We start from the raw sequence: 55927 nt of genomic DNA, 5'->3' as shown, positions 1-55927 counted from the left end.
CGATTGTTCTTGCTGGCAAAGGGATCGCAGCGCTGCAAGAAGCTGGCTTGCTCGATGTACAGCCGTTGGCCGGGCTTCCTCGATTGGCGGCTCTTGGCGTCTACCCAACCGTTGAAGGCGTAGCAGTTCAACTTGCGACTTTAGCGGTGATCATGATTGGCTTCTGGTACAACCGTCGCCATTCATTGACCCAAACTCGGATCCAGACATGAGCGGGTTACGCCATACGTTGGAGACCCTTTAGGTCTCCATCTACTTTGCGGACATGGTCGCTGCCGCCCTCGCCATTTTCTTCATGTACGGTGCGACAGCGTCGAATGGCTAAACCGGAGATCCTCTGCGATCTCCCGCAGGGTTCGGCCACTGGTTTGACCAGCCGGACAGCCTCGTCTTCGAATTCTTTCGCAACCATCGCTGCTGCTTCATGGGGGTCCTCTCGCCTCATCGGGACCTCTCCACTTCTTTGATACAAGTCCACTTAAGAAGTGCGGCGCGTTAAGGGGATGCGTAGAGCGCCTCGACGATGGGGCAATCCGGCACCGACCCGCCCTGGCAGCGCGACGCGACTTCGCTCAGGGTACGCTCCAGCCGCTCGAGGTCAGCGATCTTCCTCCGCACATCCTCGAGGTGCTTGAGGGTTACGGCCTGGACGTCTGAGCATGAGCTATGGCCGCCATCGACGAGCCTTAGGAGGCTGCGGACCTCGTCGAGACTGAAGCCCAGTTCCCGGCTCCTGCGGACGAAAGTCAGCCGGGCGACGTGCGCGGGCCCGTACACCCGGTGCCGCCCCTCAGTCCGCCCCGGGGCGGGCAACAGGCTGATCTTTTCGTAATACCGAATGGTCTCGATGTTGACCCTCGTCTGCATGGAGAGGTCGCCAATCGAGATGCCCTGCCGCCTGCCGTCCATCGTCATCTCCCGGGGCGTGATTTCCCCTTGAACCTGTAGTTACTACAGGTCCTACCTTGCCCACAGATGATGGAGAAAGGCCAAGTGGCCATGAGTGACCAAGCGGAACGGGGCGTCCTCGCCATCGAGGAGACGGGGGAGTGGAACAAGGAGGGAGGTGGCCCTCCGAAGGCGTTGCTGGCCACGGTGGGGCTACTGGCCGCCCTCGGGGCGTCGAGCTGCTGCCTACTGCCCCTCGGCCTGTTCCTCGTCGGCGTCAGCGGCGCCTGGATCGGCAACCTGGCCGCCCTGGCGCCCTACCAGCCGGTTTTCGTGGCCGTCACCCTGGCCTGCCTCGCGGGCGGGTTCTTCGCGGTTTACCGCAAGCCCAAGATCGCAGCCTGCGCCGAGGGCTCGTACTGCGCCCGACCGGTCTCCGACCGGGTCGCCAAGGTCGCCCTTTGGAGCGCGGCCGCCCTCGTCGCGGCGGCTCTCGCCTTTCCCTACGCAGCGTCGATCCTCCTGTAACCGTCCTGGAAAGGAAGCCAGACATGAAGCCGATCACCCGCCTCGCCGCCGCCCTGGGCCTCGTCCTGGCCAATGGCACCATGGCCTCCGCCGCCGAACAAACGGCCACCCTCAAGGTGCAGAACGTCTCCTGCGTCACCTGCGCACCCATCGTGAAGCGCACCCTTACCCGCGTGCCTGGCGTAAGCCGAGTGGCGGTTACCGAGGGCAACGGGACGGCCACCGCGACGGTGACCTTCGACAACGCCAAGGCCGATGTCGCGGCCTTGGTGCAGGCGACGACCAACGCCGGGTTTCCGTCGCAGGCGGTGCAGTAGGGCAGAGCCGTCGGCAGTCCCATGGACACCCCGAAGCGGACGACCGGCGCAGTCGGCCAAGCCTTTGCGCTGCGCCCTGGGGTGCTGATGCCAGACTGGTCACTCGTCACCAAGCCGACGGCGCGCGAGGCGCTCGCCGCCAGCATGGTTACGGCGCGAAGGGCGGAGAAGTGGTCGGGCCTCGATGCAGCCGAGGACTTAGTCTGGCAGGCGGTCCTGCACGGCTTTGCCCGCTCCGGTGCGGCGCCAGAGACGGCGCGGCTGGCCACTGGAGCCGGCCTGGACGAGCCCGCGGTTGCTGGGGTGCTGCGCGCGCTGCAGTGGCGGGATCTTGTGGTCCTGGACGAGCGTGGCACGACCGTGACGGCCGCCTACCCCTTCAGCGTGCAGGAGACCTGCCATCGCGTCCAATTAGACGGGTTGGCCGAGGTGCACGCCCTCTGCGCCATCGATGCTCTCGGCATGGGGGGCATGCTCGGCTGCGACACGGCTATCGAGTCCTTCTGCCCCGAGTGCAACGTGCCCATCCGGATCACGACGCGCGACAAGGGCCATGCACTCGCCTCGGCGACGCCTACCACTGCCATCGTTTGGGCGGGGATCCGGTACGCCGACGGGTGCGGCGCGACGTCGGGCTGCAATGTGAAGCTGTTCTTCTGCTCCGATGAGCACCTCTCGGCGTGGCGCCAACGGGTCGACCCGGGCGGCGCCGGGTTCCGGCTCTCGGTGGAGGCGGCGCTGCAAGTCGGCAAGGGCCTGTTCGTGCCGATGCTCGCCCCGCGGCCCGAGGAGGACGGGGCATGAGGCACGCCCTTTGCCTGGCCGCTGCCTCCGCAGACCTGTTCGCCCTTGGCATTGTCGCCGTCGTCCTGGGCGGCCTCTGCTGTCCTCCGGCGGGCTTCATCGCCCACTTGGCGCCTACGGCCGCTGTGGCGGCCGCGCTCGACTCCGGCGGTTCCGCCGGGCGTGCGGGCGAGGGCCGCTGACATGGAAAACCGCAAGCTCATGGCCACCGGCATCGTCGGCTTCGTGGTGGCTGCTCTGTGCTGCTCTACCCCGGTCCTGGCCGTCCTGCTCGGCTCCGTCGGCCTCTCAGCCGTGCTCGGCTACCTCGACTACGTCCTGATCCCGGCGATGATCTTGTTCCTGGGGGTCGTCGCCTACGCGGCCTACTGGCGTCGGCGCTCTGTCTAGGCCGCCGGACCAACAAACAAAGGAAGCACCGTGAATTTCTTCGCACCGCAGCCCGCCCAACACGACTGTTGCAGCGCCAAGCCGAGCCGTAGCGAGCATGCGCCGGACCTCGTCGTGATCGGCACCGGGTCGGCGGGCTTCTCCGCAGCGATCCGCGCCTCAGAACTCGGCGCGAAAGTCGTGCTGGTCGGCGACGGAACCATCGGCGGCACCTGCGTCAACATCGGCTGCGTGCCGTCAAAGGCGCTCATCCGGGCGGCGGAGACGCTGCACCAGGCTCGCACCGCCTCGCGCTTCGCCGGGGTCATTGCGACAGCACGGCTGGAAGACTGGAAGGCCCTCGTCGCGCAGAAGGACGAGTTGGTTGGCAGCCTCCGGCAGGCGAAGTACGTTGATCTCCTGCCACAGTACCCCGATATCACCTACGTCGCGGGACGTGCACGTCTCACTCCGGACGGTGCCGTCATGGTCGGGGACACAGCATACCGGCCCAGTAAGGTCATCATCGCAACCGGGACGTCATCGGCCACACCGGCAATCCTCGGGCTAGACACGGTTCCCTGGCTCACCAGTACGACGGCGATGGAAATCAAGGCACTCCCCACCTCGCTCCTGGTGATTGGCGGTGGCGTCATCGGCGTCGAGCTTGGCCAGATGTTCGCCCGCTTCGGCGTGCGCGTGACCATCGTGTGCCGCTCCCGGCTGCTGCCCAGTGCTGAGGCGGAGGTGAGCGCTGCGCTGACTGAGTACCTCCGCGCCGAGGGCGTCGATATCCACTGTGGGGTGTCCTACAAGGCCATCCGGCAAACTGGGGACGGTGGGGTCGAACTCGTCGTCCGGGGCGCCGGCGGTAGCGCCGTGACACTCCCCGCCGAGCGCGTCCTCGTAGCTACCGGCCGGATGCCGAACACGGCCGGGATAGGCCTAGAGGAAGCTGGCGTGGCGCTAGATGGCCGCGGCGCTGTCCAGGTTGACGACCGGATGCGCACAACGCACCCGGGGGTCTATGCAGCGGGCGACGTCACCGGCCGGAATCTCTACGTCTACATGGCCGCCCACGGTGGCAAGGTCGCTGCGGAGAACGCGCTCGGCGACGAAGACGCGTTGCGCTACGACGCCACGGCCATGCCGGAGGTGGTCTTCAGCGACCCGCAGGTAGCGAGTGTCGGCCTGACTGAGATGGCGGCTCGACGTGCGGGGCTGGAGGTTGAAACCAGGGTTGTGCCGCTCGACCAAGTGCCCCGGGCGTTGGCCGCCCGCGACACGCGGGGCTTGGTCAAGTTGGTGGCGGAACGGGGGAGCGGACGGCTCCTAGGCGCGCACATCTTAGCGCCAGAGGCTGGAGACAGTATCCAAACAGCCGTTCTGGCGGTGAAGCACGGACTGACCGTGGCCGACTTATCCGCGACAATCTTCCCATATCTGACAACGGTCGAGGCGCTGAAGTTGGCAGCGCTGAGCTTCTCCAAAGAGGTTGGGAAGCTCTCCTGCTGCGCAGGGTGATCAGAGCAGGCCAGCTACGTAGTAAAAGTTGGTACTCAACCTTTCGGACAGTATCCAGTCAAAGCACAACGGACGGGATCGTTCAGTGTGCCTCGGCCGGACGCGCCGCCGTCAAGCCTGACGCCTTCGGCGCTCTGCTACGCGGCTAAGTGACTTGACCGCAGCGCGCGCCCGAGAGGCCGGCATAGGTGGCGTCGATGGGGTACTGCACCCCGTCGACGCCAGTCAAAGTTTGGACCCGATCCGGCACTGTCCGACAAATCGAGTCCCAGCCTTCGCCAAGCCCAGATGAAAATGAGCGTCACGAGCCAAGCGATCCAGTCACGCGATCACCAGCACGGCTTGCCTGGCACGGCCCTCTGCCAATGCCGCAGCGAGCTGCGACCGATCACTCCGCCTCCCCCTCTCAATTTCGGTAAACTCCTCGACGAGTTCGCCACGGATGGCCGAGATATGTCGAGACACTGCCTCCCGTTGAGCCTCGAGGTCGTGTTCCTGGTGATCACGGTGTTGGGTATCACCGGCTTCTAGCCAGCCGTTCTCGCCGACACCGAAGCGACGGCGCTGGTTGCGATCAACGCGTTGCGGCTGCTCGGATACCGGTTCCAGGAAGCGGCAGCACGGCAACAATCTCGTGGCAAGGCTACGCAATTGCCCTGCACTTTTTCCTCTTGACCTTCCCATCATTGAAGGCCGCACCGTCGCTCTCGGTATAACGGTGAACTGAACCGGAGATTATTATGCGACATTCGCAACCGCTCGAAGCGCAGATTATAGCCGCACTTAGGCAAGCGCTGGCTGAAAGCCAAACGGAGGCCGCCGAGCATTTGCTACGCGCAATTGAAGCGCTCTGCAGCAACGCGACCCCCGGGATGGCGCTGGCCGATGCGTATTCCACTGCCTTCGGCGTGCCGCCGAAGCGGCCTACGGCACGGATCTTCCGTCAGTGAGCGCGGTCGGCGCGGACCACCCCGTGCTCGCCGCAGCGGCGGACTGGCCAAGGGCCCTTCGCGTCTATCTGGGTGTCATCGCCGTCGGCAATCTCGCCTGGGAAGCCGCCCATCTTCCCCTCTACACCCTGTGGAATACCGGGACGGCAAGAGAGAAGCTGTTTGCCATCGTTCACTGCACCGGGGGCGACGTGCTGATTGCCCTTACCAGCCTGGCGATTGCGTTGATCACCGTCGGCCATCGCGACTGGCCGCTGCACGCCTTTCGACCGGTTGCCGCAGTGACGATGGTTCTCGGCGTTGGTTATACGATCTTCAGTGAATGGCTGAACATCGTCGTCCGTCAAAGCTGGGCGTACTCAGAATTGATGCCCGTCGTCCCGGTGATCGACACCGGCGTCTCCCCGCTTCTGCAATGGCTCGTGGTACCGCTTTCCGCTCTCTGGCTGGCTCGCCGGACGGCACGGCGTGATCCAGCTGTGCCGGCATCTTTGAAACTCTGAGGCGGTCAGCCACGACGGCCAAACAGATACTTCACCAGCGCCGCAATACCGAGGACGAGCAGGATGATAAGGAGGAGCCCCAGTAATCCCATGCCCCACATCATCCCACTCATCATGCCGCCATCATGCACCATCATGGTGCTCACCTCTGTCTCAGCCCTACGGCGGAACTAACGCTGGTGCCTGTCTCAGCGCAGCGGATCCGCCAACCGAGTGATAGAGCGGGCCCCGCAGCAGGGCCCGCCCCCTTTCAGAGTGGCCGTTAACGGCTCTGGTTCGGCGCCTGGTTCGTCTGACCACTCTGGTGCATGGCGGTCCGCATGATCTCCGTGCAGGTCTCCATCATGCGAGTGTGGGCCCCCATCATCTCCTTCATGCCGCTCTGGCCCATCATCTCACCTTGACGTCCCATCATGCCCTGGCCTGGCGCCGGGGCGCCTGGCGTGGTCTGGGCCGTCTGCGCATAGGCGGCGCCGGCCATCGTCACCGCTGCCGCGAGAGCGATGGCCATTACGCGAATCCTGTTGTTCATGCCTTGGTCTCCTTTAATACGCCAGGCCGCCTTGGTCGGGTCGCCATCCCGCCCAACGGCGGGATTTCCTGGCTCGCGGGAACTGTCACTCCGCTACCGCAAGCGAACGCGTTTCGTGCGCGGCGACCGTCGCGGCTTTTGGCAGGTGCCACCCCTTGATGGCACCAAAGAGCGCCGGAATGACCAGGAGCGTCAGCGCCGTCGACGACACCATGCCGCCGACCATCGGCACCGCGATGCGCTGCATCAGCTCCGAACCCGTGCCGGTACTCCACAAAATGGGCAGCAGCCCCGCCATGATGGCCGTGACCGTCATCATCTTCGGTCGCACCCGCTCGACGGCGCCCTCCATGATGGCGAGACGCAGATCCGCCTGGGTAAGCACCCGTCCTTCAAGGCGGCAGCGCTCGCGGATCTCGGCCAGTGCGTGATCCAGGTAGATCAGCATGATGACTCCGGTTTCCGCGGCAACGCCGGCCAGGGCAATGAAGCCCACCGCCACCGCGACACTTAGGTTGAAGTGCATCAGGTACATCAGCCAGACACCGCCCACGAGCGCGAAGGGCACCGAGAGCATGACGATCAGCGTCTCGGTTAGTCGGCCGAAGTTCAGGTAGAGCAGCACGAAGATCAGCAGCAGCGTCACCGGCACGACAACTGTCAGCTTCGCCTTGGCACGCTGCATGTACTCAAACTGCCCGCTCCATTCGATATGGAAACTGGGTGGCATCGGCACCTGTGCCGCGACGGCGCGCTGCGCATTGGCGACATAGCCGCCGACATCGCGCCCATGCATGTCGACATAGACATAATTCACCAGCTGGGCGTTCTCGGTGCGGATGGTCGGCGGGCCGCGTCGCAGCTGCACGCTGGCGAGCTGGCCGAGCGGAATGGCCGCGCCGCTTGGCGCCTGCACCAGCACCTGGCCGGCGATGCTTTGCGGGTCGGTGCGCAGACCGCGCGGGTAGCGGACGTTCACCGTATAGCGGGCGCGGCCCTCGACCGTGGTCGTGACCGGCTCGCCGCCCAGCGCCGTGGCGATGGTCTCCTGCAAATCGCCCACCGTCAGGCCGTAACGAGCGAGCGCGGCCCGGTCAGGCTCGACTTCCAGGTAGTAGCCGCCCTCTACCCGCTCGGCAAAGACGCTGGTGGTGCCGGGCACCGAGCGGATGGCCGCCTCGACCTGGCGGGACAGCTGATCGATCCCGCCCAGATCCGGGCCATACACCTTGACGCCGACCGGCGTGCGTATGCCGGTCGAAAGCATGTCGATGCGGGCCTTGATCGGCATGGTCCAGGCATTGGAAACGCCCGGCATGCGCAGGGCTGCATCCATCTCGGCCGTCAGCGAGTCTACCGTAACCCCGGGTCGCCACTCCGCCTCCGGCTTTAGATTGATGATCGTCTCGAACATCTCGGTCGGCGCCGGATCCGTCGCCGTCGCGGCGCGCCCGGCCTTGCCATAGACGCTTTCCACCTCCGGGAAGCCGCGGATGATGCGGTTCTGCGTCTGCAGCAGCTCGGCCGCCTTGGTGACGGACAACCCAGGCAGGCTGACCGGCATGTACATCAGCGTCCCCTCGTTCAGCGTCGGCATGAACTCGCTGCCGAGCTGCGACCAGGGCCAGGCGGTGGCGCCGACCGCCAGCACGGCCAGCAGGATGGTCAGGGTACGGGCGCGCAGGACGAGGGCGATCACCGGCCGGTAGAGCCAGATGAGTAGCCGGTTCACCGGGTTCTTGCGCTCCGGCATAATGCGGCCGCGGATGAACAGCACCATCAGCACCGGCACCAGCGTCACCGACAGCAAGGCGCCGCCGGCCATAGCGAAGGTCTTGGTGAAGGCCAGCGGGCGGAACATCCGTCCTTCCTGGTCCTCTAGGGTGAAGACCGGCAGGAAGGAGACGGTGATCACCGCCAGGCTAAAGAACAGCGCCGGGCCGACCTCGACCGCTGCCTCGGTCAGCACCTGGATGCGCGACGCACCCGGTGGCGCCTGCTCCAGACGCTTATGGGCGTTCTCGATCATCACAATGGCCGCGTCGACCATGGCACCAAGGGCGATGGCGATGCCGCCCAGGCTCATGATGTTCGAGCTCAATCCTAGCAGGTGCAGCAGTGCCATAGCGATCAGCACGCCGACCGGCAGCATGATGATGGCTACCAGCGCGCTGCGGACATGCAGCAGGAACACGACGCAGACCAGCGCAACGATGATGCTTTCTTCCAATAGCGTATGCTTCAGGGTGTCGATGGCGCGCCCGATCAGGGTGGAGCGGTCATAGACCCCCGTGACGGTCACGCCTTCCGGCAGGCTGCCAGCAATATCGGCCAGGGTCTTCTTCACGCTATCGATCACAGTGAGGGCGTTCTGGCCTTGTCGTTGCAGCACAATGCCGCTGACCACCTCGCCCTCGCCGTTCATCTCGGCGATGCCGCGCCGCTCCTCCGGGCCAAGCTCGACCCGGGCCACGTCGCGCAGCAGCACGGGCGTGCCGCTCTGCATCATCAGCACGATCTGCTCGATATCCGGGATGCCTCGCAGATAGCCGCGGCCGCGGACCAGATACTCGGTTTCCGACATTTCGACCGAGCGGCCGCCAACGTCGCGGTTGCTGGCACGGATTGCCTCCGTCACCCGCGACAGCGGGATGCGGTAGGCCTGCAGCCGCTGCGGGTCGACCACTACTTGGTACTGCTGGACGAAGCCGCCCACGCTCGCCACCTCGGCGACACCCTCGGCGCGCGCCAACTGGTAGCGCAGGTACCAGTCCTGGACCGAGCGCAGCTCGGCCAGGGTCCGCTGCGCCCCGGTGACGACGTACTGGTACACCCAGCCGACGCCGGTAGCATCGGGGCCGAGCGACGGCGTGACGCCGGTCGGCAGGCGCCGCGCCGCCTGGCTCAGATATTCCAGCACGCGCGAGCGCGCCCAGTAGAGGTCGGTGCCGTCCTCGAACACCACATAGACGAAGGAGGCGCCGAAAAACGAGAAGCCACGAACCGTTTTCGAGCGTGGCACCGTGAGTAGCGCCGTGGTCAGTGGATAGGTGACCTGGTCCTCGACCACTTGCGGCGCTTGGCCTGGATAGTCGGTGTAGACGATGACCTGGGTGTCGGAGAGGTCGGGAATGGCGTCGAGCGGCGTATTGCGCACCGCCCAGACGCCGGTACCGACCACGAAAAGCGTGACCAGCAGCACGAGGAAAGGGTTGGCCACCGACCAGCGTATGATGCGCGCGATCATCGCGGTGCCTCCTGGCCGGGCGCGGCAGGCGGCGGCGCAAAGGCTTGCAGCGCGGCCCGCAGGTTGCTTTCCGCGTCGATCAGGAAGTTGGCGCCGACCACCACCTTTTCCCCCGCGGCCACGCCGCGGCGGATCTCGACATAGCCCTCCGCCCGCCGCCCGACGGACACCGTCCTCGGCTCATACCGCCCCGCAGCGCGCTCCACGAGCACGGTCTGCCGCGTCCCGGTATCAAGCACCGAGGAATCCGGCACGACGACCATCAGCGCGGTGCCCACCGCCGCCGCGATCTCGACGGTGGCGTACATGTCGGGTTTGAGTAGCTGGTCGGGATTGGGGATCTCGATGCGCACCCGCGCGGTGCGGGTCGTGGCATTCACGGTTGGATAGAGGAAGGTCACCTTCCCTTCGAACGACCGCTCCGGATAGGCGGTCAGGCCGATCGTGGCCTCCTGCCCCGGCCGGATCAGGCCGAGATCCTGCTCGAACACCTCGGCCAGCAGCCAGACCGTCGATAGATCGGCCAATCGGTAGAGGGTGTCCCCCGGTGCAAAGCGCATGCCCTGCACAGCATTTTTTTCCAGCACCACACCGTCGATCGGCGCGCTCAGCGTCAGCGTGCGGCTGACCGTGCCGGAGCGCCGCAGCCGTGTAAGCTCACCCTCCGGCAGGTCGAAGTTGCGCAGCCGCGCCAGGGCGGCGTCGGCAATGCCGGCCGTACTGCTGCGCACCGCGCGGTCGGCATCGGCCATGGCGCGCCCCGCCTCGCGGGCGATGACATATTCCTGCTCGGCCGCCGCCAACTCGGGGCTATAGACCTCGAACAGCGGCTGTCCCCGGCGTACCGGCTGGCCGGTTTCATTGACCAGTAGCCGCTGAATCCAGCCCTCAAAGCGCGGTGCCACCACGACCAGGCGGCGCTCATCGACCGCTATGGTGCCCACCGCCCGCACCGACCGGGTCAGAGCCCGCTCGACGGCCGCCTCGGTACGCACACCGAGCATCTGCACCCGCTGCGGACTGACGGTGACCGTGCCGGCTGGCTGGTTCGCTTCCTCCTCGTAAACGGCAATGTAGTCCATCCCCATGGAGTCTTTCTTTGGCACCGGCGAGGTGTCGGGCAGGCCCATTGGGTTGCGGTAATAGAGAAGTCGGCCGGGGCCGCCGCCCGGCGCCGGCATGGGTGCCGCAGTCGTCGCGGCCGCCGGCGGCGCGCTCGGGTCCTCGTACACCGCCATGAAATCGCGGCCGTCGGCGGTTTTTTTCGGGACCGCCGAGTAGGCGGGCCGGCCAGACGGATCTTGGTAGTAGAGCGGCGTGCGCTCCGCATCGGCCGCCACGGGGGCCGGCGTCTCTTCCTCATAGACCGGCAGATAGTCACGACCCTGGGCATCTCGCTTCGGGGTCGGCGAGAAGTCGGCTGCATCCGCCGGATTGCGATAATAGAGCGGCGTCCTTGCCTCCGCCGGGCGCGCCTGAGCCGGCTGCGCCAAGGCCGCCCTGCTCGCCACCGGCGAGCGCGGCGCCAGCCAGACGCCCCCTGCTGCCAGGACCACGGCCAGTGCAACGCCGCCGGCCCACAGGCGGCGGCTCACAGGTCGCCCCCAACCAGGCGTTCGATGGCGGCCAGCTGCCGCTGCCCGTCGAACTCGGCCGACAGGAGCTGCAGGCGAAAATCGGCCAGATCGTGCTGGGCCCGCAGCACCGCGGCCAGATCCACCCGGCCGACGCCGAAGCCGGCGGCTCCGGAGCGCACCAGCGCCTGAGCCTGCGGCAGAAGTTGGCGGCGGATCAGGTCCGCCGTCCGGCGGCTACCCTCGAAACCGGCCACCGCCTCCGCCAGGTCGCTGCGAATCTGCAGCTCGCGGGCATCCCGCCGGGCGCGCGCCGCGCCCGCCTGGGCGCCGGCCTCGCGCGTCTGCGCCTCACGCAGGCCCCATTGCAGCGGGACTTTCATCGCCACCCAGGCCTGGTAGCCGCCGGGTCCGAAGCCCGAGCGGTCGACCGCCGCCCCGCCGATGGTGATATCCGGGTACCAGTTGCGATCGGTCAGCCGCCGATTAGTGTCCGCCCCGCTGACCGCGGCGGCGTCGGCGGCCAGCGCGGGATTGGCGGCCCCGGCGCGCTCGGCGAGCCGAACCGCGTCCAGCGCACGGACCTCCGGCAGGGGCCGCAGCCGCTCCGGAGCGGCGAGCGGCGCCGTGGTCGGGCGGACCAGCAAGGCGTTCAGCTGGCCCTGCGCGCTTCTCAGCGCCGTCTCCAGGCGGACGATCTCGGTGGCGACACGCGTGGTCTCGACCTCGGCGCGGAACACCTCCTGCTGCTCGCCGCGGCCCTGGGTATAGCGCTCGCGGGCGACCTGCGCGATGCCGTGAATCGCCCGGTGCAGGTCCTCGGTCCGGTGCACCGCTTCGTAGGACGTGTAGTAGCGGGCAAAGGCGACCTTTACCCGCTCGATCACTTCGGCTTCTGCTGCCTCGGCCTGGGCCGTCATCTGGCCGACCTCGGCGCGGGCGACCTGGCGCCGCAGGTCGCGCCGCCCCCATAGCGGGATTTCCTGCTGGAAGCTGTAGATCATCTTGTTCGGCCGCGGCCCCGACGTGCGGTCGATATCGTCCGACATCACCTGGATGGTCGGATCCGGCAGCGAGCCGGCGATGGCCACGCGCGCCTGCGCGGCGGCGGTCTCCATGCCGCGGGCGGCCAGCTCGGGGCTGAGCTGGCGCGCGAGGGCGAGCACACTGTCCAGCGTCGCCCCAGGGAGCGAGGCCCCCGGCGCGCGTTGGGTGGTCCGGGTCTGCGCCTGGCCGGTTCCGGCCAGCAGCAGCAGCGTCAGGCCGAGCGCCATGGCCGCGCCGGGACGTCGCCCGGCGGGCCGCAGGGGCGCCGCGGCCCCCGAAGATGGGTACGCCATCTCATTGCGCCGCGTTGAAGGTGATCGTGCTGCGTACCGTCTCGGTCTCGCCCTGAATCTTGGCCGACATGTTCAGCGCCCAGCCCCCGGCCATGCCGGTCTCGACCTGCAGCCGGTAGGTGCCCGGCTGCGGCTGGGCGGCGGCCGGCGAGACCTTGCCTGTCATGGTTGGCATGCCGGACGGCGCCATGTCGGCCCGGGTCTGGAAAATGACGGCATCGGGCACCGGCTTGCTGTCCGGCAGATGGATCAGGCGGACGGTGACGTCCGTCTTGCCTGCGCCGGCCGCCTGGGCGCTGACGAGTTCGATCCGGTAATCACGAGCGGCCGCCATGGCCGCCGTGCTCAGGAAGCCGGCCGCAAGCACTGCGACCGTGCCCAGCACGGCCGCGCGAAAACGATGGAAAATCATACCACTATCTCACTGGTGGAGCGCCTGCGTCACGACACAAGCGACAGGTTCGTCCGATACGAAACGGCGATGAAGCCAGCTCCGCGAGGAACTCCGATCGCGCTAGGTCCGGCCATCACGCGACGCCAGGGCGTCAGATGACCAGACATCAGTGAGCGAGCAGAGGCGAACCGGCGCGGCGCTTGCGCACTGCCCGGCCGTTCAGACGCGTGAGATAGGGGGATCGAGGGCGGGTTTCCGGGTTAGCCCGGCCGGGTCGACGTCCGACATCCAATAAAAGATCGCCGACCAGTCAAGCCGCGTGACCGCCGGCGGATCAGGCATCGGCAGACCGATCATGAAGACGCAGCCAAGATCCAGCATGCAGCCCGGCATCCGGTCCTGGCAGGGCGCTAGGTCCTTGCAGGGTATGGCCGTGCCGTCATCCGCCGTCTCCATGATCATCGGCATGGTCATCGCCGCCTCCGGCGGCGCCAGCATCGTGGCCGACGGCATCGCCTGGGTGACGCCGGCGCAGAGGAACGCGACGAGCGTGGCCAGGAAGACGAACTGCCGGGAGAAGCGACGAAGCATGGCCCGATCATAGGCCTGCGTTGCCTGGACCGGAAGCATTCGCTCCCGAACCTTGGTTTTTCTCCACCGATCGCCATCCGCTTGGCTGTTATGCAACCAGCACGCTGCGGCGCCTTGGCCTGCCACAGCGTGTTTTGACGTGCCTAGTCCAGCCGGGCCGCCCGCAGTCGCAGGGCATTGCCGACCACGCTGACCGATGAAAGCGCCATCGCGGCGGCGGCAATAATGGGCGATAACAGGATCCCGAACCACGGGTACAGCACTCCAGCCGCCAGCGGCACGCCGGCGGCATTATAGGCGAAGGCAAAGAACAGGTTCTGCCGGATGTTGCGCATTACCGCGTGGGACAGATGGCGAGCCCGGACGATGCCGGTGAGATCGCCGCCCAGCAGCGTCACGCCCGCGCTCTCGATGGCTACATCGGTACCAGTCCCCATGGCGATGCCCACCTCGGCGGCGGCCAGCGCCGGCGCATCGTTGACGCCGTCGCCAGCCATGGCAACGCGACGGCCTTCCGACTTCAGCCGTTCGACGACCCGCTGCTTGTCATCTGGCAGCACCTCGGCCACCACTTCGGCAATGCCAAGCCGTCTGGCGACGGCTTCAGCCGTAGTGCGATTATCACCCGTCAGCATCACCACCCGCACGCCCTCTTTCGCCAGCCCCGCCAGGGCCGCTGCGGTGGTTTCCTTGATCGGGTCGGCGACTGCGACCAGACCGGCCGGCTGGCCATCCACCGCCACGAAGAAGGCCGTGGCTCCCTCCCCGCGCAGCCGCTCCGCCTCGGCGGCCACCGGCGTGGCGTCCACGCCGAGCTCCTGCATCAGCCGTGCGTTGCCCACGGCGATCTGCCGGCCCTCTACCCTACCGGTCACGCCGCGCCCAACCGGTGCGTCGAAGCCTTCCACGGCCGGCACCGGCAGGCCACGCTTCTGCGCGGCCCGGACCACTGCTTCGGCCAAAGGGTGCTGGCTTGGGCGTTCCAGCCCGGCAGCCAAGCGCAGCACATCCGCTTCGTCGAATCCTGCCGCCGGCACGACGGCCACCACTTCCGGTCGGCCCTGGGTGAGCGTTCCGGTCTTGTCGACGACCAGGGTGTCGATGCGCTCCATACGCTCCAGCGCCTCGGCACTCTTGATCAGCACACCCGCTTGAGCGCCGCGCCCCACGCCCACCATGATCGACATCGGCGTCGCCAGACCCAGAGCGCAGGGGCAGGCAATAATCAGCACGGTTACGGCGGCGACCAGCGCATACGCCAGCCGCGGCTCCGGTCCCCAGACGGCCCAGGCGATGAAGGCTAGCACCGCGATCCCCATCACGGTCGGCACAAACCAGCCGGCGACCTGATCGGCCAGCCGCTGGATCGGAGCGCGCGAGCGCTGCGCTCCGGCCACCATGCGCACAATCTGCGCCAGCACCGTGTCCTGTCCGATCCGGTCAGCACGCATGACAAAGGCGCCCTGGCCATTCAGGGTCCCGCCGATCACCTGTGCGCCCGGTGCCTTGGTGACCGGTACCGGCTCGCCGGTGACCAGGCTCTCATCGACATTGCTGCCACCCTCGAGGACCTCGCCGTCCAGCGGCACCTTGTCTCCCGGACGCACCCGCAGCCGGTCGCCGACCTGGATGGAGGCCAGCGGCACTTCCTCGTCTGAGCCGTCCGCCTTAATGCGCCGGGCCAAAGCCGGCGCCAGGTTCAGCAGGGCACGGATGGCGCCTCCGGTACGCTCGCGTGCCCGCAGCTCCAGCAATTGCCCCAGCAGCACCAGCACCACGATCACCGCCGCCGCCTCAAAATACACGGCCACCGAGCCGTCCGGCCCACGGAACGTCATCGGAAACAGTCCAGGTGCGGCCGTGGCTACGACGCTGAAGGCCCAGGCGACACCAGTACCCAGTGCAATCAACGTGAACATATTGAGGCTGCGGTTCACCACCGATTGCCAGCCGCGTACGAAGAACGGCCATCCCGCCCACAGCACCACCGGCGTGGCAAACAGCAGCTGGAACCAGTTCGACGTCCCGCGTGCCACCAGATGGTCGAGCCCAAGCAGGTGACCGCCCATCTCCAGCGCAAAAACCGGCACTGTGAGCGCCAGGCCTATCCAGAAGCGGCGCGTGAAATCGATCAGCTCGTGGTTCGGTTCGGCCTCGCCGGACGGTACCTCCGGCTCCAGCGCCATGCCGCAGATCGGGCAGCTGCCCGGCCCTGTCTGACGGATCTGCGGGTGCATCGGGCAGGTATAGATCGTGCCAGGCTTTACCGATGCCGTGTCCGACACCCGGTCACTCAGATATTTCGCGGGTTCGACGACGAACTTGGTTCGACATCCTGCCGAGCAGAAAAAATAGAGGTGGCCGTGATGCTCGGCGCGATGCGGCGTGGTGTGCGGGTCGACCGTCATCCCGCACACCGGATCCTTCACCGCGTCAGGCGCCGCTGGCACACCGTGCCCTGCGCCGTGGTGGTGCTCGTGGCCGTGGTGTTGGCAAGTGGACGATGGGTGGGCAGGCTGCTTTTCCATGGCGGGTCTCCTTTGCCGCGGGAGGTCTCTCCGCTGTCGGTCCTTGATACCTATACCCAGTAGGGGTATCATTCAAGAATGCAGCACACCACACGAGATACCTGCCTTCAACGGCTTGGCCGCATTGAGGGGCAGGTGCGCGGCATCACCAAAATGGTGGCCGAGGACCGCTACTGCGTCGACGTCATCACCCAAATCACCGCCGTGCGAGCGGCGCTCCGGCGGGTCGAGGAAGAGATCCTGCGCGACCACACCGCCCACTGCGTGGAGGATGTCATCGCGTCCGGCGATCCGGCCGCACAGCGCCGCAAAGTCCAGGAGCTGGTCGGCCTTCTTACCCGCGCCAGCCGGTAAAGATCTGCGGGTCTCGCTGACGTCCGCTGTCGCCAGTGTCGGCTTGCTTACCGTGCTGGCGGCGGGCTCATCGAGCGATCCATCTGGGCGCACTGGGCCATCATCTGCTGCATCTCAGGCGTCATGCGCCCGCCCTGCTGCCGCATCTGCGCGCAATGGGCCATCATTGCCTGATGATCCATGCCCGCCATGCTGTGGCCCTGCATGCCGGACATGTTATGGCCCTGCATCCCCTGCATACCGCTCATCCCTTGCGCGGACGCTGCCGGCGGGGCGCTTTGTTGCTGCGGTGCGCAGGCGGCAAGTCCGCCGGTCAGCAGGAGCGCCAGGCTTGCGGCCATTCCATTCTTCCATTTTGTCATGCTTCTTTTCCTTATGTTCGATCGTGCCGCACCGGCCTGCCCTACGCGAATCCGCGCGAGCCACCCTCCATGGTTGGACTTGGCAACGCCAATGCCCAGCGCGAGTGGCGCTAGAACAGCGCCAGCAATACTTTGTCGTATTGCGCTCGTTATGCAGAACACCGGGCGGGCCGTTGCCAGCCATGTCAGCTTCAGACTTGTTGCTTACCCCGAAAGCGCATAAAGACGCGGTGTGGATGGCCGTCCGCAAAGGCGATGACGTCGTACCTGTCGTCGGGCTGGCCCGGAATCTCCATTCCCGGCGATCCCAGCGGCATGCCAGGGACCGCTAAGCCGCGAATACCGCTTGGGCGTTCTATTAACAGTCGCAGCACGGCCGGGGCCGGCACATGACCTTCCAGGGCGTAGCCGCCCACCCACGCGGCATGGCAGGAGAGCAGGTCGGCGGGAATCCCGAGCTGTCGCCGCGCCGCGGCCACCGACGCGACGTGATGCTCCTCCACCTGAAACCCGGCCGCGCGCATATGGTCAACCCAGCCGCCACAGCAATCACAGGCCGGGTCGCGCCAAACCTGTAGCCGCCGGTGCAGGGCCTGTGCCGCACCGGGTGTCGCCGCACCGGGTGTCGCCATTCCCAACGCCACGATCGTCCAAAGCCATCGACGCCTCATCTTGGTCCCTCTCCGCCTCTTGGTTCGTCTCGCGGCAGTTCGACGACGGCCGCGAGGCCGCCGCCCGAACGATTGGTCAAGACGAGTGCCCCGCCATGCCGCTGTACAATCTGGCGGGCGATGGTCAGACCCAAGCCGGATCCGCCCGTGCCGCGGTTACGCGACGCCTCCAGCCGCCGGAATGGCTCGAACACTGTCTCCAACGCCTCCGGCGGGATCCCGGGGCCGTTATCATCGACCCGGACCACCACGGTGGCCGGCAGGCCTTCCAGCGTCACTCGCCCCCCACCGCCATATTTCACCGCATTGTCGATCAGGTTGGCAAAAGCGCGCTTTGCCGCTACGGGCCGCAGCCGCAGCTGAAGCTGGCTGGGACCGTCATAGGCCACCGTCGCTCCACGGTCGGCCACGTCATCGCAGAGCGTCCGCAAAATAGCAGCGAGATCGGCGGAACGGACGGCTTCGCTCTCAGTGTCTCCACGCAAATAGGCGAGCGTCGCTTCCACCATGGCTTCCATCTCCTCCAGATCGGCATCGATGGCGCGCTGGGCTTCCATGTCCTCCAGAAACCCTGCCCGGAGCCGCAAGCGTTGAATGGGGGTGCGCAAATCATGGCTCACCGCGGCCAATGCTTGCGTGCGGTCCGCGATCAGCCGATGAATGCGCGCCTGCATAGCATTGAAGGTGCGGGCGGCGTCACGGACTTCGTTTGGACCCTCTTCGGCCATCGGCACGGGCGCCGCCCCTTTGCCAAAGCCTTCGGCCGCTTCGGCCAGCCGGCGCAGCGGCAGGGTAATCCAACGCACGACAAGGACCGACGCCAGCACGATACCGATCGCCATCGCGCTGAGCGACGCCAGCGAGTTATGACCGGGCGGCCGGGGCGGCTGGTCAAGCAACGGGCTAGCAAAGGTGAACCAAGTGCCGTCCGCGAGCGGCATGCTGCCCTGAATCCGCCGCTCCTCGCCGGCCGCCATGTCATATCCGATATGCAGCCCTGTCAGCTGCGGCGCCAAGCTCTCCAGCCGCCCCCGCAGCGCCGTCAGCGCCGCTTCATCCAATGGATTGGCCGGCACATCGCGGCGCCAGGTAATGTCGAGCGCCGTAGAAGAGAGCGCCCGCGCCGCGGAGTCGCGCATGTCTTCGGGCAAGGCGCTCAGGGTGCGCCGGGCAGCGGCCAGGCATTCCGCCACCTGCAGCTCGCGTCCGTCCTCGACCGCCCCGTGCACGCCTTGCTGGAGCAACCAAACACTGCCCAGATGGAAGATCAGCAATCCGGCGAGCAAGGTCAGCGTGGTCCGTCCGGCAAGGCTTCCCGGCAAAATGCGGTCCAATGCCCTGTTCACGCCGTGCGTTCCACCGCGGCAAGAAAAATATATCCCGACCCGCGCACCGTTTTGATCATGGCCGTGCCGCCCTCCTCCTCGATCTTGCGTCGCAAGCGGCTGACTAAAACATCGACACTTCGATCGAACGGGTCTGCGAGCCGTCCCCGCGCCAGTTCGGAGATCTGATCACGCGCCAGCACCCGTTGTGGGTGCTCGAGGAAAGCCAGCAGCAGGTCGTACTCGGCGCCGGAGAGATCCACCACAGCGGCGCTGGGCGAGATCAGCTCACGTCGTGCCATATCGAGCGTCCATCCGGCAAAACGGAGCTGGCGGGCAGTAGCGCCGGTTACCAGTTCGGCCGAATTAGGAGCCGGCGCCCGAGCGCGGCGCAGCACGGCGCGGATGCGCGCCAGGAGCTCCGGCCGTCCAAATGGTTTTGGCAGATAGTCGTCTGCTCCCAGATCCAAGCCCAGAACACGGTCCGCTTCCTCGCCCTTGGCCGTCACCATCACCACCGGCGGCGAACCCGGCCTGGCACGAAGGGCCCGTAGAAGCTCCAAGCCGGACTGTCCGGGCAACATGATGTCCAGCAGCACCAAGTCGACCTCGGCATGCCCGAGTGTTTCCCACATTTCCCGTCCATCGCGGACCCCAGTGGCACGAAAGCCATTTTCGCGCAGCAGACGAGTGATGAGATGCCGCACCGGCCCATCATCTTCCACAATCAGGATATGAGCCTCCGGCTCCAAACTACGCCGCGTTGGCAGCTCGGGGCCTGAACCGCCTTTCGGATCGCGCGGCGTGTTCATGACCAAGCTGGCCAGGCCGATACCGACTGCATTACGCCGCGAGCCTCTGCTCCTCGAAGCCGGCATTGCGCAGCGCGTGGGACAGACGGTCATCGCTGGTGCAGCTTTCCACGGAAATCTCGCGTCGGGCGAGATCCACGTGGACCTCCGCCTTCGGATCAACGCCTCGCAGGGCAGCGGTCACGGCTCGGGCGCAACCACCGCATCGCATGTTCCCAACCTTGAAGCGGACCATCTGAATCTCCCGATACCGAACTCTGACGGCCGACATGGGGTCTCCCATTGTGGGAAGGTCAAGCATTGCAACGACTTGGCAGCCTGTCGGACATGCTTTGTCGCAATCAGTCCGCAAACCGGCTTCAGCATTCCTCGTTCATTCCGTCGGTCTTGGTTGTCTCGACACGGAGATCAGGTAGATCAGCCTGCCTTTATCAACATATGACTTAATCAGAATCGACCTTTTACGCAATATCTTGCAACGTCGGAGAAGCGTTACCGATGAGCTCCTACCGATAGCTGCGTTTTGCTCGACATACTGCTTTTGGTCATGCGCTGGTAAAGAGCGACCCAGTGCACAACTCAAGAAGGAGAACTGTTTTGCACCACATGACCGCTGAAATGCAGGCCTGCATCGACGAGTGCTTGCGTTGCCACAGCACGTGCCTTGGCATGGCGATGAACCACTGCCTGGAAGCGGGCGGCAAACACGTCGAGCCTGAGCATTTCCGTTTGATGCTAGCCTGTGCCGAGATGTGCCAAACCTCTGCCAACTTCATGCTGATCGGCACCCGGCACCACAAGCATACCTGCCGCGAATGCGCGGAGATTTGCGAGGAATGCGCCCGCAGCTGCGAACAGGTCGGCGGCATGGACGATTGCGTCCAGGCCTGTCGCCGTTGTGCTGAGAGCTGCCGCAAGATGGCGGCCTGATGTCGCGGCCGCGTCCGGGGCCGGACCCACTCCAGATACGTAAGGCCCCATGATGAGCTACGCCCGCTTCGCTACGATGATCGCGACCTCGACCGTCGTGATGTTCGGCCTGATGTATCTCAACACCTACGCGCTCGATCACGTCCTTTATAGTCAGACGCGCACCTGGATGGCCGTGATGATGGGCGCCGTGATGGCCGTCATCATGATGTTATTTATGCTGAAGATGTACGCCAGCAAGCGGGCGAACATTGCTATTATCTTGGGCAGCGTGGTGATCGCCGCGGTGGCCCTCTGGCTGGTGCGCAGCCAGCAGACCGTCAGCGATGTCGCCTATATGAAAGCGATGATCCCACACCACTCGATTGCCATTATGACCAGTGAGCGTGCCCATCTCCGCGACCCGCGCGTCCGACGTCTCGCCGACCAGATTATCGAGGCGCAGGTCCGTGAGATTGGCGAAATGAAAGAGTTGATTGCCGATCTCGAGCGGAGCCCTACACCGTCGGATGCACCCGACTTGCCGCCCCGAGACACGTCAGCCGCAGCATCGACCCGGTAACTAGATGCGCCGGCCCCACAATGGAGCCGGCGCACTGCTGGTCAGCTGAAGATATACCAGGATCCCACGTCACTTATGCCGTCGACAAACTGCGGCGTCTCAAACATGAAGTCGCTCTGCCGCAACTCGTCCTTGGCCACCCCAAGCAGCAGGACGGAGCCGTCGTTTGTTCCGTCATGGTCGACGTCCCAGGCCACTTCAGCGCCGAGTTTCATGTCCTGCACCGTGACGTCGCTCGCTTCAATATCGCGGAAGGCGATATGATCAAATAAGCCCTGCGCCAAACCGGTCGCGCGGAAATCGAGCACCACATCATCCCCACTGTCGGGCGAGACCATGAAGGCGTCTGAGCCCGAACCGCCCAGCAAGATGTCATTGCCAGGCCCGCCCTCAAGCATGCCGTGGCCGGGGCCTTCGGCGAGCCAGTCATTGCCCGGTCCCCCCATGAGCTCGTCGTTCTCGGCGTTGCCGATCAGGCGATCGTTGCCGGGACCACCTTCCAGCTGGTCCGGTCCCGCGCCCCCGCGCAGCCAGTCATTGCCTGCACCGCCGTCGAGCACGTCGTCCCCTTCCCGTCCCGATAGGCGGTCATCGCCTGCTCGACCGAAGATCTGGTCCCAGGCGCTGCTGCCGCGCAGTTGCTCGGCGTCATCGGTTCCAATGATGGCGGCATAGCTATCGAACGAAAGGGTGCGGGCGTGCTCACCGTCAGCCGGGACCACGCCGGTATTCACCGGAGGCAAGGCTCCGGTGATGGACGGGCCGTCCTCACTTGGGCTCGGACGCTCCTCTGTTGGTCCCTCGGGTGCACGCGCCGCCGGCGGCAGGTCTGGCTGGTTGAAGAACATGAAATCATCCTGCGACAGCTCGGCCTTCTGCACGCCTTCAAGCAGCACCGAACCGTTGTCCCAACTGACCTTCACGCCCCCGTCCGTATCGATGACCGTCAGGTCGACCCACCGAATGTCCTGAAGCGCCAGATGGTCACCCACCCCGGGGCCCGCGGTGAAATCACGGATGACGTCATCGCCTGAGCCCGGACGCACGATGAAGGCGTCGGGTCCCAGGCCGCCTACCAGGGTGTCGTTGCCTTCCTCTCCGTCCATGCTGCTATGACCGGGACCTTCGTCCAGATAGTCATTGCCCGGACCGCCCATCAACGCATCCGCATCCGCCGCACCGTACAGCGTGTCATTCCCCGCACCGCCATGCAGATGGTCCATGCCAGGCCCGCCGGAGAGCAGATCCGGCCCTTCGCCGCCGGTCAGGACGTCGCCCTCGGCGCCTCCTCCCAGCGCATCCGCACCCGCCAGGCTCCAGTAATGATCGGCGACATCCGTACCGCCGAACTGGTCCGTGCCCGGGCCACCAATAGCCAACTGGTGATCAGGCATGCCGGTGAACGCGGCCGATGCCTGCTCCTGCCCGGCCTCGCTGATCGTCCTATCGTTTCTCATGTCGTCCTCCGTCTTGTTGCTGGTACGGCTACCCGCCTTGTCTGTTGGGCTGCGCAGCGGCCAAGAACCCGACTGGATGACGTCAGTTCAAACGAAGTGCATGACATAGTATGTCAGCATCTCGATGGCAAAATATCTTCCAGGCCTCGCGGCTTTCGCCTTCCGTATTCTTTTTTTCTTTCACAACGCTCAATCGAGATTAAGTTTCGATATTAGATTATTGCGTCCAGTGTTGTAAGTAGTGGGCGTGATGAATCAGGCCTGCTTATGGGATGCGGTGACGCGTCGTTCGGTATTAGCTGCCGAGAGCCTTATGCAATCCATCTCAGTCATGCCGCGCGCACGAGCTGAACCGTCTGCCGGTCAGTTCGGTGCTGTCCTTGTATTACGTAGTATGTCCCAAGACCGTCTGTGCATTGAAGATCAAGTGCCAGCCCGGCAGTTTCCTTCGCTCAGGCCGGTACTGCCTGCTCGCCTTGCGAGCGAGATCGCTCGCTGCGCTTCGAGCGAAGGGTGATTAAAGGATGATAAAAATGCTTTGGTGCGCCATTGCGCGCTCGCTGCTGATGAGCCTGGTGCTGATCGCACTGGCCGTACCGGCCTTGGCACAGCCCATCGATCTGGTGCTTGAGCAGCGAACCGTGAACTTCAACGGGGAGGACCGTCCGGCCGTCACGGTCAACGGTCAATTCCCGGGGCCGCTGCTGCGCTTGCGCGAAGGCGAGGACGCCGTCATCCGCGTGACCAACAAGATGCAGGAAGCAAGCAGCATCCACTGGCACGGCCTGATTCTGCCAGCCACCATGGACGGCGCGCCCGGCTTCAGCACGGGCTTTGTACGCGGCATCGGCCCGGGTGAGACCTTTGAGTACCGCTTCCCCGTCGTGCAGTCCGGCACCTACTGGTATCATGCGCACAACCTCGATCATGAGCAGCGCGGCCTCTATGCGCCGATCATCATCGACCCGCGCGAGCCGGAGCCGTTCCGCTACGATCGCCAACACGTTGTCCAGCTTTCCGAATGGACCGACGAACGGCCGGCGCGGGTGCTACAGAACCTCAAGCGCGACCCGAGCTACTACAACTATAACCGCCGCACCCTGACCGATTTGCTGCGCGATTTGCGTCGTGCACCGGATGGCGATGCCCAGCGGGCCATTATCCAGAACCGCATCGAGTGGGGCAATATGCGGATGGATCCCACCGACATTGCCGATATCACCGGTGCGACCTACCGCTATCTGGTCAACGGCCTCCGGCCGGAGACGCCCGCGAACTTGTTGTTCCGCCCTGGTGAGCGGGTTCGACTGCGCCTGATCAATTCCGGTGCCATGACCTATTTTGACGTGCGTATCCCTGGCCTGAAGATGACTGTGGTGCAGGCAGACGGAAACAACATCCAGCCCGTCGTGGTCGACGAACTCCGGATCGCCGTGGCCGAAACCTACGATGTGATCGTCGAGCCGCGCGAGGACCGTGCGTACCAAGTTCTCGCCGAGACGATGGACCGGACCGGCTGGGCGCGGGCGCAGCTTGCGCCGCGCGCGGCCACACCGCCCGCGCCATTGCCGCCGCACCGGGCGCGGCCGATCCTGACCATGGCGGACATGTATATGACCCCTGGTCCTACCGGTCTCGATCGCGGCACGCCGCAGCCCGAGACCGACCGGCCCGGCCAGGTCGCTCCCATGGGCGGCATGAACCATGGGTCGATGGGCTCAGGCGCCATGGCCGGCGGTGCCGCGCCTGATCATGCAGCCATGGGCCATGGCGCAGCCGCCGCCCCGGCGCAACCGCCGATGGCGATGAACATGCCGATGGACCATGCCGCCATGGGCCACGCCATGCCCCCGGTGCCGGTCCAGCAGGGCGGTGCAAACGGTCCTGGTACACCGCCTGCCACAACCGCCGGCGGCATGTCCGCGCATGCGGCGATGGGCCACGGCACGATAGCCGACCCGCTGACCCAAGATACCGGCGCACCGCCGGGCGCCCGTGTGTTGTCCTACCGCGACCTGCGGCCGCTACGCGCCGATCCGGAATACCGCCCCTACGACCGCATGATCGAAGTGCGGCTCACTGGCAACATGGAGCGCTACATCTGGTCGATGAACGGCAATGAGTTCTGGAACGCGCAGCCGATCGTCGCCCGGTTGGGAGAACGTCTACGCATCCGCTTCATTAACGAGACCATGATGAACCACCCGATGCATCTGCACGGCATGTGGATGGTGCCGGAGCTTGGCAAGGGTGCCTTCAATCCGCGCAAGCACGTGGTGAACATCAAGCCCGGCACAACGCAGGAGGTCGACATCATCGTCGATGCGGAGGGCGACTGGGCCTTCCACTGCCATCTGCTCTACCACATGGAATCCGGCATGATGCGGATCTTCCGGGTCGTGCGGGACGGCGCCCCGGTTGCGGCCGCGCCGCGGCAAACGTCCGCTGCGATGCCTGCGGCTCATTCTCACTAACGGCGCGGGGATCAGCATGACGTCCAAGTTCTTGCAGGTGATGGCGGTAGGCGTCTGGGCGCTGATGGCGCCCGCCGCCTGGGCACAGCAAGCCGGCGGCCACGAGGCGCACGCTACACCCGCGGCGCCACGCCCCTCCCCCGTGTCCGGCGGCAGCATGACCATGGCCAGTGCGGACGAGCATAGCGGCCATGCGCCGCTGTATTTTGGGGCAGTCCTGTTTGACCAGCTCGAGATGCGCAGCAACGGCCGCGGCAATCCCCTGTTTGCCTGGGAGGGGCTCGGCTATTACGGCAACGATTATCATCGCATCTGGGTCAACGCTCGCGGTGAAACGAACCGCGACCGCGGCGGGATGGAGCGGGCCGAGGTGCAAGCGCTCTACTCCCGCCTCGTCGGCTATTACTGGGATGTCCAGGTCGGCGTGCGCCATGATTTTCAGATCGATCCGCGGCAAGGCACGCCGTCCCGCACCTATGGTGTGTTCGGTCTGCAGGGCCTGGCGCCCGGCTTTTTCGAAGTCCAATTGCATGGCTTTGTCAGCGAACGCGGTACCCTGCTCGCACGTGCCGCCGCATCGTACGACCTGCTGATCACCAACCGCCTGATCCTGCAGCCCGAGGCGGAGCTCAATTTTGCTGCTGGGCGCGATAGCGATGCGCTGATCGCTCCTGGCCTTTACCGGGTCGAAGCCGGCCTGCGGCTGCGCTACGAGATCACCCGCGAGTTCGCGCCCTATATTGGCTACTCGTATGAATCCTATACTGGCGGCGCGGCCGGCCTGAACCGCCGCCTGGGCGAAAAACCCTCCCAGTCCACCGTCGTCGCCGGCATCCGGCTCTTCTTTTGACTTCACGCCGCAAGGCACATGCAGGGCCTATGCCTTGCATGTGCCCTGCGAACGCAAGCCATTCCTTCGCTGCCCACTCCGCCAGCATAGCAAGACGATGCGTCGAATTATCTTAAAGTATGGCTGGTTCATCAAAAATTGCCGAGCAAGTTAGCAATGTTGCTTCATGACAAAGCATTGCCGGACCGGCCAGGAGATGAACAAAATCAATCTATTAAACCATACTGTGCTCTGGTATCCCGGGTTGGTTACCTGGACGCCGTTGCGATACCATTGCACCAATGATAGTAAATATAAGTAGTGGTCTTCGAAACTAAAAATTTGCCTAACAACAAAAGAAGGCCGGGAACAAGGACATTGTCATGATTAGTAAATACGCCAGTCCTCTGCTTACGGGCTTTGCCGCCCTGCTGTTCGTTACCGGCAGCGCCATCGCTCAGCCCACCTTGTCGCCGCAAGGCAGCGGCAGCGCCGACGCCGAGATGGATCACAGCCGCATGGGCGGCCAAGGCCAGGCGACGCGGCCAGGAACACCGGCACCGACCTTGACGCCGCAGGGTGGCGGCAGCGCCGACGCCGCGATGGACCATAGCCGCATGGGCGGCGGCAACATGGGTAGTCCGTCGGGCGGCACGATCACTGGCAACAGTGGGAGCGGCGGCCCTGAGGTGCAGCACGGCCATGGACCAGCCACCCCGCAACCCCGCCGCACCAACTAATCTGATGCCCGTGGCGGTCCGCCGGCGCCGCCACGGGCAGTCGCCAGGAGATCACGATGAGCTATCTGCGAACTTCGATGCTGCTCACGGCGACTGCCGCCTTGCTCGCCGCCTGCGCGCCGTCCACCGCCGGACTTCAGCGCGCTGTCACGCCTGCGCATGCTTCAGGCGAGGGAGTACCGGGCGCAAATCAACGGCCCTCTGCGGCGCCGGCCGCGGCGCTGAATCCCGGCCGAGCACCCGTGACCGCCAACCCTGCTCATGTCCATTAACGCACCGAGGTATTGCATGCCCCCTGCCCTTCGCCATTCCCGCCGCATAGCGGCCGCCTTTGCCGTTTTGCTGGCGCTGGCGACTGCGGCACCGGCCGCGGCCCATTCCGACCTGCACCATTCCGAACCCGCCGATGGCGCTGTGCTACGCACAGCGCCTACCTCGATCCTTCTGGCCTTTCCCGTTCCGGTGCAGGTGATGACCCTGCGCCTGGTGGATCAGGCCGGGAAGGAAAGGTCGCTTCGACGTGAGGGTGATCGCACCGCCGCCACGAGCGAGGCCCGCGCCACGGTACAGGGCACGCTGCCGCCGGGCGACTACCGGATCGAATGGCGCGGCGCATCGCCCGATGGGCATGTCGGCGGCAGCGCAGTGCGGTTCCGCATCGAGCCGTCGCGGTGATTCTGGCGGCTTTGCAAAGCGGCCAAGTGGGGTATCCCGGCGCCGCCGTCGTGCTGCGCGCCGCCTATTATGTCGGCAGTCTTGGCGGGGCAGGACTGGCGTTTTTCGCCTTGTTATTCGGCACCCGCCAGGAGGCGGCCGATGCTGAGCGGCTACGCCGCTGGGCACGGGGTGCTGCGGTACTCGGGCTACTGGCCGCGGCCGGCGCGCTTGCCACCCAGGTTGGCGTGCTCACCGACGGTGAAACGCTCACCGATCCGGAGGTGTGGAAGGTCGTGCTCACCTCCAGGGCCGGCAGCTCCTACGGGCTGGGTGGCGCCGGCCTGCTGCTCGTCTCGTTGCTGGCTGTAGGCTCACGCTGGACGATAGCTGCAGCTCTCGGTGGCGTTCTTGTTTGCGCCAGCTACGCCCTGCTTGGGCATACCACCATGCTGACCCCGCGGCCGGTTCTGGCGGGGCTGTTGCTGGTCCATCTACTGGTGGCCGCCTTCTGGATCGGCAGCTTGCCACCCCTCGCCTGGAGCGCCAGGCGCGGAGGCCCGGCGGCGGCGCGCCTGGTCGAGGCCTGGTCGCGTGTCGCCATGATCGCCGTGCCGGTACTCGCGGTGGCCGGCCTGCTGCTCGCCTGGTGGATTTTGGGTGGCGTGCAGCAGCTTTTTGCCTCCTGGTATGGCTGGGCACTTCTGGCGAAACTTGCTCTGGTAAGCGTCCTCTTGGGCTTTGCCGCCTGGCACCATCGCCGACTAACTCCTGCCCTCGCTGCCAACATTCGAGGCGCAGGACGTCGGCTGGCTCGGTCGATCGCCATGGAAGCGCTAGTGGCCATGCTCGTGCTTTATGCGGCGGCCGAGATGGTCTCGACCTCCCCGGATACCCTGGTCCATGCGATGAACTAACCAGATGTCCGCCTAAGATAGGGGTGACCCGTCTCACAGTATGCAGGTTGCGAGGCCTCGCTTGGCCAGCGCCCTGCGGGCCTCTCTTGTGCAGATTAAGGCCGACATAGGTCATAGGCTCTCCACAACCCGTCTCGCCTCTGCAGAGTGCATGCGTGCGCCGGTGCTGGACTATCCGGCGCAGCCTGCATGCTGTGAGACGGGCTACCTTGCTCAGGCGGACATTCAGCCCCTCCAACCCCAGCTGCGCTACCATGGCTTCAAGCTGTGCCCTGTCACCCCCCCACGGCTAAGCAGTTTCAGCGCGTCAGATCCCGGCAGACCGACGGCCGCGCCAATCCCGGCAGGCGTGGAGATGCCGTGGTCGTCCAAGGCCTGCCGGATCATCATCCGCAGTCGGATCATTTCAATTGATCCGACTGCCGGACTCGGCGCTCCTCGGCCGTCATCCTTGATCTATTCCTGCAACTGGAAGGGTTTTCGGCGTCAGATGGCGTCCTTGAGTTCCTTGGCGGTGCTGAAGGCGATCTTCCTGCTTGCCTTGATCTCAATCACTTGGCCAGTAGCCGGATTGCGGCCGCTGCGAGCCGGACGATCGCGCACCTGAAGGATGCCGAGACCGGTCAGCCGGACCTTGTCGCCAGCCTTGAGCCGAACGGTGACGACGTCGACCAGCGAGCTCAGCACTGTTTCCATCTGCTTTTTCGTCAGTTCATTGGTCTTAGCCAACTCGGGTGCCAGCTGCTTAAGGGTCACCGTGGCTGGTGTAGGTGTCTTGACTGGCGGGATGGGCGTCTTGGTCGCTGAGGTCGGTGCCTTGGCTGGCGAAGTGGGCTGCTTCTTTGCCACGGTCTGATGCTCCAATGCCGCTGCTGAACGGAGATCGTCTGGATGATCGCTTTAGCCGAATCAGCGGCCATCGCTTGCACCGTTAAATCCCAGCTTGGCGACATGCGGCAATGGCATTTGGCGGTTGCGGCGGAAAGCCCATGGCGGTGCGCGAGACTGGTGCTGTAAACCTAACCAATGCTGTGGCAGGCAAGCCACTGATCACCGGATGGCATCCCTCCGATTGTCAGTTGGACACATCCTGAAAAGCGTCCAGGACTTCGGCCGCGATGGCGCTGGCCAATTCGGGCGGCAGGATCACGACGGGCAGCCACTGGCCGTCGGGATGGCGAAAGCGCGGCGGCTGCACGAGTAGGCTACCGTCCAGCTCATAAATGATGCTGATGCCCTGCACCGTCACCGCAACACCGGCAAGCAGGACTTCCAAACTAGCGAGGCCGAGAAGGCGCCCGCGGTCGCGGGCACGTTTAAGGCCCAACAAGGTGAAACTGACCTCGCGGTCTCGCGGTCCATGGCGGGTGTCTCGTGGGTGGCATCAGCTGGCTGCATAGCGCCATCTTAGCAGCATCGTACCGTGCCGCGGCTGCGCGGGATGCTACCACCCTGCCCCTATCAGCCGGACTGAAACGGAAATTCAGGGCAATCGTGCTGATGCCTGTATTTAGGCACGATAACAAAAAGTGCGCAGCGGTATTGCGCTAACTCATTGAGATCATGCGCCATTCCCCTACCCTTCTGATTTCCTGCCATCTCCGCCCCCATTCCGTCCGCTAAACCGCACTTCCTCGCAGATCAACCTCGCCGGCTAAGGCGGATTGGTTGTGGTGCAAAGCTGGCAGGCCCCCTGCGGTAATTCTGCAAGAAGTTGATTTTGCTCGGAACCTTCGCCCTGTGTGAAGCCAAGGAGGCTCCTTGGCACTCCCGCCTAGCCCCCATGTCAAAGCGCCATTTGTGTTCAGCCCCGTCCTCGAGTGCTTGAGGCGCGGGCTAATACGCTTGATTTCGCATCATTTTCAGAGGTTTTTTGCGTGTTCAAACGGTCGTTTCAGCGTAACTTGCCACGACTGAAAATGTACCCGCATTCGCGCAGAAAGCCTGCTCCCTCATGCCGCTGATCGGTTACGCCCGCGTCTCCACCGAAGACCAGACCCTAGGGCCGCAACTGGATGCCCTCCGTGCCGCCGGCTGCCACGAGGTGTTCGAGGAGTTTGGCTCCGGCGCCAGCCGATCCCGCCCCCAACTCGCCGCCGCCGTGGCACGGTTACAGCGCGGTGACACGCTGGTCGTGGCGCGCATCGACCGCTTAGCCCGTTCGCTCTCGCACCTGCTTGAGGTGGTCGAAACGCTGCGCGCCAAGGGTGCTCATTTTCGCTCGCTTGCCGACCCGATCGACACCTCGGGCCCCAGCGGCGTGCTCGTCCTGCAGATGCTGGGGGCGGTCGCGGAGTTCGAACGCAGCCTCATCCGGGAGCGCACCAAGGCAGGCCTGCAGGCTGCCAAAGTGCGCGGACGGGTGGGCGGCAATCCTGGTCTGCAAGCGCGCGATCCTGCCGTGCTGCGAAAGCTCGCCGCGTCGCGCCGGGCATCCCATCTGGCCAACTTGATGCCCGGACTGGACCAATGGTTGCCCCTGGTCCGTAAATTGCGCCCGACACAGCCTTGGCCGGAAGTCACAAAGGCGGTCAACCAGGCGCTGCCAGCCGGCCACCGCCACTTTACCGAGGACAGGCTAGTTCGAACGATCAAGCTGCTCGTTGCCGAGGCCTTGGCCGAACCGGAGATGCTGGGGACCACCCCACGACGGCATCCACGACAGCATTTGCGCGCCCGCCAGCGCGCCACGGAAGTCGTTGCTGCCTTGGTGGCGGGGCGCGACAGCATCACCCTTGCCCAGCTTGGGACCGAGCTTACCCGCCTTGGCCTTGCTCCCCCGCGCGGAGGGAACATCTGGGCGCCCTCTTCGGTCAAAACCTTGCTCGACCGGGCGCGCATGGCTGGTTTGCTGACGCCCTCTCAACATACGACGCCTTCCGCAGCAATCGAATGAGACGATGGCGACGGAAGGCACGGCCACGGCCACCCTTTTCACACCAGGCTGAAGTCTCGACCACGATGTGACGCAGGAGAGTATTATGATGAACGTAACGGATGAGCTGTTGGAGAAGATCGATCGCTACATCGAGGGCGGTGGGAACGGCGCAGGCTACAACCTACCTTTTCAGCAGGCACTCGAGAAGCGGATCGCCGAGCCGTGGGCGACGCAGGAGCAAATCGCCCAATTCCGGGACCGCTTGGCCAAGCTGCGCGAGCTACAGAAAGGGATACCGGGACCGCTCGGCGGCTCAACGTGGGGCTAAAGAGCTGGGGGCGGCAACGCCCTCGTCCCTGCCTCTCACCCTACAGAAGAACTATTATGGAGCCTTAGAATGATATTGAGATCAGGCGGTGGCGGCAACCGAAGCCAGCCGAGGCGAGCCCATCCCGACAGCCGGAACGACGCCACTCGGCATTTTATGGTAGACTTCATGCGATAGGCTCCTTATATAGGTTCCTGTAGCGACGGGCGGAGATTACGCACGTCTGGCGCAACGGTACTAAAAAGGACGCCTGCGGGCGTCCTTTGTCATTTGAGGAGCCTTTATATGCAACGGTCGGCGGTCTTCGTCGATGCGGGGTATCTGTTCGCGCAGGGGTCCGTTCTTCTCACCGGTACCCGTCAAGGCCGCGAGCTTATCTCTCTCGACATTCCCAAAGTCGTTGAAGCTCTGAAGCGGGTTGCACGGACAGCCTGCGATCTACCTCTCCTCCGAATCTACTGGTATGACGCGATGCGCGTCGGACGCCCTACGCCAGAACAGGCGGCCCTTGCAGACTCCAACGAGATCAAGGTCCGTCTTGGACAGATCAATTCGGCCGGAGAGCAAAAGGGAGTCGACGCTCTCATCATCACCGACATGGCCGACTTAGCGCGTAATCACGCGATGACCGACGCCGTGTTATTGTCCGGCGACGAAGATGTTCGGGTTGGCGTAGTGTTAGCGCAGCAGTTCGGCGTGCGGGTGCATTTGATCGGCATCGAGCCGGCCCGCTCGAATCAGAGCAGATCCCTGATGCAGGAAGCGGACACTACAACGGAGTGGAATGCCGACGTCGTGCGGGAATTCTTGTCTTACTCGCCGCCTGCCTCTCCCGCGGCGGCAGCTGCGGTAACGGCGGGCACGGGGCTCGACGCACTCATTAACCCCATGATTACCTCTTTGGCTCCTGCAGATCTCTCTGGTCTGAAGACCCTGTTTCAGACCGGCAGCCAAGTTCCCGGCGACTATGACAGAACCCTGCTGCGCATCGGCCGGGCGCACTATGGACAGGACACGCTATCAGGGTCCGAGCGAACAACGCTCCGATCGACCTTCGTTCGCTTGGTAAAAGAACATCCATAAAATGATGGCGAAGCTCAAGCAGTTTTAGCTCGGTGTTGTTGAGAACAAATTAGTGACCTGCACTCTCAGCTGGATTCCAGACTGGAGTGTGATCATCCTGTATTATCGACACATAGCCGGGCGTGCCACATTCAGAGCCCCAGACGTCCCAACCCAAATCGTTGATTTCGGTCCAGACCGCCTCTTATGTGCCTGGATTTGCACTGTTTGCGCGGAGGCCCTGGCGCTTCATTAGAGCTATGCTGGAATTTGGGTGACGGCAGCCGGTCAGGCGGCGGTCTGTGCTGGCGTCTGGGTGACCTCGACGCCGTTCCTGAATGTGACGCCTTGGATGACCTTGGGCAACTGGTTCTCGCCTTTCAGCTTGCGCCAGGTTTTGGCGGCAGCCGTGACCAGCTTGAACACCATCAGCCGGGCGGTGTCCTGCGACAGCGCGCCCTTGGTCCGCACCGTCCGGTGCCGCACGGTGGCGAACACGCTCTCGATCGGGTTCGAGGTGCGCAGGTGGTCCCAGTGTTCGGCGGGGAAGTCGTAGAAGGTAAGCAGGGCGTTGCGGTCCTTCAGCAGGCAGGCGACGGCCTTGTCGTACTTGGCGCCGTACTTCCCGGCGAAGGTCGTGATCGCCGTCTCGGCTGTGGCGCGGTCCGGCGCCATCCAGACCTCGCGCAGGTCGGCCTTGGCCGCCGGCTGGACCGACTTCGGCAGCTTGTCCAAAACATTGACGGTCTTGTGCACCGTGCAGCGTTGATGCCGGGTTGTGGGCCAGACCTGCTCGAGCGCCTTCCAGAAGCCGAGCGCCCCGTCGCCGGTGGCCAGTTCCGGGGCGATCGCCAAGCCACGCGCCTTGAGGTCGACTAGCAGTTCGCGCCAGCTTTGCGTGCTCTCGCGCAGGCCGACCTGGAACCCGACCAGCTCCTTCCTGCCCTCCGGCGTGGCGCCGATCAGCACCAGCATGCACTCGGCCTGCGGCTCCATCCGCGCCTGCAGATAGACCCCGTCCGCCCAAAGGTAGACGTAGCGCCGGGCCGACAGGTCGCGCCGCTGCCAGCGTGCATGGTCCGCCTCCCATTCGCCCCGCAGCCGCGCGACCACCGACGGCGACAGGTTCGGGGCATCTTTGCCCAGCAGCGCCCCGAGCGCCTCCTGAAAGTCGCCCATCGAGACCCCGCGCAGGTAGAGCACCGGCAACAGGGCATCCAGGCTCGGCGTCCGCCGCGCCCAGCGTGGCAGGATGCTCGAGGTGAAGCGGATCCGCTCGACCGCCTCAACAGTGCCGCGGTCGCGCAGCTTCACCCGCCGCACCGCGACCGGGCCAATCCCGGTCTGCACCTGGCGCTCAGGGCCATGTCCGTGCCGCACCAGACGTTCCCGCCCGTCCGACAGCGGCACCCCCTTCATGGCTGCCAGGAACGCCTCGGCTTCCGCCTCAATCGCCTGTGCCAGTAACCGGCGGGCGCCGCTCCTCAGGATTGCGGTCAGCGGATCATCGGTCGTCTCCGCCTGACGAAATGGAACAACGGTGCTATCGCTGGTCATGGCGTATCGCTCCTTCGGGAGGTTCTGGCAGGCTCGTCACCCGCCTCGATACGCCGCCTTTCTCAAACCGCCGTCACCCAGTTTCGGCCATAGCTCCGCTTCATTAGGACCCATGGCGAAGCTGGTATGAAGCAGGTTCTAGCCACCTTGCCGACCTCTTGCCGCCAACTGATCGAGGGCGGCTCCATCGAGTACGTAGTAGACCTTGTCAGACCCACTCGCCCCCATCCCGTCGTAGAGCGCCCGTGCTGCCATGTTCTCTTTTGATGTAGACCACTCGATTCTAGTGCTGCCCGCGGCCTTCGCTGCACGAGCGATCCCCGCCATCAAATCCTGTGCGACACCTAGCCGACGTGCAGACTGGCCGACGTAAATCTGCTGGACGTAGGTGAAGCGAAGCAGACCGGCGACAGGGTAGAGGGATGTGAAGGTAGCGAAGCCCAGCAGACGGACATCATCGTGCGCCACGATGACATCAACCTGCTGAGCCTGCCGAACAACGTCCTCAGCAACAGCCAAGTCGGGTTTGATGGTGGCGCCATAAGATTTTGCCATTTCCACCATCAAGCCAGCTAAGGCTTGAGCGTCAGCAGCCTCGAAGTGACGAACTTGAATAGCCATGCTTATCTCCACCCCCTTATGACCCACTGCAGCCGGCCGCGGAGTGATGACTAGCTATGACCGCCTGCTCCGCATTGCTGATCGCCTAAGTGAGGTTGGGGCCGGTAGTGCTGCAGCGGACTGCGCGATCCACCAGGCGTTTAGCTGGGAGGGACAGGCGCTCCCCTACACCATGGACGAGGCCGCTACGCGAACGCTGCTGCCCCCAGGCTTCGAGTGGATGGCAATGACTTGGACTGCAGGATGGGTCTATGCCCCCTGCCGCCGCGCCGGTATCGCACCTGATGGCTTCAGCTATCCTCACCACGGCCAGTGGGGCCGTTCGATCCCGTTGTCGCTCAGTGGCAGTGCGCTACGAGCTTGGGCGGCACTGACGCGCTTAGGCGAGGGCTGCTAGCGGAAGCTATGGCTGCTAGTGCTAGCTAGCGTCTGCTAGCAAGAGATATGGACGCTAGCGCCGCTATTCGTCATAGCGGCGGCGGGTCTCCTGACGGACGAGATCGACCTCGGGAACCTCATGGCCGTCAGACTGCAGCAGTTGAGCAATAAGCCGCCGGGTGCTGCCACGCTCCTCTGAAAGTCGGGCAAGGAGTTTGGCCAGTCCCTTGCTGGCGCGGAAATTGACCTGCACCAGCTCGACCCTTTGCGGTGCCGGCGTTGCAATCACCTTAGGGGGATCGACTTGTGACTGGACGTCAACGCGGCCCGACGTGGAAGGAAGATCGCCAGTCAGCGGCGCCAGTGCCCCAGCCAGTTCCAACCCCGACGGCCGGCGCTTGAGTCCAGAGGATGCCATCACCCTACTCCCTTTGACTACGCTATGGTTGCTATTGATGCTAGCGACGCGAGCGTTTGCTATCATCAGATAGCGCACGCTAACTGATTGTATTTGTTGACGCGGTAAGCAGGTCCGATTGGCTCGGCTGCCGCTGTGGGAACCTGGAATTGGCCGGCAGGATCCCGGCGCCGGTCAACTCGGTGACGAGCCGATCAATCTCCAGGCCAATCGTGCCAGAGGTCGGCACTCGCCCCGTGTAGCTCATTTTGCGGACCTCAGCCGAGCTCGAGACGTGCTGCCGCGCGACCGGCAGTAACAGACCGAGCGCGCTCTCGGCCTCTGCCAGCTCCTCCAGTGTCGCCCGCTCAGCCAGACCGCGTGGGTTCCAGGCTATGGGCACGAGCACATAAGGGATGATGCGCCGAGCTGACTTGCCGCAGGCCAACACCTGCTTGGCCGTCTTGATCGCCTCACGGGCGGTCCCCCGATCGGCCATCAGCGGAATAAGGACAGCGTCGGAGGTGGCGATTGCCATCGACGCAGTCTGGTTTGCAAACCCAGCTGTATCGCAGATCGCAACGTCATGGTTCTCGGCCTGAGCCTGAAGTGTGTCCACCACCTCGATGTGCCTGATCTCGGTCAGGCAGGTGAGGGACGGGCCCTCGTAGCCAAGCCCGTGCCAAGTCGCGAACGACGCGTTGGGATCCGCGTCAGTCACACTGATGCGGAGGCGCGATGCCAGGTTGGCGACCAAGAGGGTCGTAAGAGCTGTCTTGCCGCCGCCGCCTTTGCTCGTCGCAATCGTAACTATGCTGCCCATACTATCCCCCGATAGCGCTGCTAGCGTCCATAGCGCTTATAGCGTAGCTAGCAATCTTAGCTTAGCTGCCTGCGCTAGCGCGTGCAAGCAATGTTAGCGGAAGCTATCTAAGCTATCGTCATATAGCACGCGCTAGCGTGTGCTAACTACATGCAAGCGCTATGGATTTTCTGCCACGCCCCAGGCGGAAGTGACTAGCGACTGGCCGACAAAATGAAAAAGGAAAGGAATTTACGCGTTAGTAAGTAAGTTAGTTGGTAAGTAGGTATGATCCGAACTTACTTACTAACTTAGGACGTTGCACATGCGCCCACCGCTCGTGACCGCTGAGGAGATTATTGAGGCTGGACGCCAGATCAGAGCGCGCGGTGAGGAGGTCACTGGTTGGGCGATCCGTCGGCAGGTCGGTGACCGCGGCCAAGCCAAGCGCCTGGAGGCCATTTGGCGGGAGCGGGGAGATAGTACACCGCCGGTGATCCAGGACGACGATGCGGCCAGCAACCTCCCAACTCCGCTGCAGGAGTTGGTTAACGAGTGCAAAGGCGCGCTCGCCGGCCAGCTCGACACGATCGTCGCGGCGATCCACCGGCATGCTCGAGCGGATGCAGACGCGACTTATCAGCGAGTGACGGACAGGCTGCAGGCCGAGACGCTCCACCACAAACACGAGTTGGACTTGGCAGAGGCCAGTGTCGCCGCGACTGAGGCAGAATCCCTGCAACGCGCCGAAGCGGTGGCCACGCTTGAAAACGAACTCGCAGAGATCCGCATCGACCTAGCGAATACCGGGGAGCGCGAGCGCCAAGCCCATTCCCGAGCCGATGATGCGGACGCGCAGGTCCGCGGACTGAGGAGCGATCTGGAGGCGTCTAACCGGACCGCCCAAGCCTCTGCCGAGACGCGGGCCGCAGCTGAGGCGCAAACTGCCGCCATGCGGGACGAAGTTGCGCACCTCCGCGCCGCGCTGGAGCGGTCCGAAACGGCACGGAACACGGAAGTCAGCCGCCTCTCGGGCGATCTCACCCGGGCGCAACAGAACCTCGACGAGGCGCGGGCGGCACATCAAACCGAAGCCGCTACTTCCCGTCAGTTGGCAGCCGCCGCCCAGGCAGCGCACCAGGAAGAGGTCAACCGCGTCCGGCATGAGGTAGAGAAGCGCCAGGGCGACCATGCCCGCGTTCTCGCCGAACTGGAGACGGCTCAGCGGCGGCAGGCGGACGCGGAAACAGTAACGCGGGAAGCACTAGGCCGGGCAGGGGAGGCGGCAGGCCGTGCTGCTGCGCTCGAGGAGCAGCTGCGGGCGCTGCAGCAGGTCACGACCACCGCAGCACCTGGCTAAATGGCCTCTCAACCTATTGCTGCCTCGACTATAGCGGAAAGGGGGACAGCGACAGGCATCTCACTTTGGACGTCAAGCGCCGGCAAAACGGATTCATTCGCAACCGACGTGGACCGGAGAGGCCGGGTGATCCGGCATGTACAATCTCCGCGTTGGTCTGTGCCTGTCACCAGCCAGCCAGTGCCAATAGACTCAATCTCCCGGAATGCCGCCTTGAGATCCGAGAACCGGCGCGCCCTATCGAGGCCAGTGGCGGTATTCCCCCAGACATGGCGCTCCAGGGTCGAGAGCCTGGCCGGCTTGGTCTCACCTTCATCCAACCACGCACTAAGCCAGCGATGCAGAATTTTGGCGATGTCGCCGTTTAGATGCCACCGTTCGCCGAGGTTAATCCGCGCCCAGTGGCTCTCTGACAGGAAGGCCCTCGCTAACAGGTAGTGGATCGAGATCAGCAAATCGCCGGTCGGCGATGCATGAACCACCAACAGGTTTGAGCTGCCCTCCGCTCCGCTGCGGTGCTTGATCCAGAGTGAAATTGCGCTCAGCCGCTGTAGACTCTCTCGCAACAGGCGACGTGCCCTGCCGGCAGTGCCGAGACCCATGTTGCGCAGTATCTCCGAATACGATGTGCCAGATAGTAGAACCGTCGCCTGCGCCGACGCCTCGCCCCCAGCATTAAACTGCTGTCGGACTTGGCGTAGATTTGCGCCTTCAGGCTCGGGAAGCAAAATCTTGCCCCGCTGACCCAGAAGTTTCAGCAAGACGAGAAGAACCGATTCGTCCCAAGCCCCAAGCTGCTGAAATATGCGGAATGTAAAGTTCATCCCGTCGGTGTTAAACTCGTCCCGACCAGGATAATATAGCTCAAAACCGCCCGCTCGGTGACCTCTGACCGGCACCACCAGCCCATCGACCTTAGCAAAACTCCGCTCGACACTAGCGAAGCCCTCGGCTTCCTCAGGAACTGACGGTTGGTCACTCACCAGCAACCTCCCTCGACATCCGAGCGAAAGACGAACCCGCTTTTGGGCTAACAGACCCACCCGCTAAATTCGGCTGCCTCTGCTGCTGTTCGGGCGGGCTATATCCACCCACTAAAATTCCGTGCTCCCCGCGGCGCCACCAACGGGCGCCCGCATTGTCGGCATAGTTCATTTTGGCTGCAGCGACGTTGATCCAACGGCGCCGATCAGCATCGGTGAGCGCCCGCGCCTCGCCGGTCTTGGCATCCATGATCGCCATGTTCACCTGCCATCTAGCATGGTCTGTCAATTTCCGGCTGCCAGAGACGGCCTGTTGTTCCTGGGCCTGCCCATTGAGAGCCGCCGCTTTTGTAGTGTGATGAGCGAAGAGGACGTTTGCGCCGGCAGTCTCGACAGTAAGAGTCTCAGCAATGTCGATAATCTGCCCCATGTCCGAGCCTTCTTTTTCTTCCAAAGAAGAAGACACTCGACCCAATGTGTCTAGGCCGATAGCTAGGGCGCCACGCCCATACTGCATAAGGTTTTCATACAGTGGGCCAGGAACTACCGATGTCTCGGTGCGGCTTCCGGCAAGGGCGAATGCATTTTCCCTCCCGGCGCCGTAGACTGGGAAAATCTGGAGGTTTCGGTCGATGCACACCAATACCTCGTCGAGGTTATGGCGCGACCCCTTGATACGCTTGATCGCATCGAGGCCCAGATGATGAGTGCGCCAGTCCACGACTACGGCAGGATCCTCGGCCGCGACGTAGATGCACCTCCCCGGCGGACTGGGCAGAACCATGATCTCGTCCGCGAGGTCCGACCAGAGACCCCAGATGTCCAGCCCGGACGCCAGGCAGATCATGGTTTGCAGCATGGCGAAGCTCTTGCCGCTGCCGCCGGCGCCAACGACCATGCCCACAGTGCCTCGGAGGAACCCAGGGAGAGTGAACTGCAGCTGCGGCGGCGGTGCCTGGACTACCGTGCTGAACTGGCGAAGTCTGCTGCCGAACCGAACAAGGCTTTCCTGTTCCACAACCGAGAGAACCCTTTCCCGCGGGGAAGGCTCTGGAGGCAGACCGGGCACCAATGGCTCGGCTGGCACAGCTGCAGCCGGGGGAGGCGGCTCAACGGCGCCAGTCCATGGAACACCGGCGGCCACAAAAGCGCGGAGCCGGTCGCCGGTCCAGCCGTCGTCGCGGATTGCGTTAGCCACATCCCATTTGTTCGGGACGGCCGGGGGAGGGGTGATCCATTTGAGATTGCGGCACCCCAGGGCGATGAGGTGCTGTCCAATCCCCACCATGGTTGCGTGACCTACGCCGCTCTCGTCGGCATCTGGCCACAACGCGACCTCATCACCCTCCGCGATCAGGGCCCAATCGGTCCGGAGCCACGCATTGCTACCTCCGACCCAGCTCACCACGATCCAATCGCGCGCCAAGTCGGAGGCCTGCCCGGCTTCCTGGCATTTCTCGCCCTCGACGATCAGATACCGGAGGGGCTTGCCTTCCTCCCGCGCGTGGGTGACTAGGGGAGCCCCGTAGACGGCGCGCGGCTCCGGGTAGCTCACGAACGTCCAGCCCTCCGTCACAGAGCCATCTGCAAGGCGGACATTACGGGCCCAGGCAACCTGATGAGCGCCTTTTTTGCCAGTCCGCCGGTTGCGCGGGGTTCTCACGACGAAGCCGCGCAGCTCGCCGTGGTATCCCCGGTATTCATGCACGGCTTCGACGGGTAGCTGGCTGCTGAGTGCCTCGCCCAAAGCGGCGCCGGGCTTCAGTATCCTCGCGGTAGGCTGACCGCCACCCTGCCACAGCGGAGGCACCCCGGCCGGAACCGGCGAGACGATCTCGTAGGGGTCCGGTTCATTCAGGGCGGCCTCGGCCGCCTCCTGCATGAGGCGAATACGCGCTCGGGCCTCCGGGGAAGGGGTGGCGCCGACACCGCTCTGGTTCCGCATCTGGCGGATGACGTCGCCGAGCTGCCGGCTCTCCGCGCGAGCCACGAAATCAAAGACATCCCCGTGCGCGCCACAGCCGTAGCAATGGAAATGGTCAGGGTAGACAACGAAGGACGGCGTCCGCTCCTGATGAAACGGGCAGCAAGCCTCGGAAATTCGACCACGGCGCTGGAGGCGCACATACCGCCCCACGACATCAACCAATGGCCCGGAGGCGGTTTTGACGTCCACGAGAGACGCTTCATAAGGCGAAGGCATAAGAGGGCACCCATCTCTTGCGTTTTAGATGCACTTGCATAAAATGATGCTTGGCACCCGGGCTGTAGCAGCAGCCCTTGTTGTGAGAAGCGGAACGGGCTTGGTTCGGTGAGACGAACCGAGCCCGTTTTGTTTTAGGCTATGTCGGCGAGGCCTCCACGATCTGGGTCGCGCGAGTGAGCCCCTCCGCCAGATAGCGGGCTGGCAGGTGCTCCCGAATCAACCGTTCCACAATCTCATTGAGATCCTGGCGCGTGTCATAGCCCGCAGCCCGAAGGGCTTCGATGACGTCGAGGCTCAACTTTGTCCCCCACTTCACGCGGGGAATGGCTATCGCACGGCCGTCCATCTTCATCCCCTCTCGCCGTCTTCCCGGGCAGAAGTTATGGCGCACCTTGAGGTGTCGTTGCAAGCGCTTCGTGCAACCATTTTCTGCCCAAGGCCCCTTCCCACACATATGTCGGACTGCCAGGCCCCCCCTTCCTAACTCCTATATTCCGCGCAAATCGGGGTACCTGAATAGCTGTTTGATTTCAGTAGGTTAAGAGTGTTTTTTAGGTGTTCCAATGCGAGCCGTCCTTAGAATCTATCCTGGAGAGATCTCCTAAGATCTCTCCAGGCCAGACGCAGGCGCTTTGAAGCGCCTGCGTCTGGCCTAGTGCAGACGGTAGGAAGGGGGGCTTCCTTTCGCATATATTGCTTTATTGACCAGTGCTTGATCGAACAGAAAAAGCGAAGGCGCCGGCTTATGGTCGTAATTCGGTTGAGCCGGACAACAGTGTTTCGGTTGATGGGGGGGCATTGCCTGGACTTGGCGGATCAACCAACAGCATCCACCCGAGCCCTGCGGCTGGTACTGGCTTTCTGTCGTTTGGGAACAGCCAATGGAAGCAAACCCTGCTCCTGGAATTCTCGTAGTCGGGAGGCAGCAGCGGCGATCACTGCGGCCTGGACATATCTGCTGACCGAAACCTGGGCGCTATAGGGCTGGCCTGCCTCGTCTGCATGGTGCCTGGCTCGGTTGTCAGCCTCCCAGGTTGCTTCGGCCAGTTGTACCAGCCGCAACCGAGCGACCTCCTCTCCACCCCAAATCAGGGCGGCAATATCGAACACCGTCCAATCGAGCGAGAAGCTAGTCCTAAATACCCTGCCATCGTTGTCGGCCCGCCTAATCCTGATCCGGACGATTTTGGCCCGTTCCACACCCCTAGTGATTTTGGTCCGGCGTCCTGAGGGCGTCCGTGCCTGTCGATTACGAGGAGACTGAGGGGGCGCTTGGAACAGGGGAAGATCTGACAACACGGACCTCGGACTGAGAGAGACGCCGGAGCTCAGCGTCTGGAACCAGGATAGCCGTAATCTCGGAACCTACGATGTTCAGCGACACAGGTTGGATATGTTCCGCGTTCCAATGCGCTCCAAACAACAGCCAAGTAACGCACGGGAACACCCCCTCCTCACTCGCTGACTTCAGTGCATCATCCCCACTAGGCAAGTGCGGCCGTTGCATAGGCCCGCGAGTGATCCGCCGAAAAATGGTTTTTGCTGGTAGGGTTGGGTTTCCGTTTGTGGGAGCAATATCTGTCCTAGGCAAAAGGGACGGGTGGTAGGGACGTATAAATGGCGATGCCATTTAATGTCCCCCCCTCGCTCCGCTCCGGGGACCCCCTTCTTCCCCCCGGCGCCTCTGGCGCCGACCCCCGCTGACGCGGGGGTGGGTCTGGCCTCTGGCCAGCCCAATCCAGCCCCGGTCACGGCCCGGGAACTGGATAAACAGTTATGCCGTCAGGGTACCGGGACGGTACCGCGAGGGTACCGTTACGGCGCCATGGTGGGGCCAGTGGAATAGGGTGTGATGGCGTGAGAGAGGACAAGCCGCCGCAGCAGCGGCCTCAGAAACCGACACGGTATGCCGCCTCGGCGGTCGTCCGTTGGGGCAGTGGATTCCTCCCCCGGAGAGTTGGGGAGCCTGCTGACCAATGACCTCGATCGTGAAAGCTAGGCGTCGTGGGGCTCCGAAAAAAACAGCAGAGAACCTCAGGGCGAAGAGACTGACCATCCGGCTGACGCCAGGTGAATACGAGAGGATGCGGACGGACGCGGCGAAGGCGGGACGCGAGCGAGGAGTTGCCCGGTACATCTTTGATCGGGCTTCAGGCCGAACGCCGCCGGTGATTCCCGCAGTCAACCAGGCAGCGTGGTCCCACCTAGGAAAATGGGCGGGCGCGATGACAACCCTCGCAAACGCCGCGGCTGGTGAGAGACTGAGCCTGCTCGCACCGCACCTGGATCCTCCGATCGAAGTCATCATTGCCCAGGCGGCGTGGGAGTTGAGAGCGCTGCGCCTGGCGTTGCTCGGTCGCCAGATCGAAGAGGCCCCTCCCGAGGAACCAGCTGACGCCGACGGAGATGCGGCACCCGAGGAGTGGTTCGAGGACGAGGAGCGGTTTGACGATGGGATGGGCCAGCCATGAAAGCCAATGTTCGTCGCGGCGGCGGGTTCGGTGGCCTGCTCCGATACGCCCTGGACCGCGGCAACCAGTGCGGCATCGTCGGCGGGAATATGGTTGGTCGGACTGCCCGGCAGCTCTCATCGGAGTTTGGCATCTCACGGGCACAGCGGCGGGAGGTGGCACGCCCGGTGTGGCATTGCACACTTTCGCTCCCAGCAAACGAGACCCTCGCCGCTGAGCAGTGGGACGAGGTCGCGCACCAACACATGCGGAATGTCGGGCTCGACCCGACACGCCACCAATTTGTAGTGGTCCTCCACACCGACACCGACCACCAACACGTCCATATCATTGCATCTCGGATCGGCCTGGATGCGAGCCTATGGCACGGAGTGAACGACGCATTTACAGCGCAGGCCTCTACCCAGGCCCTGGAAAAGGAGTTCGCGGGCTTTGGCCTGTCGGCCACAAAAGGCCGCGACCTCGACCAGGAGATCCCCGGCGCCGGCCCCCGCGCTGGGCTTAGGATCTCTCAGGACGAGATGGAGATGTGGAGCGGCCGTGGGCGCGCATCTCCAAAAAACGACATTGCCGAGGCTGTAGAAGAGGCGATCGCCCTGGGCGATGGCACCCCAGAAAACCTTCGCCAACTTCTAGCCGACGCGGGAATCGAAGCGCGGATCTCGGTCGGCAGAGGTCGGGTCACAGGAATCAGCTACGGGATGACCGCCGAGTGGGACGGTGGCGAGGATCACGTCACCTACAAAGGCGTCCACATCGGCGGGCTCTGCGACGCAAAATCGATCGAGCGCAGGCTAGGCGAGCGTCGCGCTGAGCTCGACCGAGCCGCTGTCGCCGCAGCCGTGGTCGACGACATCAGGCTGGAAATCAGCCTCCGAGCCACTCCTGCGTATCAGCTAGACCGGCTGGCCGCGATCACCGCCGACCTGAGGAAGCATAACGATGCCGATGTCACCCGAACGCCCGGACGTCCCGCCCGCACTGCCGGCCTCGGCGCAGAGGGTCGAAATGCCGACCGACCCGCGCCACCTACCAACATGGGCCGAGGGCGACTGGAAGGCTCCGAACCAGGGCCGGCCGAGCCCGCTGACGTCACCCCCGCTCGCGAGCCGGGACATGGGGGAGGCCATCCTCAAAACCCGGGACGGCGTCGAGAATCTGCAGGTGCTGTTGGAGACGCCGGACGGCCCGAGCAAAACGGAGCAGATCGTCCAGCTGCTGGAAGAACTGTCGACAGCGAATTACCGCATGCTGAAGCGCCAGGAGGAGCTCGAGCAGAAGTTGGACCAAATCCTGCGGGGGGTCACGACCCTGGCCCAAAGCGCAGCAGGGACCAGACGCGGGATAATGGGTTAGGCCAGGAAAACGACCCCTATGCCGAAGTCGATGTTGAGATCAGCGTAACCATAGCCTGGGGCACCACTACCCGCCGCCGGATGGACCCAGAACGGGAGCGTGCCCGCCTGCGCCGGCTGGCAGAGGTGTATCAGCGAACCTTAGGTTCTGACCTCGATTGGATCGAGATCCACCAGGCCTCCGGCCACGTCGAGCTCGGTCTGCGCGACGGCACACGCGTGACCGACACTGGTGGGCAGATTAAAGCCATTTGGCGCAGCGGCCGCCTGTCGGAGACGGCGATCGGCGCCATGATCGTCATGGCCGAGGCGAAGGGCTGGCAGAGCGTTCGAGTTCTTGGGGACGACGAACAGTTCAAACGAGATGCTTGGTTGGCGTGCATGCGCGCCGGCATCAGGGTCCGCGACTACGAACCGCCCGAGAATGTCCGGGCGATATGGGTAACTGAACAGCAGACAAGGGCCCAGAACGCGGGCCGCGCGGCACCGATCCCTGAGACCCCACCTCGCACTGAGCACCGGGCAGAAATCGATCCAGGGACAGGCGAGACCACGACCGCAGGCTGGTACGCCTGGCAGCGGCTGGCCGGGATCTACCGCGATCGCCTCGACCCCGAGGTCGCCTCGCATATCTCGTATGTCAGGTCCAACCGCCCGGCCGGGCCAGTCGAGATAGGCCTGCGTGACATGACGCGCCTGGTCGACGCCGGGCCCAGGCTCTCGGCAACTTGGCGAGACGGAACCTCGCCGGCCGCCGCGGCGGTGGTGATGGTTTCCATGGCTCAAGCTAAGGGCTGGAAGGGTGTTCGCATCAGGAGCGAGAGCGAGGAATTCTGCCAGCTCGCTTGGCTGGCCTGCCAAAGGGCAGGTCTGGCGGTCGACGGATACGAGCCACCGGCGGACCTGGCGGCGCAGTGGCACGCAGAGAGGGACAGAGGGACTGATGGGCCGGATGCAAGAGATGCGGGAGGAAGGACGCAGCCGCGTGCAGATAGCCATGAGCAAAGGGGCCCTGGCTCCGGTGATCCAGCAGCTCATGGAACTGCAGGCAACCCTGCAAGAGATTCCGGACAGGATCGAACACGCCGAGGAGGGGCGGGCGGAACGCCTGCGCCAGACGATTCAGCCGACCGCGAGGGCCCTCATCGAGGGGATGCAAATCCTGCATACCCAGATTTCCACATTCCGAGACGCCGCGGAGAGGCAGGAGGCGGCGAGCAGGGAGCTCCAAGTGGAGGTGGCGGCCCTGCGCCAGGAGACAGCGTCGCAGCAGCACGCCATGGCGGTCATGCAAGACGACCTGGCGGCATTCCGGGAGACGAGCACCCCAGGGGCACTCACCGACCTGATGGCGTACCTGAGGGGGGACCTAGCGCAAGCCCGGGAACAGGTAAACGAACTGCTCGCCGCGTCCGCGGAACTCCTGACGGATCTACGGGAGAGCGCCCCCCCGGGGCCAACCTCGCATGGCGAGAGAAAATGGAGCGGGCCAAAGCAGCCAAGCGACGGGAGCGTGAGCTCGCTGCTGGCGGTCGCGTGGCGAATCCTGAGAATGAATCTCCAAAGGTCCGACACGGAAAGCCTGCCGATCCTAGACGGGTACAGGCGGCAGGCACTGGACACGCATCCAGCCGGAACCGGCGAGGATCTGATCCTAGTGACCGCATGGCAGCTCCTCGAGGAACACAGCCGGCAAGCGGATCCGACGCGACTAAGCCAAATGCAGCGCATGAAAGTCCAAGCCAGGGCAGTGCTCGGCCTACCGCTGGAGCCAACGGGATAGATAAGCCCCTTGGGCCGAGGCCGAGTTTGCCTATCCAAACTAAGCCGGCGAGGGATGCGGGCCGCCTTTGGCTGGCACAGCACCACGGAATACCAGAGCGCATCATTGCTGCCGCTGAGGCTGCCGGATTTGTGCACTACGAGCCTGGCAGCGTGGCGTTTTGTGGCCGGGACGGTGATCGCATTATGTCCGCGTGGCGCCATCCCCTAACAGGCCAGGACATACGCCGCATCGTCCACAGTGACCTGGCGTATTCGCCCGCGATGCCAGGAGATCCCAACCGGGTCGTGCTCTGCGGGAGCGGTGTCGCCGCCCTCCGCGCCCTGGCGGAAGCCGCCAAGGCAGGCCAGCCCCTGCCGACCGTGATCGCACTCGACGTCGACCATCCCGCAGTCTCGCTTGACAGGGTCAGCGATGAGCTCCGATCCCTGATTGCAAACTCAATACAGGACCCGACTTGCTACGGACTGATTGCGACGGAGACGATGCTCCACCTCGTCGCCAAGATGCGAGGAGGGGGCGGCCCTGGGGGGACTCAACCGCCGGCCTATGATGCAGAGGCTGAACAGACCTATCGCAACCCGAGCCCGACGGGAAAACCCTGACACATCTCATTAGGCAGGCCGCGATAGACTGAGACTCTGGCGTCACGTCCAGGGAGCACACCAGTCCATGCCGCAGCAGACGGCAACCCGCTCGACCGGCACGATAGCGTCTGCCACCAACCAACCACCGCGCCGGCTGCCGGAGCAGCGCGACGGCTCGTGACCAGCCCCCATCGAGTGGTCCGCACGGAATCTAGTGGAGCATGACGGCGGGCGGTACCGACCCGGTCGGGTTCGGGCGGTGGAGCGGCATTGGCGGTCCCGGCATAACCACCTCCGGCGCAGGCGGCCTATAGCCGAGGGCACTGTGTGGCCGGACGGTATTGAAGTGCTGCCGCCATTGCTCGATCAGCACCTGGGCTTCTCTGAGTGTGTTGAACACCTCGCAGTCCAGCAGCTCATCCCGGAGCTTGCCGTTGAAGCTCTCCGCATAACCGTTCTCCCAAGGGCTGCCGGGCCCGATGTAGGCCGTCCTGGCGCCGACGCAGGTGATCCAGCCCTGCACTGCCTTGGCCACGAACTCGGGGCCGTTGTCCGACCGAATGTGCGCGGGCACGCCGCGGGCGATAAAAAGGTCGGCCAGGACATCGATGACCTCGCCCGAGCCGAGCCGCCGCGCCACCCGGATGGCCAGCGCCTCGCGGGTGAACTCGTCGATCACGCAGAGCATGCGGAACTTGCGTCCGTCTCGGGTGCGGTCCTCGACGAAGTCGTAGGCCCAGACGTGGTTGCGTCGCTCCGGCCGCAGCCGAACGCAGGAGCCGTCGTTGAGCCAAAGGCGGCCGCGCTTCGGCTGCCGAAGCGGTACCTTCAGCCCCTCCTGCCGCCAAATCCGCTCAACGCGCTTGTGGTTGACGCACCAGCCCGCCGCCCACAACAGCGCCGTGACCCGGCGGTAGCCATACCGCCCATACAGCTTGGCCAAGGCGATGATCTCGTCGCGCAGCGCCGCCTCGTCGTCGGGCCTGCTCGGCGCCTTGCGCTGCGTCGAGCGGTGCTGACCCAGCACCCTGCAGGCAAGCCGTTCCGAGATGCCCAGCCTGGTCGTGACGTGCTCGACGCAGGCCCGACGACGGGCGGCGCTCAGAAGTTTCCCGACGCGGCTTCCTTCAAAATGACCTTCTCCAGCGCCAAGTCCGCTACTGCCCTCCGAAGCCGCCCATTCTCCGCCTCGAGTTGCTTCAGACGCTTCATCTGGTCGAGCTTCAGCCCGCCGTACTCCGATCGCCAGCGATAATAGGTCGGCTCAGTCACCCCAATCGCCCGGACTGCCTCAGCCACCGGCTTGCCCTGTGCCGTCAGCACCTCGACCTGCCGGAGCTTGGCGATGATCTGCTCCGGCGTGCTCCGCTTCCCTGCCATAGCCGTCCCTTCCATGGTCGTACCGGCTTCTCATAGCCGGTGGACTACTTCTAGGGGGGCACGCCAATTGCCCAGGTTGTCGAATTCCAGCGGCGAGTTTTCGGGGCACTGGCTAGCTCGCGGGCCAGAGGCGCCATGCAGGGCGGGTACTTCGATTTGGGGGCAGATGCCATCGCATTCGGAGAACTGCTGGCGTCCGGTCCAGCGCTGCCCGCCCAACTCCAGGAGGAAGGGGTGTCGCTGATCGGGGCCTATGTGTTCACGCCATCGACGGATGACGTGGCGCAGCTCGCCGAACACCAGCGGCTCGGCGTGGCATGGCCGGCGACGGTCCTGATCCTCAATCTGGGCCGTGCCGATAGCCCGGCCGCCTTCGAGCCCTTGCGCCGGACCCCGGAATACCGGGCGGCGCTGGCGGCTGGTGCGGTTGAGTTGTGGTGGCCGAAGCTGGCGCCACAGGAGCTCGCCCTGTGGATCGAAAGCCGGCGCTTCCTGTTCCATGAAGCACGGGATGGGTTGGTACCGGCTGGCAATCCGAACCCGCCGATCCCGGGCGTCTATCGGCCCGTGGTGCGCCAGTACCTGGAAGCGGCGGACGCCGAGACCGCCATGCTTGAGGCCAAGGGCTACATGCCTTGGCTGGCTTGAAGGGGGCGGTGGGAGCCGGGGGGCTTCGGGCCTTCGCCTTGGCGCTGGCGAATAAGGAGGAGGCGGTAGCGCCTCCTCCTAGTGCTCCGCCTCTGGCGACCAAGCCCTCGCCCGCGCCAGCGGCGATAGATCCGCTGGACGCCTTCCAGGCACAAGCAGACAAGGCCCTCGAACGCATCGCTGCAGCGGCACGCTCACCAGCGATGAAGGGTGATCCCTACCGCGAAAACTTCATCGCCCAAGCCTCGGTGGTCGAGCTGATGCCGGAGCTGGTGCGACTTATCCATGCCGGTCGGGCGCCGCTTTCGGACGATGCCACGACTGCGCTTTTGGCTCTGATCGGAGAAAAGGTCGACCAGCGCGTGAAGCGGGAATCCAGCCGCTGGTATCGTGCGTTTGATCGCCGGACCAATGCTGTCGTCGCCGGTGCCATCGGCGGTGCTTTCGTCCTAGGGTGCCTGATGGGATTCGCCACTGCGTTCCGGCTGGTAGCCTGGTAGGAGGAAACATGGACGCGCCTCGATACCTGCCGGCCCCACCCGCTCCGCCCACTCCCTGGCTTCCTCGGCTAGCGCCGCTGGTGCCCTACTTGAGGTGGTTGATCCTGCCGCTAGTGCCGTTCGTGCGCGGGCCGGCACTGGTGGTCCTCTGGTTTGCTCGTGTGATCTGTTGGATGCTGGGCTTTGGCGCAATCGCCTCCTTCGGGCTGGGCCGGCCAGAGTTTTCCGTAGTCTATTTATTCATTGCCGGCCTAGGCCTCATGGCCGCCAGGAACCTCCGCGCCCGCATGGGCTGAGGCCGATGTCTATGGCCTTACGGTGGCCTACAAGATTTCACGGCGCTGAGACTTGGACCGTCCGCCACGATGTGAATCTTTTCCGTTCGGAGCTAGGCCATAGATGCCCCAACTCACATTGGACATTAGCGAGGAGCTCATGGCTAGGCTGGAACAGATCGGTGACGGCGCCGCGCTTACGGAGCTATGCGTGTTGTTGATGGAAGACGGGATCAAAGCCACTGTGCAGGAGATGCCGCTATCCAGGGGGCCCGTGAGGGCCAGCCCTCAACGCTTTTATCAAGCGCATCGCTCTCGCCTCGTGGACAGCCAGGCCGAACGTCCGGAGCATCATCACCGCCGCGGCTTTACCTCGATCTGAGCCGGCGGTTCTCCGCAACGCTGGCAACGTAGGCGGTCAACGACTTGGTATAGCCGCATTGATTTAGCCAACTTGTGCTGCAAGGCCAGGTCGCCAATGTGCAACGCAGTACGATGCCCGCACTGGCAGGACAGATGCAGCCATTCATACTGCCGATACCAAATCGGATCCACAGGCTGGGCCGAACCATCCAAATGTTTCGACATTTACGGAACAAATAGAGAACATAACAGCTGGTTTTAGCCAGTCGAGTCCTCAATGCCTCTGCTTCGAGCGTTAAAGCCGATCCCTCTTAGTTTTGGAGGCTATGCAGCTGCGTGTTCAATCGTGTACGATGTGTACTCCATTGAATACGGGCGCGTATGATGAGAATCCCCCCCCTTCAGGACCTCTTTGGATTGATGATCAGCCGGGGCGCGAAGGCAGGATCTGCTGCGATCGCCGAGATTCCTGGCGACACGGCGACAATCCCACTGAGCGTGCGGGTGCAGCCTCGGGTAAAGGCCTACTATGAGGCCCAGGCAGAAGCCTGCGGTGCGGCCAGCGCGTCGGCTATGGTCGCCATGGTGCTTGAGGGCGTCATGGCCGCGACACAACTGTCAAAGGCGCCGAATTCGGTCGATGCCTTGCGCGGCAACATCTCGCTTGTGCTGGAGCGGTTTCTCCACCTGTTTCGGATCCACAGCTTCACCCCACGCATGATCGCAGACGTTCTGGAGCCCTACGGCATCACGCTTGCTGACATCATGGATGATGGCAGGATGCTGCCATTGCTCACCGACAACTTGCTCTCAAACCAGGCAGAGCGTTTCAACGTTTCTCTCGACTGGTTGCACGGCAAGAGCGTGCCGCCAATTGCGGACGTGCCACGCTTCGGCAGACAACCCGAGTTAGTTTGCAGCAGGATCATTGACCTTCTGCTTGAGAGCGATCCCCACCGCGACCTAACCGTCGTCTTCCTCCGGGACACCGAGCACAACTTCGACGCAGCACACGACGAGCTTTATGAGGGTGACAGACGAAAGAGGAGCGGGAGCGTCAGTATCATTCTCAGGGAGACCTACCGCACGTCAACAAAAAAGCCGTACCATCGCTACCAGCCGTGGGACAGCGTGCCGTGGGATTACGAAGAGACACGACTGACGGTGAAATCGCTTATCCTGTGGCTGAAGAGGCTCAATAAAGGCACCTTCCATCGTGTCCGCATGGAAGGTCTCGAGATTGACATGCAAACCCACATCGGCCTCAGCCGGGGTGACGTGTTGCCAGCCGAGCTGCTGGAAGATGCAGCGCGGCGCCTGACATCCTGGACTCCAGAAGATTACGTGGCAAAGCCCGAAATTGTTTTAGCGGCGGCTACACTACCCAATACGGCAGCTCGAGAAACCCATGAGCGGGCAACCGCTTTGTACTATTACGGTCTCTATGGAATTGAGAGCCAGTTTGACCGCCTCACACACGTAAACCGCGAAGCCCTCTCCGAACCTGTCGGTGAAGAATGGTGGTGGAATCACTGAAATCAGCAGATTCCTAAACAGGGCAGATAGCGACCGATCACAACCCCAGTGCCGCTGCGGCACTGTCCTCTATCAGCCGGGCCCACCGGACGTAGCGGCGCATCGAGACGAGCCGGCTGATCATCAGTCAAGTTCTCAGAGTGAGGCATAGCTTGCAAGTTTCGCGGTTGGCTTTCTACGAAGAGTACAAGCCGTTGCGGAACACCATGCGCAAGTTCGCGCTGTTGGACGGCCTTGTCGACGTTTGGGGCTACGCGCTCCACGTCATTCATGGTCAACCGGTACGCCCAGGACTGGCTGTCGGAATACCTCTCCAGATTGGAGGGCGTATCGGGGAATACCTGTACCCCTGGGATCTCGATGTGATGGCCAGAGAACTGCTGATGAACGCAGGCGCTCGCGGCACCCATCGTCTTGGAAGATGGTCCGATTTGGCGAAGGTATCCAAAATGGTGCGCCGTCTCGATGGGCTGGCATCACAACAGCCAGACACGCCCGACGTCCTGTTTGAAATCCATCGGATCGTTCACCGCCAGTTCCCTTGGCAACGCAGCCCCACCGTCGATAGCACAGTGCGCTACCTAAAAGTATTTGGAGCTTCTAATCTGGAAGAAATTGTACTGCGCGAGCTAGGCATGAGTATGAAACAGCTTTTCCTTTTGGGTGGAGCAGTGGCAGGCAACTTCATGCGGGACTGGGGAATGTCGACCAACCAGGATTATGCTGTGTTGGGTATTGGAATCAAACAGTCACAAGCATTCTTTGACCGCCTTGCTGCTACGCCAGCCCAACTGAAAGCCTCACTCGATACGAAAGCTACCTACGGGACGGATTGGCTATATGCATGGAACCCGCTTGAGCGCTGGCCACTCATCCGGTTCGATCCCGCACACCCTGACCGAGTGATATGTCCGATCCCGGCTTATCTCCAGCGGCGTGTAATGAGTGGCGTTTTCTATGATCTAGTCAGCAGTAAGGATTTTAAGAACCCCTACGGCACTGCGTTTGAATCTTACATCGGCGAGGTAACGACGATGGTCTGCCTGCCGCCACGGTTCAAAGTGATTAAGGACGAGCCTTACTTCGTCAAGTTGCAGGAGCAGCGCGGTGTAGATTGGGTGCTGGGCGACGAAACCGCCGAACTTGCTATCGAGTGCAAGGCTAAGAGGTTGCGGCTTGAGGCTAAGCTCATGTCCGATACCACTGCATTGAGTGCCGAACTAGACGAGATGGCAAAGGCCATAGTTCAGTTGTACCGCAACATCCGTGAGGCCCAAGCGGACAAGGCGCCGTGGAAGCCGAACGGCTCACCAATCTACCCGATCGTTTTGACATTTGAAGAATGGTTTCTCTTTAGCCCATTCGTCCAGAACATGCTTGGTGAGCACGTCAGACGCCGCCTTGAAAACCTACATATCCCGATCAGCGTGTTGGACGAGATGCCGTATACCGTCGCATCAGCGAATGAGTACGAAGTAGCGATTCAGGTTATCGCTCAGATCGGCATCAAAAAATTACTTTCGAAGAAGACCCAGCCCGAGTTTCGTCACTGGAGCTTGATGCCGTTCATGACCACGCACTTTTCTACAGAGCTTAGCAGCTGCCATCGGCGTTTGTTCATGGAGGATCTGCAAGCGATCATGGCTGAAGTCCAAAAAGGCTTGAGCTTGTCACAACCCTAGAACCGTAGCGGCGCTATCCTCAAGCAAGCGAGCGCGACGGATATAATGACGCATCGAGGCCAGATCGCGGCGCCGGGTGTGCTGCATGATGGCTTCGTCTCGTAGGCCTGCCCGGTAAGCACCCACAGTTTTAGCAGAATGCGGTTCAAGGCAGGAGAAGCATAATGGTGGTGGGTGCGATCCCGGCGGCACAGGCAGCTGCACTTTATGAGCAGGACTTCGCGGAGTGGACCCGGCAGCAGACATCCGCCTTGCGTTCGGCGCAACACGGAGATTTTGAAGCGATCGGGCTCGACTACGAGCAGCTTGCCAGGGAGATCGAGCGCCTAGACGAGAACCGGGAACGCGCGGAGGACCGCGCGGGGCCGTCGGGTTCAGGCACCCCCATCTGATGGCCGATGCCTGGCTCTACACCCTGATCCCTGCCACGGCGACGGTGCTTGGTGCCGCGATCGCTGTCTGGCGACCACCTGGTCCGAGGGTCGCCGCCGCGATTCAGCACTTCGCCGCAGGCGTGGTCTTCGCCGCGGCGGCGGGCGAGATCCTGCCAGACCTGAAGCACGAAGGCGCAGCCCTGCCGGTGGCACTCGGGGGTGCCATCGGCGTCGCACTGATGCTGTTAGTCCGGCGTCTTGGAGAAGGTGCCCGGGGCGGCATCGCTCTCGCGGCGGTGGTCGGGGTGGACGTCCTCATTGATGGCCTCGTGCTGGGTCTCGGCTTCGCTGCGGGGCCGCGCGAAGGCCTGCTTCTGACCATAGCTCTCACGGTCGAGGTGCTGTTCCTCGGCCTGTCGGTGACAACTGAACTGCGGCCTACGTTAGGCTCGTCTGCGCGGACCGTCCTGGCTGTCGCCGGGCTTGCCATGCTGCTGCCGTTGGGCGCCCTGCTAGGCGCGCCTGCGGCGGGGTTGGGGCTGGTCTGGCGGACGGGTCTCTTCGCCTTTGCCCTCGTGGCGCTGCTTTACCTCGTGACGGAGGAACTACTGGTCGAGGCTCACGAAGGACCTGAGGCACCATGGGTCACCGCCATGTTTTTCGTCGGCTTCCTGCTCCTGCTCCTGCTCGAGGAGGCGACCGGCTGACACCGATGTCACGGGCAGGCCTCCTTGCGCAGGCGGGGCGGCCTCAGCCTCCCGGTGCACGGCGGCGCCTTTCTCATGACCGTGGTCGTGCTCATGCCCGTGGTCATGGCCGCCCGTGTCGTGGCCACCTGACCAAGTCGGTTTTATGCAGTCTCAAGGCCGGAGTCGGCCGGTTTCGCTGTGCTGTGTCTGCTGATAGGCCAAGAGCCGCGCGGCCAAGCGTGCCTGGGCCGCGCGGACGACGTCAGCCACCTGTTAGAAGGATGCTCCGCCAGTCGCCGCCTGCTTTGCCTGCTGCGCCGTCATGGACAGGCGCGCCCGATTGCCTTCTACGGAGGCGACGGCGCTGACCGGTACGTAATGATGGTGCTGGCCGGACCCGTCGGGGTCATCGCGCTTGGTCAACTTGATCCGGTCGCCCTCGACCTTATCCACAGTACCGACATGCTGGTCGTCTGAACCGACGATCTCCATGTGTTCTTTGATTTCGGAAGCGCTTGCCATGTGTCCAATCTCCTTGTCCGATCGCGGGATGCGTGACGGCTGGATAGCAACGAGCGGAAACGGGATTTGGATGCAGCGTCCTGTCGCTGCAGTTCTAAAAACGGGCTCCCAGGCAAGCCTGCGGGTATTGATGAAGTCGGATTGCGGTCTTCGCTAGTCGACCCATTCCAGGCTCATGGATGCGCATCCCGCGACCGAGGACGCTGTTCAAACCAATGGACTCAAGAGAAAAATTGCCCAACAGCTTTCAATGCACAAAAAATTATATAAAACCATCCCAAAAAAGCCAGCAGAGTGGCTTCAACAATTGAATTTCCCAAATAGACAGAAAATATAAAGGCTAGAGCCCAACCAATCCAGTATACAATAATGGTATCTCTTTTAAAATGGTCGGTCATTGATATTCTCCAAATGACACTACGTAATAATTAAAATATTATGCTGTTACCCACTATCGGTTTGAGCGGTTAAAAGCCCATAGCCTGAATTGCGATGCCATCAGCATAAATTCAAAAGCGAATATCTTGCTGCAGGCATGCGAACGCGGTTTGCAATCCGCATTGGCCGGTAGAACTATCATTGCTCGCGGAAGGCGCGATGGAAGCTGTCGCGGATCGGCTGGGTGATATAGCGGAAGAAGCTCCGCTCGCCGATCTGCACATGCGCTTCCACCGGCATGCCAGGGGTGAGGAAGACATTGGGCAGGCTCGCCAGCTGCTCCGGGTCGATCAGGATATAGGCCCGGTAGTATTGCTGGCGGGTCTGGTCGTTGGTGGTCACATCGGCGGCCACCCAGGTCACCTGGCCGTGCAGATAGGGCACCAGCCGCTGCTTGAAGGCGGGCAGGCGGATCTCGGAGCGCAGGCCGGGATAGACCACGTCGATGTCATAGGGCTGCACGTTCACCTCGGCGATCAGCCGGTCGTGGTCAGGGACCAGGTCCATCACCGGGTCGCCCGGCTTCACCACGGCGCCCAGGGTGAAGAAGCGCTGGTTCACCACGGTGCCGGAATC

58 protein-coding genes and 2 pseudogenes (1 of these 60 cut by a window edge) are annotated in these 55927 nt (G+C 63.7%); 31 read left to right on the top strand and 29 right to left on the bottom strand.

From position 1 onward, the window contains the following. A protein-coding gene (locus tag AC0IW9_RS17630) for an FTR1 family protein (RefSeq protein WP_471649587.1) crosses the window boundary here: on the top strand, nucleotides 1-212 show its 3' end. The gene continues 1723 nt to the left of window position 1, outside the view; the window shows 212 of its 1935 coding nt (coding positions 1724-1935); its start codon lies beyond the left edge, outside the window; it ends in the stop codon at nucleotides 210-212. 283 nt (nucleotides 213-495) lie between these two features. Here AC0IW9_RS17630 and AC0IW9_RS17625 read toward each other — a convergent pair whose 3' ends face one another. After that, complete coding sequence (locus tag AC0IW9_RS17625; protein ID WP_471649586.1) at nucleotides 496-915, bottom strand: MerR family transcriptional regulator; 420 nt, start codon at nucleotides 913-915, stop codon at nucleotides 496-498. An 84-nt stretch (nucleotides 916-999) separates the two neighbouring features. Here AC0IW9_RS17625 and AC0IW9_RS17620 point away from each other — a divergent pair, with 84 nt between their 5' ends. From AC0IW9_RS17620 to merA, 5 genes are all read left to right on the top strand, one after another. Then, on the top strand, nucleotides 1000-1416 hold the full coding sequence (locus AC0IW9_RS17620) for a mercuric transporter MerT family protein (RefSeq protein WP_471649585.1): 417 nt from the start codon (nucleotides 1000-1002) through the stop codon (nucleotides 1414-1416). 23 nt (nucleotides 1417-1439) lie between these two features. Beyond that, a complete protein-coding gene (locus AC0IW9_RS17615; protein WP_471649584.1) occupies nucleotides 1440-1733 on the top strand; it encodes a heavy-metal-associated domain-containing protein in 294 nt (97 codons plus the stop codon). Nucleotides 1734-1754: 21 nt separating this feature from the next. Further along, nucleotides 1755-2537, top strand: coding sequence for an alkylmercury lyase family protein (locus tag AC0IW9_RS17610; protein ID WP_471649583.1), 783 nt, complete (start codon nucleotides 1755-1757; stop codon nucleotides 2535-2537). Between the two features lie 183 nt (nucleotides 2538-2720). Then, the gene (gene merF, locus AC0IW9_RS17605) at nucleotides 2721-2927 is read left to right on the top strand and encodes a mercury resistance system transport protein MerF (RefSeq protein WP_471649582.1); all 207 of its coding nucleotides are present in this window, start codon (nucleotides 2721-2723) and stop codon (nucleotides 2925-2927) included. Between the two features lie 30 nt (nucleotides 2928-2957). Then, a complete protein-coding gene (gene merA, locus AC0IW9_RS17600) occupies nucleotides 2958-4430 on the top strand; it encodes a mercury(II) reductase (RefSeq protein WP_471649581.1) in 1473 nt (490 codons plus the stop codon). A 321-nt stretch (nucleotides 4431-4751) separates the two neighbouring features. Here merA and AC0IW9_RS17595 read toward each other — a convergent pair whose 3' ends face one another. After that, a complete protein-coding gene (locus AC0IW9_RS17595; protein WP_471649580.1) occupies nucleotides 4752-5081 on the bottom strand; it encodes a hypothetical protein in 330 nt (109 codons plus the stop codon). Nucleotides 5082-5170: 89 nt separating this feature from the next. Between AC0IW9_RS17595 and AC0IW9_RS17590 the strand changes: the two genes are divergently transcribed. Beyond that, nucleotides 5171-5380, top strand: coding sequence for a hypothetical protein (locus tag AC0IW9_RS17590; RefSeq protein ID WP_471649579.1), 210 nt, complete (start codon nucleotides 5171-5173; stop codon nucleotides 5378-5380). Continuing rightward, the gene (locus AC0IW9_RS17585) at nucleotides 5377-5883 is read left to right on the top strand and encodes a hypothetical protein (protein ID WP_471649578.1); all 507 of its coding nucleotides are present in this window, start codon (nucleotides 5377-5379) and stop codon (nucleotides 5881-5883) included. Before AC0IW9_RS17590 ends, AC0IW9_RS17585 begins: the two co-directional genes overlap by 4 nt. A 5-nt stretch (nucleotides 5884-5888) precedes the next feature. On the opposite strand, the gene AC0IW9_RS17580 is transcribed toward AC0IW9_RS17585, so the two are convergent. The 8 genes from AC0IW9_RS17580 to AC0IW9_RS17545 form a co-directional block, all read right to left on the bottom strand. Further along, nucleotides 5889-6029, bottom strand: a complete 141-nt coding sequence (locus tag AC0IW9_RS17580) for a hypothetical protein (RefSeq protein ID WP_471649577.1) — start codon at nucleotides 6027-6029, stop codon at nucleotides 5889-5891. A 116-nt stretch (nucleotides 6030-6145) separates the two neighbouring features. Next, nucleotides 6146-6415: a hypothetical protein gene (locus tag AC0IW9_RS17575; RefSeq protein ID WP_471649576.1), complete on the bottom strand. Its 270-nt coding sequence runs from the start codon at nucleotides 6413-6415 to the stop codon at nucleotides 6146-6148. An 85-nt stretch (nucleotides 6416-6500) separates the two neighbouring features. Further along, nucleotides 6501-9662: an efflux RND transporter permease subunit gene (locus AC0IW9_RS17570; RefSeq protein WP_471649575.1), complete on the bottom strand. Its 3162-nt coding sequence runs from the start codon at nucleotides 9660-9662 to the stop codon at nucleotides 6501-6503. Further along, complete coding sequence (locus AC0IW9_RS17565; protein WP_471649574.1) at nucleotides 9659-11257, bottom strand: efflux RND transporter periplasmic adaptor subunit; 1599 nt, start codon at nucleotides 11255-11257, stop codon at nucleotides 9659-9661. Before AC0IW9_RS17565 ends, AC0IW9_RS17570 begins: the two co-directional genes overlap by 4 nt. Further along, nucleotides 11254-12510: a TolC family protein gene (locus AC0IW9_RS17560; RefSeq protein ID WP_471649573.1), complete on the bottom strand. Its 1257-nt coding sequence runs from the start codon at nucleotides 12508-12510 to the stop codon at nucleotides 11254-11256. The genes AC0IW9_RS17565 and AC0IW9_RS17560 overlap by 4 nt, the downstream gene beginning before the upstream one ends. Before the next feature lie 67 nt (nucleotides 12511-12577). Next, entirely contained in the window at nucleotides 12578-12988 is a 411-nt protein-coding gene (locus AC0IW9_RS17555; protein ID WP_471649572.1) for a FixH family protein, read from the bottom strand. A gap of 201 nt (nucleotides 12989-13189) precedes the next feature. Next, nucleotides 13190-13561: a hypothetical protein gene (locus AC0IW9_RS17550; protein WP_471649571.1), complete on the bottom strand. Its 372-nt coding sequence runs from the start codon at nucleotides 13559-13561 to the stop codon at nucleotides 13190-13192. A gap of 143 nt (nucleotides 13562-13704) precedes the next feature. Further along, nucleotides 13705-16089: a heavy metal translocating P-type ATPase gene (locus tag AC0IW9_RS17545; RefSeq protein WP_471649570.1), complete on the bottom strand. Its 2385-nt coding sequence runs from the start codon at nucleotides 16087-16089 to the stop codon at nucleotides 13705-13707. 78 nt (nucleotides 16090-16167) lie between these two features. On the opposite strand from AC0IW9_RS17545, the gene AC0IW9_RS17540 reads away from it, so the two are divergent. Further along, nucleotides 16168-16443 (top strand): metal-sensitive transcriptional regulator, encoded by a 276-nt coding sequence (locus AC0IW9_RS17540; protein WP_471649569.1) that lies wholly within the window; start codon nucleotides 16168-16170, stop codon nucleotides 16441-16443. Between the two features lie 47 nt (nucleotides 16444-16490). On the opposite strand, the gene AC0IW9_RS17535 is transcribed toward AC0IW9_RS17540, so the two are convergent. The 5 genes from AC0IW9_RS17535 to AC0IW9_RS17515 form a co-directional block, all read right to left on the bottom strand. Next, nucleotides 16491-16805 carry a hypothetical protein gene (locus tag AC0IW9_RS17535; RefSeq protein WP_471649568.1) on the bottom strand — a complete coding sequence of 105 codons (315 nt, stop codon included), beginning with the start codon at nucleotides 16803-16805 and terminating at the stop codon, nucleotides 16491-16493. Between the two features lie 191 nt (nucleotides 16806-16996). Continuing rightward, a complete protein-coding gene (locus tag AC0IW9_RS17530) occupies nucleotides 16997-17476 on the bottom strand; it encodes a DUF411 domain-containing protein (RefSeq protein WP_471649567.1) in 480 nt (159 codons plus the stop codon). After that, nucleotides 17473-18822, bottom strand: a complete 1350-nt coding sequence (locus AC0IW9_RS17525) for an ATP-binding protein (RefSeq protein WP_471649566.1) — start codon at nucleotides 18820-18822, stop codon at nucleotides 17473-17475. Before AC0IW9_RS17525 ends, AC0IW9_RS17530 begins: the two co-directional genes overlap by 4 nt. Continuing rightward, nucleotides 18819-19613, bottom strand: a complete 795-nt coding sequence (locus AC0IW9_RS17520) for a response regulator transcription factor (protein WP_471649565.1) — start codon at nucleotides 19611-19613, stop codon at nucleotides 18819-18821. Before AC0IW9_RS17520 ends, AC0IW9_RS17525 begins: the two co-directional genes overlap by 4 nt. Before the next feature lie 31 nt (nucleotides 19614-19644). Continuing rightward, the gene (locus AC0IW9_RS17515; protein ID WP_471649564.1) at nucleotides 19645-19848 is read right to left on the bottom strand and encodes a heavy-metal-associated domain-containing protein; all 204 of its coding nucleotides are present in this window, start codon (nucleotides 19846-19848) and stop codon (nucleotides 19645-19647) included. A gap of 371 nt (nucleotides 19849-20219) precedes the next feature. Between AC0IW9_RS17515 and AC0IW9_RS17510 the strand changes: the two genes are divergently transcribed. Beyond that, nucleotides 20220-20543, top strand: coding sequence for a four-helix bundle copper-binding protein (locus AC0IW9_RS17510; RefSeq protein WP_471649631.1), 324 nt, complete (start codon nucleotides 20220-20222; stop codon nucleotides 20541-20543). Nucleotides 20544-20592: 49 nt separating this feature from the next. Beyond that, nucleotides 20593-21105 carry a DUF305 domain-containing protein gene (locus AC0IW9_RS17505; protein WP_471649563.1) on the top strand — a complete coding sequence of 171 codons (513 nt, stop codon included), beginning with the start codon at nucleotides 20593-20595 and terminating at the stop codon, nucleotides 21103-21105. A gap of 41 nt (nucleotides 21106-21146) precedes the next feature. Here AC0IW9_RS17505 and AC0IW9_RS17500 read toward each other — a convergent pair whose 3' ends face one another. Continuing rightward, nucleotides 21147-22562: a calcium-binding protein gene (locus AC0IW9_RS17500; RefSeq protein ID WP_471649562.1), complete on the bottom strand. Its 1416-nt coding sequence runs from the start codon at nucleotides 22560-22562 to the stop codon at nucleotides 21147-21149. Between the two features lie 524 nt (nucleotides 22563-23086). Between AC0IW9_RS17500 and AC0IW9_RS17495 the strand changes: the two genes are divergently transcribed. The 5 genes from AC0IW9_RS17495 (at nucleotide 23087) to AC0IW9_RS17475 (ending at nucleotide 28176) form a co-directional block, all read left to right on the top strand. Beyond that, nucleotides 23087-25036, top strand: coding sequence for a copper resistance system multicopper oxidase (locus AC0IW9_RS17495; protein ID WP_471649561.1), 1950 nt, complete (start codon nucleotides 23087-23089; stop codon nucleotides 25034-25036). A 16-nt stretch (nucleotides 25037-25052) separates the two neighbouring features. Beyond that, nucleotides 25053-25886, top strand: a complete 834-nt coding sequence (locus AC0IW9_RS17490; protein WP_471649560.1) for a copper resistance protein B — start codon at nucleotides 25053-25055, stop codon at nucleotides 25884-25886. A 362-nt stretch (nucleotides 25887-26248) separates the two neighbouring features. Next, a complete protein-coding gene (locus AC0IW9_RS17485; protein ID WP_471649559.1) occupies nucleotides 26249-26605 on the top strand; it encodes a hypothetical protein in 357 nt (118 codons plus the stop codon). Between the two features lie 261 nt (nucleotides 26606-26866). Beyond that, a complete protein-coding gene (locus tag AC0IW9_RS17480) occupies nucleotides 26867-27280 on the top strand; it encodes a copper resistance CopC family protein (RefSeq protein WP_471649558.1) in 414 nt (137 codons plus the stop codon). Beyond that, complete coding sequence (locus AC0IW9_RS17475) at nucleotides 27277-28176, top strand: copper resistance D family protein (protein WP_471649557.1); 900 nt, start codon at nucleotides 27277-27279, stop codon at nucleotides 28174-28176. Before AC0IW9_RS17480 ends, AC0IW9_RS17475 begins: the two co-directional genes overlap by 4 nt. A gap of 486 nt (nucleotides 28177-28662) precedes the next feature. Here the strand turns inward: AC0IW9_RS17475 and AC0IW9_RS17470 are convergent, their stop codons facing one another. After that, on the bottom strand, nucleotides 28663-29025 hold the full coding sequence (locus AC0IW9_RS17470; protein WP_471649556.1) for an HU family DNA-binding protein: 363 nt from the start codon (nucleotides 29023-29025) through the stop codon (nucleotides 28663-28665). Between the two features lie 226 nt (nucleotides 29026-29251). Continuing rightward, a complete protein-coding gene (locus AC0IW9_RS17465) occupies nucleotides 29252-29452 on the bottom strand; it encodes a hypothetical protein (protein ID WP_471649555.1) in 201 nt (66 codons plus the stop codon). Between the two features lie 678 nt (nucleotides 29453-30130). Here AC0IW9_RS17465 and AC0IW9_RS17460 point away from each other — a divergent pair. The 3 genes from AC0IW9_RS17460 to AC0IW9_RS17450 all read left to right on the top strand — a co-directional run bounded on the left by AC0IW9_RS17460 (nucleotide 30131) and on the right by AC0IW9_RS17450 (nucleotide 32465). Further along, entirely contained in the window at nucleotides 30131-31072 is a 942-nt protein-coding gene (locus AC0IW9_RS17460; RefSeq protein WP_471649554.1) for a recombinase family protein, read from the top strand. Nucleotides 31073-31157: 85 nt separating this feature from the next. Continuing rightward, complete coding sequence (locus AC0IW9_RS17455) at nucleotides 31158-31382, top strand: hypothetical protein (RefSeq protein ID WP_471649553.1); 225 nt, start codon at nucleotides 31158-31160, stop codon at nucleotides 31380-31382. A gap of 285 nt (nucleotides 31383-31667) precedes the next feature. Beyond that, nucleotides 31668-32465 (top strand): NYN domain-containing protein, encoded by a 798-nt coding sequence (locus AC0IW9_RS17450; protein ID WP_471649552.1) that lies wholly within the window; start codon nucleotides 31668-31670, stop codon nucleotides 32463-32465. A 267-nt stretch (nucleotides 32466-32732) separates the two neighbouring features. On the opposite strand, the gene AC0IW9_RS17445 is transcribed toward AC0IW9_RS17450, so the two are convergent. The 4 genes from AC0IW9_RS17445 to AC0IW9_RS17430 form a co-directional block, all read right to left on the bottom strand. After that, nucleotides 32733-34001: an IS256 family transposase gene (locus AC0IW9_RS17445; RefSeq protein ID WP_471649551.1), complete on the bottom strand. Its 1269-nt coding sequence runs from the start codon at nucleotides 33999-34001 to the stop codon at nucleotides 32733-32735. 138 nt (nucleotides 34002-34139) lie between these two features. Next, nucleotides 34140-34622 carry a GNAT family N-acetyltransferase gene (locus AC0IW9_RS17440; RefSeq protein ID WP_471649550.1) on the bottom strand — a complete coding sequence of 161 codons (483 nt, stop codon included), beginning with the start codon at nucleotides 34620-34622 and terminating at the stop codon, nucleotides 34140-34142. 460 nt (nucleotides 34623-35082) lie between these two features. Then, nucleotides 35083-35418: a hypothetical protein gene (locus AC0IW9_RS17435; protein ID WP_471649549.1), complete on the bottom strand. Its 336-nt coding sequence runs from the start codon at nucleotides 35416-35418 to the stop codon at nucleotides 35083-35085. A gap of 79 nt (nucleotides 35419-35497) precedes the next feature. Beyond that, complete coding sequence (locus AC0IW9_RS17430; RefSeq protein WP_471649548.1) at nucleotides 35498-36220, bottom strand: ParA family protein; 723 nt, start codon at nucleotides 36218-36220, stop codon at nucleotides 35498-35500. Nucleotides 36221-36524: 304 nt separating this feature from the next. On the opposite strand from AC0IW9_RS17430, the gene AC0IW9_RS17425 reads away from it, so the two are divergent. Next, a complete protein-coding gene (locus AC0IW9_RS17425; protein WP_471649547.1) occupies nucleotides 36525-37559 on the top strand; it encodes a hypothetical protein in 1035 nt (344 codons plus the stop codon). Between the two features lie 8 nt (nucleotides 37560-37567). Here the strand turns inward: AC0IW9_RS17425 and repC are convergent, their stop codons facing one another. The 3 genes from repC to AC0IW9_RS17410 form a co-directional block, all read right to left on the bottom strand. After that, the gene (repC, locus tag AC0IW9_RS17420; RefSeq protein WP_471649546.1) at nucleotides 37568-38542 is read right to left on the bottom strand and encodes a replication protein C, IncQ-type; all 975 of its coding nucleotides are present in this window, start codon (nucleotides 38540-38542) and stop codon (nucleotides 37568-37570) included. Then, nucleotides 38535-40718: a CHC2 zinc finger domain-containing protein gene (locus AC0IW9_RS17415; protein ID WP_471649545.1), complete on the bottom strand. Its 2184-nt coding sequence runs from the start codon at nucleotides 40716-40718 to the stop codon at nucleotides 38535-38537. Before AC0IW9_RS17415 ends, repC begins: the two co-directional genes overlap by 8 nt. A gap of 166 nt (nucleotides 40719-40884) precedes the next feature. Beyond that, nucleotides 40885-41100, bottom strand: coding sequence for a hypothetical protein (locus AC0IW9_RS17410; protein WP_471649544.1), 216 nt, complete (start codon nucleotides 41098-41100; stop codon nucleotides 40885-40887). A 1624-nt stretch (nucleotides 41101-42724) separates the two neighbouring features. Here AC0IW9_RS17410 and AC0IW9_RS17405 point away from each other — a divergent pair. From AC0IW9_RS17405 to AC0IW9_RS17385, 5 genes and pseudogenes are all read left to right on the top strand, one after another. After that, on the top strand, nucleotides 42725-43219 hold the full coding sequence (locus AC0IW9_RS17405; protein WP_471649543.1) for a hypothetical protein: 495 nt from the start codon (nucleotides 42725-42727) through the stop codon (nucleotides 43217-43219). Further along, nucleotides 43216-43632: pseudogene (locus AC0IW9_RS17400) on the top strand (relaxase/mobilization nuclease domain-containing protein); the annotation flags it as partial. The gene AC0IW9_RS17405 and the pseudogene AC0IW9_RS17400, both read left to right, overlap by 4 nt. 529 nt (nucleotides 43633-44161) lie before the next feature. Then, nucleotides 44162-44575, top strand: a complete 414-nt coding sequence (locus AC0IW9_RS17395) for a hypothetical protein (RefSeq protein WP_471649633.1) — start codon at nucleotides 44162-44164, stop codon at nucleotides 44573-44575. 80 nt (nucleotides 44576-44655) lie between these two features. Then, nucleotides 44656-45486: pseudogene (locus tag AC0IW9_RS17390) on the top strand (LPD7 domain-containing protein); the annotation flags it as partial. A 49-nt stretch (nucleotides 45487-45535) separates the two neighbouring features. Continuing rightward, nucleotides 45536-46357: a hypothetical protein gene (locus tag AC0IW9_RS17385; protein ID WP_471649632.1), complete on the top strand. Its 822-nt coding sequence runs from the start codon at nucleotides 45536-45538 to the stop codon at nucleotides 46355-46357. Nucleotides 46358-47155: 798 nt separating this feature from the next. Here AC0IW9_RS17385 and AC0IW9_RS17380 read toward each other — a convergent pair. Next, a protein-coding gene (locus AC0IW9_RS17380; RefSeq protein WP_471649630.1) for an IS3 family transposase occupies nucleotides 47156-48324 on the bottom strand; the annotation gives its coding sequence in 2 pieces (ribosomal slippage) (nucleotides 47156-48060 and nucleotides 48060-48324; 1170 coding nt in all). 234 nt (nucleotides 48325-48558) lie between these two features. Here AC0IW9_RS17380 and AC0IW9_RS17375 point away from each other — a divergent pair. The 6 genes from AC0IW9_RS17375 (at nucleotide 48559) to AC0IW9_RS17350 (ending at nucleotide 54409) form a co-directional block, all read left to right on the top strand. After that, entirely contained in the window at nucleotides 48559-48972 is a 414-nt protein-coding gene (locus tag AC0IW9_RS17375; protein WP_471649542.1) for a hypothetical protein, read from the top strand. 38 nt (nucleotides 48973-49010) lie between these two features. Further along, nucleotides 49011-49472, top strand: a complete 462-nt coding sequence (locus tag AC0IW9_RS17370; protein WP_471649541.1) for a hypothetical protein — start codon at nucleotides 49011-49013, stop codon at nucleotides 49470-49472. A gap of 1058 nt (nucleotides 49473-50530) precedes the next feature. Continuing rightward, nucleotides 50531-51646 carry a hypothetical protein gene (locus AC0IW9_RS17365; protein ID WP_471649540.1) on the top strand — a complete coding sequence of 372 codons (1116 nt, stop codon included), beginning with the start codon at nucleotides 50531-50533 and terminating at the stop codon, nucleotides 51644-51646. Nucleotides 51647-51813: 167 nt separating this feature from the next. Further along, entirely contained in the window at nucleotides 51814-53328 is a 1515-nt protein-coding gene (locus AC0IW9_RS17360; RefSeq protein WP_471649539.1) for a hypothetical protein, read from the top strand. Nucleotides 53329-53492: 164 nt separating this feature from the next. Continuing rightward, nucleotides 53493-53720, top strand: coding sequence for a DUF29 family protein (locus AC0IW9_RS17355; RefSeq protein ID WP_471649538.1), 228 nt, complete (start codon nucleotides 53493-53495; stop codon nucleotides 53718-53720). Continuing rightward, a complete protein-coding gene (locus AC0IW9_RS17350; RefSeq protein ID WP_471649537.1) occupies nucleotides 53720-54409 on the top strand; it encodes a ZIP family metal transporter in 690 nt (229 codons plus the stop codon). Before AC0IW9_RS17355 ends, AC0IW9_RS17350 begins: the two co-directional genes overlap by 1 nt. A gap of 255 nt (nucleotides 54410-54664) precedes the next feature. On the opposite strand, the gene AC0IW9_RS17345 is transcribed toward AC0IW9_RS17350, so the two are convergent. From AC0IW9_RS17345 to AC0IW9_RS17335, 3 genes are all read right to left on the bottom strand, one after another. Beyond that, nucleotides 54665-54913, bottom strand: coding sequence for a DUF2171 domain-containing protein (locus tag AC0IW9_RS17345; protein ID WP_471649536.1), 249 nt, complete (start codon nucleotides 54911-54913; stop codon nucleotides 54665-54667). A gap of 221 nt (nucleotides 54914-55134) precedes the next feature. Then, complete coding sequence (locus AC0IW9_RS17340; RefSeq protein WP_471649535.1) at nucleotides 55135-55311, bottom strand: hypothetical protein; 177 nt, start codon at nucleotides 55309-55311, stop codon at nucleotides 55135-55137. A 178-nt stretch (nucleotides 55312-55489) separates the two neighbouring features. Then, nucleotides 55490-55927: beta-barrel domain-containing protein (locus AC0IW9_RS17335; RefSeq protein WP_471649534.1), on the bottom strand; the 438-nt coding region annotated here is incomplete at its 5' end.

The organism is Belnapia sp. AC561, from assembly GCF_979252845.1.
The sequence above is the reverse complement of the archived record's forward strand: the minus strand, read 5'-3'. Positions and strand labels throughout refer to the sequence as shown.

Excerpts from the sequence above, each read along its gene's own strand:
- AC0IW9_RS17430 (WP_471649548.1), bottom strand. The coding sequence starts at position 36,220 with ATGGGCAGCATAGTTACGATTGCGACGAGCAAAGGCGGCGGCGGCAAG.
- AC0IW9_RS17385 (WP_471649632.1), top strand. The coding sequence starts at position 45,536 with ATGCGGGAGGAAGGACGCAGCCGCGTGCAGATAGCCATGAGCAAAGGG.
- AC0IW9_RS17485 (WP_471649559.1), top strand. The coding sequence starts at position 26,249 with ATGATTAGTAAATACGCCAGTCCTCTGCTTACGGGCTTTGCCGCCCTG.
- merF (WP_471649582.1), top strand. The coding sequence starts at position 2,721 with ATGGAAAACCGCAAGCTCATGGCCACCGGCATCGTCGGCTTCGTGGTG.
- AC0IW9_RS17445 (WP_471649551.1), bottom strand. The coding sequence starts at position 34,001 with ATGACCAGCGATAGCACCGTTGTTCCATTTCGTCAGGCGGAGACGACC.
- AC0IW9_RS17540 (WP_471649569.1), top strand. The coding sequence starts at position 16,168 with ATGCAGCACACCACACGAGATACCTGCCTTCAACGGCTTGGCCGCATT.
- AC0IW9_RS17615 (WP_471649584.1), top strand. The coding sequence starts at position 1,440 with ATGAAGCCGATCACCCGCCTCGCCGCCGCCCTGGGCCTCGTCCTGGCC.
- AC0IW9_RS17435 (WP_471649549.1), bottom strand. The coding sequence starts at position 35,418 with ATGGCATCCTCTGGACTCAAGCGCCGGCCGTCGGGGTTGGAACTGGCT.
- AC0IW9_RS17490 (WP_471649560.1), top strand. The coding sequence starts at position 25,053 with ATGACGTCCAAGTTCTTGCAGGTGATGGCGGTAGGCGTCTGGGCGCTG.
- AC0IW9_RS17455 (WP_471649553.1), top strand. The coding sequence starts at position 31,158 with ATGATGAACGTAACGGATGAGCTGTTGGAGAAGATCGATCGCTACATC.
- AC0IW9_RS17345 (WP_471649536.1), bottom strand. The coding sequence starts at position 54,913 with ATGGCAAGCGCTTCCGAAATCAAAGAACACATGGAGATCGTCGGTTCA.
- AC0IW9_RS17610 (WP_471649583.1), top strand. The coding sequence starts at position 1,755 with ATGGACACCCCGAAGCGGACGACCGGCGCAGTCGGCCAAGCCTTTGCG.
- AC0IW9_RS17620 (WP_471649585.1), top strand. The coding sequence starts at position 1,000 with ATGAGTGACCAAGCGGAACGGGGCGTCCTCGCCATCGAGGAGACGGGG.
- AC0IW9_RS17505 (WP_471649563.1), top strand. The coding sequence starts at position 20,593 with ATGATGAGCTACGCCCGCTTCGCTACGATGATCGCGACCTCGACCGTC.
- AC0IW9_RS17410 (WP_471649544.1), bottom strand. The coding sequence starts at position 41,100 with ATGAAGATGGACGGCCGTGCGATAGCCATTCCCCGCGTGAAGTGGGGG.
- AC0IW9_RS17340 (WP_471649535.1), bottom strand. The coding sequence starts at position 55,311 with ATGACCGACCATTTTAAAAGAGATACCATTATTGTATACTGGATTGGT.
- AC0IW9_RS17350 (WP_471649537.1), top strand. The coding sequence starts at position 53,720 with ATGGCCGATGCCTGGCTCTACACCCTGATCCCTGCCACGGCGACGGTG.
- AC0IW9_RS17545 (WP_471649570.1), bottom strand. The coding sequence starts at position 16,089 with ATGGAAAAGCAGCCTGCCCACCCATCGTCCACTTGCCAACACCACGGC.
- AC0IW9_RS17570 (WP_471649575.1), bottom strand. The coding sequence starts at position 9,662 with ATGATCGCGCGCATCATACGCTGGTCGGTGGCCAACCCTTTCCTCGTG.
- AC0IW9_RS17625 (WP_471649586.1), bottom strand. The coding sequence starts at position 915 with ATGACGATGGACGGCAGGCGGCAGGGCATCTCGATTGGCGACCTCTCC.
- AC0IW9_RS17515 (WP_471649564.1), bottom strand. The coding sequence starts at position 19,848 with ATGGTCCGCTTCAAGGTTGGGAACATGCGATGCGGTGGTTGCGCCCGA.
- AC0IW9_RS17555 (WP_471649572.1), bottom strand. The coding sequence starts at position 12,988 with ATGATTTTCCATCGTTTTCGCGCGGCCGTGCTGGGCACGGTCGCAGTG.
- AC0IW9_RS17590 (WP_471649579.1), top strand. The coding sequence starts at position 5,171 with ATGCGACATTCGCAACCGCTCGAAGCGCAGATTATAGCCGCACTTAGG.
- AC0IW9_RS17500 (WP_471649562.1), bottom strand. The coding sequence starts at position 22,562 with ATGAGAAACGATAGGACGATCAGCGAGGCCGGGCAGGAGCAGGCATCG.
- AC0IW9_RS17520 (WP_471649565.1), bottom strand. The coding sequence starts at position 19,613 with ATGAACACGCCGCGCGATCCGAAAGGCGGTTCAGGCCCCGAGCTGCCA.
- AC0IW9_RS17425 (WP_471649547.1), top strand. The coding sequence starts at position 36,525 with ATGCGCCCACCGCTCGTGACCGCTGAGGAGATTATTGAGGCTGGACGC.
- AC0IW9_RS17530 (WP_471649567.1), bottom strand. The coding sequence starts at position 17,476 with ATGAGGCGTCGATGGCTTTGGACGATCGTGGCGTTGGGAATGGCGACA.
- AC0IW9_RS17550 (WP_471649571.1), bottom strand. The coding sequence starts at position 13,561 with ATGCTTCGTCGCTTCTCCCGGCAGTTCGTCTTCCTGGCCACGCTCGTC.
- AC0IW9_RS17460 (WP_471649554.1), top strand. The coding sequence starts at position 30,131 with ATGCCGCTGATCGGTTACGCCCGCGTCTCCACCGAAGACCAGACCCTA.
- AC0IW9_RS17575 (WP_471649576.1), bottom strand. The coding sequence starts at position 6,415 with ATGAACAACAGGATTCGCGTAATGGCCATCGCTCTCGCGGCAGCGGTG.
- AC0IW9_RS17510 (WP_471649631.1), top strand. The coding sequence starts at position 20,220 with ATGACCGCTGAAATGCAGGCCTGCATCGACGAGTGCTTGCGTTGCCAC.
- AC0IW9_RS17395 (WP_471649633.1), top strand. The coding sequence starts at position 44,162 with ATGCCGATGTCACCCGAACGCCCGGACGTCCCGCCCGCACTGCCGGCC.
- AC0IW9_RS17495 (WP_471649561.1), top strand. The coding sequence starts at position 23,087 with ATGATAAAAATGCTTTGGTGCGCCATTGCGCGCTCGCTGCTGATGAGC.
- AC0IW9_RS17450 (WP_471649552.1), top strand. The coding sequence starts at position 31,668 with ATGCAACGGTCGGCGGTCTTCGTCGATGCGGGGTATCTGTTCGCGCAG.
- AC0IW9_RS17535 (WP_471649568.1), bottom strand. The coding sequence starts at position 16,805 with ATGACAAAATGGAAGAATGGAATGGCCGCAAGCCTGGCGCTCCTGCTG.
- AC0IW9_RS17440 (WP_471649550.1), bottom strand. The coding sequence starts at position 34,622 with ATGGCTATTCAAGTTCGTCACTTCGAGGCTGCTGACGCTCAAGCCTTA.
- AC0IW9_RS17405 (WP_471649543.1), top strand. The coding sequence starts at position 42,725 with ATGACCTCGATCGTGAAAGCTAGGCGTCGTGGGGCTCCGAAAAAAACA.
- AC0IW9_RS17560 (WP_471649573.1), bottom strand. The coding sequence starts at position 12,510 with ATGGCGCTCGGCCTGACGCTGCTGCTGCTGGCCGGAACCGGCCAGGCG.
- AC0IW9_RS17355 (WP_471649538.1), top strand. The coding sequence starts at position 53,493 with ATGGTGGTGGGTGCGATCCCGGCGGCACAGGCAGCTGCACTTTATGAG.
- AC0IW9_RS17365 (WP_471649540.1), top strand. The coding sequence starts at position 50,531 with ATGATCAGCCGGGGCGCGAAGGCAGGATCTGCTGCGATCGCCGAGATT.
- AC0IW9_RS17480 (WP_471649558.1), top strand. The coding sequence starts at position 26,867 with ATGTCCATTAACGCACCGAGGTATTGCATGCCCCCTGCCCTTCGCCAT.